General features: G+C 44.1%; 49 protein-coding genes and 3 tRNA genes (1 of these 52 running past the window's edge). 24 read left to right on the plus strand and 28 right to left on the minus strand.

What is annotated here, in order from left to right:
- Nucleotides 1–139: 139 nt before the first annotated feature.
- Entirely contained in the window at nucleotides 140–1165 is a 1026-nt protein-coding gene (locus ACS8FD_RS01205) for an NERD domain-containing protein (protein WP_439274052.1), read from the plus strand.
- Between the two features lie 9 nt (nucleotides 1166–1174).
- Here the strand turns inward: ACS8FD_RS01205 and ACS8FD_RS01210 are convergent, their stop codons facing one another.
- From ACS8FD_RS01210 to exaC, 3 genes are all read right to left on the minus strand, one after another.
- A complete protein-coding gene (locus ACS8FD_RS01210) occupies nucleotides 1175–1504 on the minus strand; it encodes a DUF779 domain-containing protein (protein ID WP_439274053.1) in 330 nt (109 codons plus the stop codon).
- Nucleotides 1505–1686: 182 nt separating this feature from the next.
- A complete protein-coding gene (gene adhP / locus ACS8FD_RS01215; RefSeq protein ID WP_439274054.1) occupies nucleotides 1687–2715 on the minus strand; it encodes an alcohol dehydrogenase AdhP in 1029 nt (342 codons plus the stop codon).
- Nucleotides 2716–2812: 97 nt separating this feature from the next.
- Complete coding sequence (exaC, locus tag ACS8FD_RS01220; protein ID WP_439274055.1) at nucleotides 2813–4339, minus strand: acetaldehyde dehydrogenase ExaC; 1527 nt, start codon at nucleotides 4337–4339, stop codon at nucleotides 2813–2815.
- A 265-nt stretch (nucleotides 4340–4604) separates the two neighbouring features.
- Here exaC and ACS8FD_RS01225 point away from each other — a divergent pair, with 265 nt between their 5' ends.
- From ACS8FD_RS01225 to ACS8FD_RS01235, 3 genes are all read left to right on the plus strand, one after another.
- Nucleotides 4605–6542, plus strand: coding sequence for an AAA family ATPase (locus tag ACS8FD_RS01225; protein ID WP_439274056.1), 1938 nt, complete (start codon nucleotides 4605–4607; stop codon nucleotides 6540–6542).
- 130 nt (nucleotides 6543–6672) lie between these two features.
- Nucleotides 6673–7848 carry a type I glyceraldehyde-3-phosphate dehydrogenase gene (locus ACS8FD_RS01230; RefSeq protein ID WP_439274057.1) on the plus strand — a complete coding sequence of 392 codons (1176 nt, stop codon included), beginning with the start codon at nucleotides 6673–6675 and terminating at the stop codon, nucleotides 7846–7848.
- Nucleotides 7849–7910: 62 nt separating this feature from the next.
- Nucleotides 7911–8001, plus strand: a tRNA-Ser gene (locus tag ACS8FD_RS01235).
- Between the two features lie 123 nt (nucleotides 8002–8124).
- Here the strand turns inward: ACS8FD_RS01235 and ACS8FD_RS01240 are convergent.
- The 5 genes from ACS8FD_RS01240 to ACS8FD_RS01260 form a co-directional block, all read right to left on the minus strand.
- A complete protein-coding gene (locus ACS8FD_RS01240) occupies nucleotides 8125–8856 on the minus strand; it encodes a hypothetical protein (RefSeq protein WP_439274058.1) in 732 nt (243 codons plus the stop codon).
- Between the two features lie 300 nt (nucleotides 8857–9156).
- Complete coding sequence (locus tag ACS8FD_RS01245; RefSeq protein ID WP_439242644.1) at nucleotides 9157–9489, minus strand: CopG family transcriptional regulator; 333 nt, start codon at nucleotides 9487–9489, stop codon at nucleotides 9157–9159.
- Between the two features lie 263 nt (nucleotides 9490–9752).
- A tRNA-Asn gene (locus ACS8FD_RS01250) sits at nucleotides 9753–9828 on the minus strand.
- 321 nt (nucleotides 9829–10149) lie between these two features.
- A tRNA-Asn gene (locus ACS8FD_RS01255) sits at nucleotides 10150–10225 on the minus strand.
- Between the two features lie 303 nt (nucleotides 10226–10528).
- Entirely contained in the window at nucleotides 10529–11731 is a 1203-nt protein-coding gene (locus ACS8FD_RS01260) for a pyridoxal phosphate-dependent aminotransferase (RefSeq protein WP_439274059.1), read from the minus strand.
- Nucleotides 11732–12181: 450 nt separating this feature from the next.
- On the opposite strand from ACS8FD_RS01260, the gene ACS8FD_RS01265 reads away from it, so the two are divergent.
- The 7 genes from ACS8FD_RS01265 to ACS8FD_RS01295 all read left to right on the plus strand — a co-directional run bounded on the left by ACS8FD_RS01265 (nucleotide 12182) and on the right by ACS8FD_RS01295 (nucleotide 19907).
- Nucleotides 12182–12919: an SDR family NAD(P)-dependent oxidoreductase gene (locus ACS8FD_RS01265; RefSeq protein WP_439274060.1), complete on the plus strand. Its 738-nt coding sequence runs from the start codon at nucleotides 12182–12184 to the stop codon at nucleotides 12917–12919.
- Nucleotides 12920–12986: 67 nt separating this feature from the next.
- Complete coding sequence (locus tag ACS8FD_RS01270; RefSeq protein ID WP_439274061.1) at nucleotides 12987–14720, plus strand: NAD(P)/FAD-dependent oxidoreductase; 1734 nt, start codon at nucleotides 12987–12989, stop codon at nucleotides 14718–14720.
- Nucleotides 14721–14731: 11 nt separating this feature from the next.
- Complete coding sequence (locus tag ACS8FD_RS01275) at nucleotides 14732–15742, plus strand: DUF1365 domain-containing protein (protein ID WP_439274062.1); 1011 nt, start codon at nucleotides 14732–14734, stop codon at nucleotides 15740–15742.
- Nucleotides 15743–15986: 244 nt separating this feature from the next.
- A complete protein-coding gene (locus ACS8FD_RS01280; RefSeq protein ID WP_439274063.1) occupies nucleotides 15987–17474 on the plus strand; it encodes a class I SAM-dependent methyltransferase in 1488 nt (495 codons plus the stop codon).
- A gap of 101 nt (nucleotides 17475–17575) precedes the next feature.
- Nucleotides 17576–18001 carry a DUF2177 family protein gene (locus ACS8FD_RS01285; protein WP_439274064.1) on the plus strand — a complete coding sequence of 142 codons (426 nt, stop codon included), beginning with the start codon at nucleotides 17576–17578 and terminating at the stop codon, nucleotides 17999–18001.
- 141 nt (nucleotides 18002–18142) lie between these two features.
- Nucleotides 18143–18712: an acyl-CoA thioesterase gene (locus tag ACS8FD_RS01290; RefSeq protein ID WP_439274065.1), complete on the plus strand. Its 570-nt coding sequence runs from the start codon at nucleotides 18143–18145 to the stop codon at nucleotides 18710–18712.
- 127 nt (nucleotides 18713–18839) lie between these two features.
- Nucleotides 18840–19907 carry a cation diffusion facilitator family transporter gene (locus tag ACS8FD_RS01295; protein WP_439274066.1) on the plus strand — a complete coding sequence of 356 codons (1068 nt, stop codon included), beginning with the start codon at nucleotides 18840–18842 and terminating at the stop codon, nucleotides 19905–19907.
- Nucleotides 19908–19995: 88 nt separating this feature from the next.
- On the opposite strand, the gene dps is transcribed toward ACS8FD_RS01295, so the two are convergent.
- On the minus strand, nucleotides 19996–20478 hold the full coding sequence (dps, locus tag ACS8FD_RS01300) for a DNA starvation/stationary phase protection protein Dps (RefSeq protein WP_439274067.1): 483 nt from the start codon (nucleotides 20476–20478) through the stop codon (nucleotides 19996–19998).
- 486 nt (nucleotides 20479–20964) lie between these two features.
- Here dps and uvrB point away from each other — a divergent pair, with 486 nt between their 5' ends.
- A complete protein-coding gene (gene uvrB, locus ACS8FD_RS01305) occupies nucleotides 20965–23076 on the plus strand; it encodes an excinuclease ABC subunit UvrB (protein WP_439274068.1) in 2112 nt (703 codons plus the stop codon).
- 219 nt (nucleotides 23077–23295) lie between these two features.
- On the plus strand, nucleotides 23296–23676 hold the full coding sequence (locus ACS8FD_RS01310) for a hypothetical protein (RefSeq protein WP_439274069.1): 381 nt from the start codon (nucleotides 23296–23298) through the stop codon (nucleotides 23674–23676).
- A gap of 100 nt (nucleotides 23677–23776) precedes the next feature.
- On the opposite strand, the gene ACS8FD_RS01315 is transcribed toward ACS8FD_RS01310, so the two are convergent.
- From ACS8FD_RS01315 to ACS8FD_RS01330, 4 genes are all read right to left on the minus strand, one after another.
- The gene (locus tag ACS8FD_RS01315; protein ID WP_439274203.1) at nucleotides 23777–24724 is read right to left on the minus strand and encodes an IS256 family transposase, variant Zn-binding type; all 948 of its coding nucleotides are present in this window, start codon (nucleotides 24722–24724) and stop codon (nucleotides 23777–23779) included.
- Between the two features lie 149 nt (nucleotides 24725–24873).
- A complete protein-coding gene (locus ACS8FD_RS01320) occupies nucleotides 24874–26541 on the minus strand; it encodes an alkaline phosphatase D family protein (protein ID WP_439274070.1) in 1668 nt (555 codons plus the stop codon).
- A 195-nt stretch (nucleotides 26542–26736) separates the two neighbouring features.
- A complete protein-coding gene (locus ACS8FD_RS01325) occupies nucleotides 26737–27126 on the minus strand; it encodes a hypothetical protein (RefSeq protein WP_439274071.1) in 390 nt (129 codons plus the stop codon).
- A gap of 173 nt (nucleotides 27127–27299) precedes the next feature.
- On the minus strand, nucleotides 27300–27815 hold the full coding sequence (locus ACS8FD_RS01330) for a hypothetical protein (RefSeq protein WP_439274072.1): 516 nt from the start codon (nucleotides 27813–27815) through the stop codon (nucleotides 27300–27302).
- Between the two features lie 253 nt (nucleotides 27816–28068).
- Here ACS8FD_RS01330 and recJ point away from each other — a divergent pair, with 253 nt between their 5' ends.
- Nucleotides 28069–29889 (plus strand): single-stranded-DNA-specific exonuclease RecJ, encoded by a 1821-nt coding sequence (recJ, locus tag ACS8FD_RS01335; RefSeq protein WP_439274073.1) that lies wholly within the window; start codon nucleotides 28069–28071, stop codon nucleotides 29887–29889.
- 4 nt (nucleotides 29890–29893) lie between these two features.
- Here the strand turns inward: recJ and ACS8FD_RS01340 are convergent, their stop codons facing one another.
- From ACS8FD_RS01340 to ACS8FD_RS01365, 6 genes are all read right to left on the minus strand, one after another.
- A complete protein-coding gene (locus ACS8FD_RS01340; RefSeq protein ID WP_439274074.1) occupies nucleotides 29894–30556 on the minus strand; it encodes a trimeric intracellular cation channel family protein in 663 nt (220 codons plus the stop codon).
- A 25-nt stretch (nucleotides 30557–30581) separates the two neighbouring features.
- Nucleotides 30582–31217: a trimeric intracellular cation channel family protein gene (locus ACS8FD_RS01345; protein ID WP_439274075.1), complete on the minus strand. Its 636-nt coding sequence runs from the start codon at nucleotides 31215–31217 to the stop codon at nucleotides 30582–30584.
- A gap of 114 nt (nucleotides 31218–31331) precedes the next feature.
- Nucleotides 31332–32465, minus strand: a complete 1134-nt coding sequence (locus ACS8FD_RS01350) for a multidrug resistance efflux transporter family protein (RefSeq protein ID WP_439274076.1) — start codon at nucleotides 32463–32465, stop codon at nucleotides 31332–31334.
- Between the two features lie 153 nt (nucleotides 32466–32618).
- Entirely contained in the window at nucleotides 32619–33440 is an 822-nt protein-coding gene (gene dapD, locus ACS8FD_RS01355) for a 2,3,4,5-tetrahydropyridine-2,6-dicarboxylate N-succinyltransferase (RefSeq protein ID WP_439274077.1), read from the minus strand.
- Nucleotides 33441–33622: 182 nt separating this feature from the next.
- Nucleotides 33623–34564 carry an alpha/beta fold hydrolase gene (locus ACS8FD_RS01360; protein WP_439274078.1) on the minus strand — a complete coding sequence of 314 codons (942 nt, stop codon included), beginning with the start codon at nucleotides 34562–34564 and terminating at the stop codon, nucleotides 33623–33625.
- Nucleotides 34565–34615: 51 nt separating this feature from the next.
- Nucleotides 34616–36352, minus strand: coding sequence for an amidohydrolase (locus ACS8FD_RS01365; RefSeq protein ID WP_439274079.1), 1737 nt, complete (start codon nucleotides 36350–36352; stop codon nucleotides 34616–34618).
- A 187-nt stretch (nucleotides 36353–36539) separates the two neighbouring features.
- Between ACS8FD_RS01365 and ACS8FD_RS01370 the strand changes: the two genes are divergently transcribed.
- From ACS8FD_RS01370 to ACS8FD_RS01395, 6 genes are all read left to right on the plus strand, one after another.
- Entirely contained in the window at nucleotides 36540–37697 is a 1158-nt protein-coding gene (locus ACS8FD_RS01370; protein ID WP_439274080.1) for an FAD-dependent oxidoreductase, read from the plus strand.
- 233 nt (nucleotides 37698–37930) lie between these two features.
- Nucleotides 37931–38938, plus strand: a complete 1008-nt coding sequence (gene arsS, locus ACS8FD_RS01375; protein WP_439274081.1) for an arsenosugar biosynthesis radical SAM (seleno)protein ArsS — start codon at nucleotides 37931–37933, stop codon at nucleotides 38936–38938.
- A gap of 85 nt (nucleotides 38939–39023) precedes the next feature.
- Nucleotides 39024–41186, plus strand: coding sequence for an FAD-dependent oxidoreductase (locus tag ACS8FD_RS01380; protein WP_439274082.1), 2163 nt, complete (start codon nucleotides 39024–39026; stop codon nucleotides 41184–41186).
- A 2-nt stretch (nucleotides 41187–41188) separates the two neighbouring features.
- On the plus strand, nucleotides 41189–42022 hold the full coding sequence (locus ACS8FD_RS01385; RefSeq protein ID WP_439274083.1) for a DUF547 domain-containing protein: 834 nt from the start codon (nucleotides 41189–41191) through the stop codon (nucleotides 42020–42022).
- A 14-nt stretch (nucleotides 42023–42036) separates the two neighbouring features.
- The gene (locus ACS8FD_RS01390) at nucleotides 42037–42750 is read left to right on the plus strand and encodes a TIGR04283 family arsenosugar biosynthesis glycosyltransferase (RefSeq protein ID WP_439274084.1); all 714 of its coding nucleotides are present in this window, start codon (nucleotides 42037–42039) and stop codon (nucleotides 42748–42750) included.
- A gap of 152 nt (nucleotides 42751–42902) precedes the next feature.
- On the plus strand, nucleotides 42903–43547 hold the full coding sequence (locus ACS8FD_RS01395) for a TIGR04282 family arsenosugar biosynthesis glycosyltransferase (protein ID WP_439274085.1): 645 nt from the start codon (nucleotides 42903–42905) through the stop codon (nucleotides 43545–43547).
- Between the two features lie 49 nt (nucleotides 43548–43596).
- On the opposite strand, the gene mtnP is transcribed toward ACS8FD_RS01395, so the two are convergent.
- From mtnP to ACS8FD_RS01415, 4 genes are all read right to left on the minus strand, one after another.
- A complete protein-coding gene (mtnP, locus tag ACS8FD_RS01400; protein ID WP_439274086.1) occupies nucleotides 43597–44490 on the minus strand; it encodes an S-methyl-5'-thioadenosine phosphorylase in 894 nt (297 codons plus the stop codon).
- A 119-nt stretch (nucleotides 44491–44609) separates the two neighbouring features.
- A complete protein-coding gene (locus ACS8FD_RS01405; protein WP_439274087.1) occupies nucleotides 44610–45083 on the minus strand; it encodes a GFA family protein in 474 nt (157 codons plus the stop codon).
- A 172-nt stretch (nucleotides 45084–45255) separates the two neighbouring features.
- Complete coding sequence (gene lipA, locus ACS8FD_RS01410; RefSeq protein ID WP_439274088.1) at nucleotides 45256–46299, minus strand: lipoyl synthase; 1044 nt, start codon at nucleotides 46297–46299, stop codon at nucleotides 45256–45258.
- A gap of 117 nt (nucleotides 46300–46416) precedes the next feature.
- A complete protein-coding gene (locus tag ACS8FD_RS01415; RefSeq protein ID WP_439274089.1) occupies nucleotides 46417–46839 on the minus strand; it encodes a carboxymuconolactone decarboxylase family protein in 423 nt (140 codons plus the stop codon).
- Nucleotides 46840–47175: 336 nt separating this feature from the next.
- Between ACS8FD_RS01415 and acnB the strand changes: the two genes are divergently transcribed.
- Together acnB and ACS8FD_RS01425 are read left to right on the plus strand one after the other, a co-directional pair.
- Nucleotides 47176–49779 (plus strand): bifunctional aconitate hydratase 2/2-methylisocitrate dehydratase, encoded by a 2604-nt coding sequence (gene acnB / locus ACS8FD_RS01420; RefSeq protein WP_439274090.1) that lies wholly within the window; start codon nucleotides 47176–47178, stop codon nucleotides 49777–49779.
- A 191-nt stretch (nucleotides 49780–49970) separates the two neighbouring features.
- Complete coding sequence (locus tag ACS8FD_RS01425) at nucleotides 49971–50411, plus strand: DUF805 domain-containing protein (RefSeq protein WP_439274091.1); 441 nt, start codon at nucleotides 49971–49973, stop codon at nucleotides 50409–50411.
- Between the two features lie 100 nt (nucleotides 50412–50511).
- Here ACS8FD_RS01425 and ACS8FD_RS01430 read toward each other — a convergent pair whose 3' ends face one another.
- Complete coding sequence (locus ACS8FD_RS01430) at nucleotides 50512–51309, minus strand: enoyl-CoA hydratase-related protein (protein WP_439274092.1); 798 nt, start codon at nucleotides 51307–51309, stop codon at nucleotides 50512–50514.
- Between the two features lie 272 nt (nucleotides 51310–51581).
- Here ACS8FD_RS01430 and ACS8FD_RS01435 point away from each other — a divergent pair, with 272 nt between their 5' ends.
- Nucleotides 51582–52403, plus strand: a complete 822-nt coding sequence (locus ACS8FD_RS01435) for an alpha/beta fold hydrolase (protein ID WP_439274093.1) — start codon at nucleotides 51582–51584, stop codon at nucleotides 52401–52403.
- Between the two features lie 108 nt (nucleotides 52404–52511).
- Here the strand turns inward: ACS8FD_RS01435 and ACS8FD_RS01440 are convergent, their stop codons facing one another.
- The 4 genes from ACS8FD_RS01440 to ACS8FD_RS01455 form a co-directional block, all read right to left on the minus strand.
- A complete protein-coding gene (locus tag ACS8FD_RS01440) occupies nucleotides 52512–53585 on the minus strand; it encodes an HpcH/HpaI aldolase/citrate lyase family protein (RefSeq protein ID WP_439274094.1) in 1074 nt (357 codons plus the stop codon).
- Nucleotides 53586–53680: 95 nt separating this feature from the next.
- Nucleotides 53681–54850: a cysteine protease StiP domain-containing protein gene (locus ACS8FD_RS01445; protein WP_439274095.1), complete on the minus strand. Its 1170-nt coding sequence runs from the start codon at nucleotides 54848–54850 to the stop codon at nucleotides 53681–53683.
- A 14-nt stretch (nucleotides 54851–54864) separates the two neighbouring features.
- On the minus strand, nucleotides 54865–55695 hold the full coding sequence (locus tag ACS8FD_RS01450; RefSeq protein WP_439274096.1) for an HAD hydrolase family protein: 831 nt from the start codon (nucleotides 55693–55695) through the stop codon (nucleotides 54865–54867).
- A complete protein-coding gene (locus ACS8FD_RS01455; protein ID WP_439274097.1) occupies nucleotides 55692–56942 on the minus strand; it encodes a phosphoribosyltransferase domain-containing protein in 1251 nt (416 codons plus the stop codon). The genes ACS8FD_RS01450 and ACS8FD_RS01455 overlap by 4 nt, the downstream gene beginning before the upstream one ends.
- A gap of 421 nt (nucleotides 56943–57363) precedes the next feature.
- Between ACS8FD_RS01455 and ACS8FD_RS01460 the strand changes: the two genes are divergently transcribed.
- Nucleotides 57364–57671: the 5' portion of a sugar transporter gene (locus ACS8FD_RS01460; protein ID WP_439274098.1), read on the plus strand. It continues 889 nt past the right edge of the window; only the first 308 of its 1197 coding nucleotides appear in the window; the start codon lies at nucleotides 57364–57366; its stop codon lies beyond the right edge, outside the window.

Genomic DNA, 57671 nt, shown 5'->3' on the forward strand with positions numbered 1-57671 from the left:
ATTATGATAATTTAACCCTGTCAGGCATTGCTGCCTGACTCAAGTAAAACACTCTCCGATAAAGTCGGGGCGGTTCACTTATGTTGTATTATTAAGGTTTTATTCAAGCGCTTTATACTGATAAGTAGAGATAAAAACGATGTCTATGATGTCCAGCTTTAAAGGTATCCTCGGTGAGACCGTTATCAACGTCGCTATGTGGCTTAAGCTTGATAAAGAGGTTTATCATCGGCTAAATAATATAACCTTGCCACTTGCAAATGGTGGTAGTACTCAGATTGATCATGTGATCGTCTCGGTACACGGCATCTTTGTCATCGAAACCAAAAACTATAAAGGCTGGATATATGGTAATGAGAAGCAGCGCCAGTGGACGCAAGCCTTTGCAAATGGTCGCAAGTACAAATTCCAAAATCCACTCAGACAAAATTATCTACATATAAAGACCTTAGCGGATTTACTTGATTTAGAGTTAAGCTACTTTCATTCGATAATTGCATTCATTGGGGAATGTGAGCTAAAAACTCGTGATACTTTGCCTGAAAACGTCTTAACTAGCGGTATGGCGTCTTATGTGAAGAAAAAGCAGGAAGTTATTTTAACCGAAGATGAGGTTAAGTTGATTGTAGAGCAGATTGAGAATAACCGCTTTAGTAAATCTTGGCGAACGAATAGAGCGCACAAAGCTTATCTCAAAGACAAGCATAGCAGTAGCTCAAAAAATTCAACTTCTAAACCACTTTCTGCCTCACAGTCCAAAGATGAAGTAGAAGTTTCTCATAGACAAAAAATGTCTACTAAACCTAATAAAACAGATACGTTACAGAGCAGGGAAGTTGCAGGCTGGTCAGGTCAGACCGTAAAAGCCGATGAGCCTTTTGTAGCGCCTAATGCTATAGAAGAAGAGGTTTTTTATATCACACCGTTTGAATGGCCAGTATCTGAAGCTCACATCGAAACTCAAGCTGAAATGAATACAGTTGCAGCAGTTAAGACAGCTGAAGATCCAGTCGTTACTGATCCCGTTGTTATTTGTCCAAAATGTCAGAGTGAGATGGTTCAGCGGGTTGCCAAAAAAAGCGCGCGTCAAGGTCAGACATTTTATGGTTGTAGCCAGTTTCCTAAGTGCCGAGGGGTAGTGAATAATAATAAGAATGAGAGATAATTTAAGATATTAATCCACCGTACACACCTCAGAGCGCACGATAAAGCGTTTGCCTTCAGGTATCTCTAATGAGAAGCTGGCGCCGCGACCATCGACCACATCGATAGTTAAGTCAGTATGTTGCCATAGCTTGTACTGCGCTTTACCCATATAAAACGGACAGCCCGCTAGCTCACCGATGAGCACATCTTGAGCGCCAGTTTTGAACTCACCTCGCGGATAGCACATTGGCGAGCTACCATCGCAGCAGCCCCCTGATTGATGGAACATCAAGTCACCATGCTTGGACTTTAAGAGTTCGATTAATTCAACGCAAGACTCTGTTGCTGAGAGTTTCATAGTGTACTCCTTGTCTTTTAGTTAAGATTTTCCAAAATTTTCCTGTCATAACATAAAAGGTCGCATTGTTCTTAGTCATACTATTAATAGTATGGCATCAAAAACAATACGACCATTTTTTAGAGTTTCAATGACAAGTGATAGCAATACTGATATAACATCGCAATGCTACCTGTTAATCACTACATTGCATAGTCAATCACAATACGACCCTCGATCTTGCCATCACGCATACGATCGAAGATATCATTGATATTCTCGAGTGGTTCAGCGGCAACGGTCGCTTTCACTTTGCCTTTAGCCGCCATATCTAACGACTCTTGCAGATCGAGACGTGTACCGACAATTGAGCCGCGAATAGTAATGCCATTTAGTACCGTATCAAAGATAGAAACTGGGAAGTCGCCTGTAGGTAGACCATTACAGACCAAAGTACCACCACGTCTCAACATGCTTAGTGCTTGCTCAAACGCTGTAGAGGATACCGCTGTGACTAGCACGCCATGAGCGCCGCCGATTTCCTGTTGTAGGTACTCGCCAGGATCTGTGTTTTTGGCATTAACAGTGACTTTGGCACCGAGTTTTTCGGCGAACGCTAGCTTTTCATCATCGATATCGACCGCAGCAACGTTAAGTCCCATAGCCACAGCATACTGTACCGCCATGTGACCGAGGCCGCCGATACCTGAAACCACTACCCAATCACCAGGCTTGGTATCCGTCATTTTTAGGCCTTTATAGACAGTGACACCTGCGCACAAGACAGGGGCAATCTCTACAGAGTCCACGCTTTCAGGAATAATACCAACGTATTCGGCATCAGCTAGTACGTACTCAGCAAAGCTACCGTTGACCGAATAGCCCGAGTTTTCTTGTTTTAAGCATAAGGTTTCCCAACCGCCTAAACAATGGGTGCAATGACCACAGGCTGAGTATAGCCAAGGCACACCGACACGGTCGCCTTCTTTGACATGATGGACATTATCCCCGACAGCCGTGATAATACCAACGCCTTCGTGTCCAGGGATAAATGGTGGACTAGGTTTGACTGGCCAATCGCCTTCAATAGCGTGTAAATCGGTATGACAAACACCAGAAGCTTGCATTTTGACAACAATCTCGCCTGCACCTGGGGTTGGGATGTCCACTTCTTCTATTTGTAATTGCTGACCGAATTCGTGTAGAACGGCCGCTTTCATTTTATCAGTCATGGCATGACTCCTTGTTATGGCACTTTAGGTTTAATGCTTGTGGAGCATTAAAGTTGCGCTCTAAGATAGTTATCATAAAGCGCGTTAAATGATGAGATTAAAAGAAGCCCATCGCTTTAGGACTATAAGAGACCAGCATGTTTTTGGTTTGCTGATAGTGATCGAGCATCATCAGATGATTCTCGCGGCCAATACCGGACTGCTTATAACCACCAAAGGCTGAATGCGCAGGGTAGACGTGATAGCAGTTGGTCCAAACGCGTCCTGCTTGAATACCGCGACCGAAACGATAAGCCTTGTGTACGCTACGAGTCCATACGCCAGCGCCAAGACCGTATAACGTATCGTTAGCGATACTCATCGCTTCTTCATCGTCTTTAAAGGTCGTAACCGCGAGTACCGGACCAAAGATTTCTTCTTGGAACACGCGCATGTCGTTAGTGCCCTCAAAGATAGTCGGCTGTACATAGTAACCATCGGCGATATCGCCGTCGTGTTTGGCGCGCTCACCGCCGACCAAGACTTTCGCGCCTTCTTTTTTACCGATATCGAGATAGGATAAGATTTTTTCTAACTGATCGGAGCTGGCTTGCGCGCCTATCATAGTGTCAGTATCGAGCGGATTACCCATTTTGATGGCTTTGACGCGCTCGATGCAGCGCTTGATAAACTCATCATAGATGCTCTCATGCACCAGCGCGCGTGAGGGACAAGTACAGACTTCGCCTTGATTGAGTGCAAACATCACTAAGCCCTCAACCGCTTTATCCAAGAAGTCATCATCCTCATCCATAACGTCAGCGAAGAAGACATTAGGGCTTTTACCGCCCAGCTCCAAGGTGACTGGAATGATGTTTTCACTAGCGTACTGCATAATCAGGCGACCAGTAGTGGTCTCGCCAGTGAAGGCGACTTTATTGATACGCGGATTAGAGGCCAGCGGTTTACCGGCTTCGACGCCGAAACCATTCACCACGTTGAGAACGCCTTTTGGCAAAATGTCAGCGATGCCAATGGTTTCCAGCATAAATAAAATAGAGGCAGGCGTTTGCTCAGCGGGCTTTAGGACCACACAGTTACCAGCGGCAAGGGCAGGGGCAAGCTTCCATACTGCCATCAGAATAGGGAAGTTCCAGGGGATAATTTGGCCGACGACGCCTAGCGGTTCATGGAAGTGGTAAGCGACGGTGTCTTCGTCAATCTGACTGATGCCGCCTTCTTGCGCGCGAATGGCGCTAGCAAAATAGCGAAAATGATCAATTGCTAGAGGAATATCAGCAGCTAAAGTTTCGCGTACTGCTTTGCCATTCTCATAACATTCGGCGATAGCGATCGCTTCCAAATTTGCTTCCATTTTATCCGCTATTTTTAGCAGCAGATTAGCACGTTCAGTGACGCTGGTTTTGCCCCAAGCGTCTTTTGCTGCGTGTGCGGCATCGAGCGCTTTTTCGATGTCAGCTTCTTTTGAGCGTGCTACTTGGCAGATGGTTTTGCCATCGATGGGGCTTGGGTTGTCGAAGTATTCACCATCGGCAGGCGCGGTCCACTCGCCATTAATGAAATTATCATATTTGTCACGGAATTGAACAGGGCTATTTTTGGTATTAGGGGTATCATATAACATGAAGCTTTCCTTTTTATAGTGAGTTAATCTTCCTGATTCTAGCTATCGCTATCTTCATATCGTACTGAGCTTTTGCGGAGAGCGATAGCAACTTTTAATAATAATAGTTTTATGTTTGCATAACTTTTGGTTTGTTAAGGTTGCTTCGTTAAAATGGTTTGCAAAGCGTGCGTAGCTGTTATAATTGCTGCCAAACATTTGGCTCCTTGTCGTCTCAAAGCCGGTTATTGAGCCTTTTTCATCTTTTGTTAATTGGTCTAGGTTTATGCGTCAATCTTCTGCTCTCAATATTCTAAAAACCGGCCAAAACGTCTTTTTGACTGGCTCAGCAGGCTCAGGTAAAACCTATACGCTTAATCAATATATCCACTACTTACGTGCACGGCGAGTACCGGTTGCGGTGACGGCTAGTACTGGGATTGCGGCCACTCATATGAATGGCACCACCATTCATAGCTGGTCGGGCATCGGTATCAAAGATGAGCTGTCCGAGCGTGATTTGAGTAATTTATCCCGTAAGCAGTTTTTGGCCGATAGACTCAAAGAAACCGCGGTACTTATCATTGATGAGATTTCCATGCTGCATGCCAAGCAGTTAAATCTAGTCAATGAAGTCCTCAAACACGTCCGCAAAAACGACAATGCCTTTGGCGGTATCCAGGTGATTGTCGCTGGCGATTTTTTTCAGTTGCCGCCTATCGGCAGTAAAGGCGAGAGTAATCGAGATAAGTTCGCCTTTATGTCGCAGGCGTGGCTCGATGCAGGCTTTCATATTTGCTATCTATCTGAGCAGCATCGGCAAGTGAGCGCGGCCGCGGATGGCGGTCTAGATTTAGATGATATTCTTAATCAAATCCGCCGCCAAGATGTTAGCTTTGAAGCGATTGCGGCGCTTGAGAACACCTTTGATCAAGACGTCGATATCAAGCGCACCCGGCTTTATACCCATAACCTCAACGTCAATAAGATCAATGATAAGGAGCTGGCCGCCCTTGATGGTGAGATGAGACGATTTGATGCCTCATCTGTTGGTGAGAGTAAGCTAGTAGATACCCTAAAGAAGACCGTACGCACGCAAGATGAGCTGGTATTAAAGGTAGGCGCTAAAGTGATGTTCATCAAGAATAATAATGAGCTTGGCGTATCAAACGGCACGATGGGTGAGCTGATTGGCTTTGCAGCGGTAAAAGTGGACGACAGCAGGGCTAAAGATAAAGCCAAAAGCGACGCCAAAGCAGATATAGCCGACGATGAAGCGGTTATTATCGACGATGCAGACGAGAGCAAAACAGCAGATAAAGATAAAAAAGACAAAACAAAAGATAAGTCGTCATCCGCACAAAAAATGCCAGTGGTTAGGTTGAACTCAGGGCGAGAGGTTATCGCTGAACCGGAAGAGTGGATCATCGAAGATGAGACGGGTGATGTTCTAGCTAGCTATGAGCAAGTGCCACTGTGTCTAGCGTGGGCGATTACCATTCATAAATCGCAAGGAATGACTTTAGATGCCGCTGAGATTGATCTGTCACGCACTTTTGAGCTGGGTCAAGGCTATGTCGCTTTATCGCGCCTTAAGTCATTAGAAGGGCTTAAGCTGTTGGGTATGAATACCATGAGCTTGCAGCTCGACCCGCTCGCTCGCGGCGCAGATAAGCGCTTTTTAGAGCTCTCAAGTGAGGCGGACGCTAACTATGCTATGCTCGATGAAAAAAGCCTACAGCAGAGTCATGATAAGTTTGTCCTCAAATCTGGAGGCACCATTAGTCAGGCAGTGATTGAGGCCTATGCTAAGCTACAAAAAAGACGCCGCGAGCAAGATAAAGCGCAGCAGAATAAAAAGCAAAAACTTAGCAACCAAGTTGCGGATAAGTCCGAAGCGACCTTGCTAGCGACAAAAGCGCTATTAGAAGAGAGCCTATCTATCATTGAGATTGCGCAAACGCGAGAGCTAGCACAATCGACGATTATGCGTCATATTAGCGAGCTAAAAGCGCAAGATCCGAGTCTAGCTTGTGATCATCTGCGACCTGATGATGAGATTATGACTGCCGTGGGTAATGCTTATGTCGCGATAAAAGTCGCTAATAACCCCAACGACTTCAATGATGATGGTAGTATCAAGCTAAAGCCTATCTATGAGCAGCTCAAGCAAACGATAGACTATAATACGATACGGTTAGCGCTGATATTTATCACGCCTTAGTCTATTTTGAATGCTACTTTAGCATCCTCTTAAATTCAGTTGTCACTTAGGTTCAGCCATTACTTAGACTGAGTCGTCAGCCTAACTCCCTAAAGCTACTCTATCTTCTATATTTATAGCGATATTATTTATGTCTGATGTAAAGCCTACGAGTCAAAACAAAACTTCCCAGACCAAGGCGAGCTCAATAGAAAGTACGAGCGTGCGTAAACGGCCGCTCAGAGTCGCTATCAATGGTTTTGGGCGTATAGGGCGCAACGTGCTGCGCGCGCTGATAGAGCGCTTTGAGGTGCTTGGTAATGCTATCCATTTGGTAGCTATCAATGATTTAGCGCCGGCTGATACGCTGCTGCACTTACTTAGGTTCGATAGCACTCATGGACGGCTGAGTCATCTTGGCGTTAGTGCTGAGGTTGTTACTGATACTGTTGCTGACACGGGCACTCAGCTTTGTATCACGAAACAGGCTCGTACCTACTGTATTCGTATGCTTTCAGAGGCTAATCCTGAGCAGTTGTTATGGCAGACTTTGGGTATCGATGTGGTGCTAGAATGCACCGGCCACTTTCGCTCTTATGAACAAGCTTACCGGCACATTGAGGCTGGAGCGAAGCAAGTCATTATTGGCGCCGCTCCTTTTGATGACGTCGAGGCGTGCATTGTGATGGGCGTTAATGCTGAGCAGCTGACTAATGATCTCCCTATTGTTTCAAGCGTTTCTTGTACCACTCAGGCGCTAGTGCCTTTGATTGCCACTCTAGATAAAGCCTTTGGCGTGCGCTCGGCGATGATGACGGAGATACATGCGGTCACCGCGGATCAGACCGTGCTGGATCAAGCGCATCGCGATCTTAGACGCGCGCGCGCTTCTGGGCACAACATTATCCCAACCACTTCTAGCAGTATCGCGGCCACTGAGCGCGTATTGCCTGCTATGGTTGGTAAGATTAATGGTCATTCTATTCGGGTGCCGACCATTGATGTCGCTGCTATTGACGTCACCTTTGTCTTTGAAAGTGCAGCGGTTAGCATTGAAGCAATAAGAGAAACCCTCCAAACAGCTAGTGAAGGGTCGTTAATGGGAGTTATGGCCTATACCGATGAGCCCTTAGTCTCTAGCGATTTTATTCATCAGCCTGAGTCGCTGATTATCGATGGTCAGCAATTGATGCAAGTCGGCGACCAATACAAAGTATTTGCTTGGTACGATAATGAGTGGGGTTATGCCAATAGACTGCTAGATATGTGCCTGCATTTGGCTCACACAAACGTCTGCGCGCGTAAGAAACGCTTATGGCGAAAATAATATCGTTTTTTTCGATTCAGCTATTGCATTTTTATTTGATATCGCTATAATATTGCACCTATGGAGACGTGGCAGAGCGGTTGAATGCACCGGTCTTGAAAACCGACAAGGGTTCATAGCCCTTCGAGAGTTCGAATCTCTCCGTCTCCGCCAAATTCGAAAAAGCCCTTATCTTAATAGATAAGGGCTTTTTTTATGAGTGATTTTTATGAATACATGTTTTTATAAGCGTATTTAACCTTTCGGCAATATCAACATCATTGCATTTGGCAGCGATTACTTTTCTAGCGCTTTATCGAATTTAATTTTTTGACCATTAGTAAGAGTCAATGTCCCCTCATCAATTTCTATCGTGACATTTTGTGCATTTCTAATAGCGCGCATAACATTGATATCTTCTATGCTACTTTCGATAATGATTTTCCCCGATTGTTCAGGGTCAATAGGTGTTGTAAACTGAGTTAAAGGTACGTTGAAACCTTTGCCTTCCTTTATCTGGGTATCTCTCATCATTAGCGTTCCTTTAAAACTTTCAATAGGAACGTCGCCGTGATTAGAGAGCATAAACTGTAGTTTGACCTGATTGAGGCTATCATCATCGCTCGTTTTGACCGGTAGTAGTGCCACAGGATAAGTTTGTGCATTGACACCGGTGCGCTGAGTGTTAGCCACGACAGGGCTTTTTTCTCCAGTAGGGTTGTTAGGATGCAGACGCTCGTATTCGCGCTGCTGTATCAAAGCTTTTTCGATGGTAGTGCGCGGCATAGCGCCTGACTCATAAGCATCACTGAGTTTCATACGCAGCATATAGCGGCTCAGCAACTGTCTATCACTCTCAGATAATTTCTCAAAAGTTTTACCTAGTTTTTTTTGCCACTGATCGGAGTCGGTAGGAATGGTCTGTTTAGTTGGGTCATTTTGCGGCATAGAGCAGCCATTGATAACGGGTATGCTTAGTGAGACCGTTAATAGTACAACTGCTAACTTCCTTATTCCTCTCTTTTTCATCACCTCTCTCCTTATAGCGTTTGGGCGGATAGTTATTATTATCAGATTAGTGAAAGTCTGCTTAGCTTTAATATACCTTGTTTATGTCCGCTGTGGGTTTAATTATTTTGCTTATCAAAAGCATTTCGCGATAAAGAATCTCAGAAATCAGAAAAAAAAGTAGCGTTTAAAGGTTGTCATTCTAAAAATATATTAACAAAAATGTTATACAAAAAAAGCTAAGCGCGATTAAGCAAACTTAGCTTTTTGAAGATCTGAGCAGGCGTTAGTCATATCGGCTAACGATAAGAGTAGCCGTCATCATTTATCTTTATCTTGTAGCTCAGATAAGGGGTGAGTGATGTTGTTATTATGAGTCACGACAATAGCCTCATCGATAATACGCTGACTCACGCCGCGCTTACGTAAGGTCTCAATGAACACCTCATCATGCGCCAAAGTATAATCCTGATGGTCGCGATCTAGTCCTTGCCGTATATATAGGCGAATGAGCCCTTGAATACGTTTAAAGCCGAGCTCTGAAGAGGTAGACTGTAATAGCTCAATCATTTCCTCAGAGAGGCGAATGCTAATCGGACGCATGACTTTTTGTGGGTGATCAGAGAATTTATTTTTTATGCGTACAGGTATCATAATAAACCATTACTTTTAGTGAGTAGGGATAAAAATATTAAGAAAAACGTTAGCTAAATTTATAGTGTGCAGCCCTAATAATAGCAGTGAGTCTATAGTAGTCATGAGCACTAGCAACAAAACTTTCTAAAACACGTTATCTGTATAAACAAGCTATTTGTCTTACCATACAATAAAATGGCTCAAAAAAATAGCTAAGCCATAAAAATAGCGCACATAAAAAAGCCCCCATCACATCATGATGAAGGCCTCTTTATAGAATATGGCTCCTCAACCTGGGCTCGAACCAGGGACACACGGATTAACAGTCCGACGCTCTACCAACTGAGCTATTGAGGAATAAAAGGGTATAACTATAAACTTAAATTAGCAGTATCTGCTAGGTAGTTCGCGTTATGTGTGGCATATTTTAGCCAAGTCGCTTAGGACTGTCAACCTTTAAGCGCAATATTTTTAAATTCTTTAAACCTTATGTGAAGGCTCTAAAAAATGCTATGAAGGCTCTAAAAGTATAGCGCTTTAATCATAAAAAAACCCTCACCAAAAAGATGAGGGTCTTGGCAAATGCCATAATTGAATCAAAGTGATTCAACAAAAAACCAGCCAGTTATTGAAAAGTTCGCGAATAACTAACTATTGACTGAATAAAAGTCAAAAATTTGGCTCCTCAACCTGGGCTCGAACCAGGGACACACGGATTAACAGTCCGACGCTCTACCAACTGAGCTATTGAGGAATAAGCTATGAGTGTTTATGCTCATAACGAGCTTAACAACCACTTATTTAGACAATGAGTTGCTGCTAAGTGGAGCGTATTCTAGCAAAGATAAAAAATAGGTCAAGCCTTTTTTATTTTTTAATGCAAATTTTAGCTAAATCAGCAGAATTAGGGCTCATTATTCCTACAAAGGCTAGGATGCGCCTTAGTATTTTACACGGTTGACTAGCACGCGGTAGCAACAAAAAAGACGTCTTTGATAGACGTCTTTTTGCTAAATCATCAAATTTGCTAAATACTGCTTGCTTTTAGGTTCGCTAATTATTCTGCGACATCTAAGTCCGCTACCGCTTTTTCGATACGCGTTAGGGCATCTTTTAAAGTCGCTTCATCAGTGGCATAAGAGATACGCATAAAGCCGCCTAGACCGAAAGCATCGCCAGGCACGACCGCTACGCCGACTTTTTCTAGTAACCACTCTGAAAACTCTGTACAAGTTGACAGACCAGCTGCTTTGATAAGTGGCTTGATATTAGGATAGACATAGAATGCACCGTCTGGGCGTAGGCAAGTAATGCCTTTAATAGCGTTTAGGCCATCGACGACTAAGTCGCAGCGCTTCTCAAAAGCATCGACCATTGGCGCTAGGACGCTTTGATCGCCACTAATGGCGGCAGTCGCTGCTACTTGGCTGATAGAGGTTGGGCAAGAGGTGGACTGCGATTGAACTTTTTTCATCGCGCCAATCAGCTTGGCAGGACCGCCTGCATAACCGATGCGCCAGCCGGTCATGGCATAAGCTTTTGAAACGCCATTTAGAATGATAGCGCGCTCTTTTAATTCAGGAGCGGCGTTTAAGATATTGTAGAACTTATCTCCCGTCCAGCGGATGTGCTCATACATATCGTCTGAAGCCACATAAACCTGCGGATGCTTCTTCAGTACTTCAGCCAACGCTTTTAGCTCATCTAAAGTATAGATCATGCCAGTAGGGTTAGAAGGACTGTTTAGCACTAGCATTTTAGTTTTGTCAGTGATGGCGGCTTCTAGTTGCTCGGCGGTAATTTTGAAGTCTTGCTCAGCAGGGCACTCAACGATAACCGGCTTACCTTCAGCGATAAGCACCATGTCAGGATAGCTGACCCAGTACGGTGCTGGAATGATGACTTCGTCGCCAGGATTGATAAAGGCTTGCGCTAAATTGAAGAAGGACTGCTTACCGCCTACCGATACTAGGATTTCATTTGGCTCATAACTGATGTCATTATCACGCTTGAACTTCTCGATGATCGCCTTTTTTAGCTCTGGGGTACCGTCAACAGCAGTATACTTAGTGAAGCCATCGTTAATTGCTTCAATCGCCGCTTGCTTGACGTGTTCTGGGGTATCAAAATCTGGCTCGCCTGCGCCCAAACCGATAATGTCTTTACCAGCCGCTTTTAGCTCTTTGGCTTTGTTGGTAATAGCAAGAGTTGGTGAAGGTTTGATGCCATTAACGCGGTCAGATAGTTGCAGCTCGCTCATAAAAAATCCTTATTAAATCTGAATAGAAGTAGAAATGCCGTTATTAAATCGTCGTTATTAGTCGTTGTTAAAAGTATCATTATAAAAATAGAGTTATCGCTGTGCCAATACGCTCTAATAAGCACGTTTAGCGACTTTATTGTAGCATGTCAATAGTAAGCTGTCTTACCACACTAGTAACAGAAAAATTACGACTTTTGATAGTGTCTGACTCTAAGTAATGATAACTAGAGCGTGGATTTATTCACTCTTATCGTCAGAAATAAAAAACGTCTTTTGATAAGTTCTAGTTACAAAGCTATCTATAACTAAATTTTTTTAGCGTTTGCGAAGTTACAACAATAACGACACCTTTTATTTGTATTATTTAGCTATTATAAACTCAAGTATTACCAAAATAACTATGAGTTAATAATCCATTTACAATCATATTAGCTAAGGATAATAACCATGACTACTTCGACCAAAAAACGTCATATTGTCATCACTGGTGCCACTTCTGGCATTGGCATGCAATTAGCAAAAGATTATTTAGCAAATGATGAACAGGTCTACGCAGTGGGCCGTGATGATGACGCCTTAGCGGAGCTAAAAGAATTAGGTGCGACGCCCATAGATTTGGACTTGATGGATAGAGAAGCTGTCATAGCAGCTTTTGAGAAGATTGATCAAGTCGATCTGGCGATTTGCTGCGCAGGAGCCTGCGAGTATTTAGATATGCCGAACTTTGACAGCGAAACTTTTATGAAGGTCATGTCAGTCAATATGGGTACGTTATCGCACGCTATCGAAGGCGTGTTACCAAAACTGATCGCTTCAAAAGGTCGACTAGTCGGGCTAGGCTCAGCCTCGGCTTATGTGCCTTTTGCTCGTGCTGAAGCTTATGGCAGCTCAAAGGCGGCGATTCATTACTTAATGAAAACTTTACAAATCAGCCTAGCGCCGCATGAGGTAGCCGTGAGTTTAGTAGTACCAGGTTTTGTCGATACACCGATGACTAAGCAAAACGATTTCCCTATGCCGTTTTTGCAGACTACTGAGCAAGCCAGTCAAGCCATTCGTGATGGAATTGCAGCAGAGCATGAAGTCATTGAGTTTCCTAAAAAACTAACCCTGCCGCTAAAAACTTTAGGCACATTACCGGATATAGCATGGCAGCAAGTAAGTAAGCAGCTCAATAAAAAGTAGTCAGTTAGCTCTTTATATAAAGAGAATAAGCTATGTAAATATAATTAAACTTTTCAGGATACTATGCATGCCGTTTTTTCGCCGTAGGTCTGTAACAGCAAAAACTGCTGCTACTCGTGCAAAAAAAGAAAATACCAGCACTCAAAAGCAAACTAAAAAGCGTATCGCTATTATTGGTTCAGGCGTTGCAGGACTAACTTGCGCGCATTATTTGGTAGAAGAGCACGACGTTACCGTCTTTGAAGCTAATGACTATATCGGTGGACACGTGAATACCATCGATGTGACGCTACAAGAGGGCAGAAAGTCAAAGTCTAGGTTTAGTAAAAAAAGCCAGATAGAAAAAAGTGCGATTGATACCGGTTTTATTGTCTTTAATGAGCGCACTTATCCGAATTTTTTCCGCTTATTGCATGACTTGCAGGTGCCGTTTCAATCGACAGATATGAGCTTTTCGGTTAAAAACGTCGCACGCAACTTTGAATATAACGGCCATACCCTTAATACCTTGTTATCGCAGCGCAAAAATATCATTAATCCGAAGTTTTGGCGCTTTGTACAAGATATATTGCAGTTCAATAAGCAGATGAAGCAGCTACGTCAGGATTTCGAAGCGGCTCGCAGTCAAGGTCAAGAGGTCACTAGTTATACTCAGCAAACCTTGAGCGATTATTTAGCCAGTAAACGCTACGGTAAATTGTTTACCGATAACTATCTACTGCCTATGGTATCGGCCATTTGGTCAACGAGTTTGGAGGATGTGCAGGACTTTCCTTTAGTGTTCTTTGCGCAGTTCTTTGATAATCACGGCTTGCTCAATGTAGTCAATCGCCCGCAGTGGTTCACCATCAAAGGTGGCTCAAAACAGTACGTCAACAAGCTGATGACGCGTTTCGTAAAAAAAGGCGGGCAAGTCCGAGTCAATTCGCCCGTGCAGTCTGTCACTCGTAATCAGAAGGATGGTAAAGTTCATTTAGTTGTCAATAGTATTGATGATGATCAAAGTAACGTTAGTGCAAGTTTAGATTTTGATGAAGTGGTTTTTGCTTGTCACGCGGATACCGCCTTGAAGATTTTGCAGGATGCGAGTGATGATGAGTCAGCAGTGTTAAGTCATTTTCGCTTTACTCCGAATACTGCAGTGCTGCATACCGATACTAGTGTCTTACCGAACAAGCCTTTGGCTTGGGCGAGTTGGAATTATTTGCTCAATGCCGATGACAAGACAGATAACACAGCCAAGCAAACTTCAGCGAAACCGGTACTCACTTATCACATGAATATTTTACAAAGGCTGACTAAGCAGCATAATTATTTAGTGACTCTTAATCATGAGATTGACCCTGCACAAATTATCAAGTCGATTGATTATAGCCATCCGGTGTTTGATAAGCCGATGATAGAGGCGCAAAAACAGTGGTCGACTATCTCTAACAGTGGCCTTCATACGCATTTTTGCGGTGCTTATTGGTTCAATGGCTTTCATGAAGATGGCGTTCGTAGTGGTTTGCGCGTTTGTCAGTCTTTGGGTAGCCATGTTGATATTAAAGACGAGGTTGACGTCAGTCATTTGCCGGATAGTGAGGCGGCGTATACACCTTTTGTTTATAAAGACATACCGATCAAAGCCGATCAAGCTGCTCGTAAGCTAAAAAATCGCCAACTGCTGGGCGCAGATACTAATCAAGAGTTAGTAGAGTATCTTTCGTCGCTAACCGCAAAGACACCTGGATCAACGACCGTCAAACAAAAAAAGCGCGGTCTGTTGGCTAGAGTTCTTAGCAGCAATGACAATGAATAAAAGAGAGCTTAATGTCTAAAAACGACCGTTCGTCTAATAGTAGATTTCACCATCAGCTGTTTCATGGTACAACATGGCACAGTCGCCTATTACCGAGCGTGCATAAATTTACTTATCCGTACCGTTATTGGGGCGTTAATATTAGCGCCTTAGCAGTAGATAACAGTTTACCTGAAGTCGTTAGCTCACGGTTTCAAAGTAACCATCTTAAGAGCGCAAAATTTCTAAATAGATTACCTTTTAGTCAAGCAATCACAAAAGGGATACCGATATTTTCAGCGAAACATAAAGCACTACAGCAGTTTCATGCTGATGATTATCTGCAAGGGTTAGAGTCAACAACGTCAAATAAAGATACCTCTAATGGTGCAACTGATGATAAAAGTACTGATAAAAGCGTAGATCAATTATTGCAACGTCTGACTTATGCTTTCACTGACAAAGCAGGCAGTAGTCCTACAGGCGATATTATTGGGCTAGTAGTTTGCCGTAATGTTGGCGTTTATTTTAGCCCCGTGAATTTTTATATTGGCTTTAATGCCGAGCAAACGCCGACCCATTTGTTAGCTGAAGTGTCCAACACACCATGGGATAAGCGTCATTATTACGGTTTCTTACTGGACGGCACGGAGACTGAGTTTTGCCATGATAAGGATTTTCATGTCTCACCCTTTAATCCTATCGATCAGCTCTATCGATGGCAGGTCAGTATAAAACCACAAGGTCCTAAAATCAGTAAAGCTGCTAATAGTAACGCTAACCAAAACGATGTTTTTGATATTCGCATAGCGATTAATATCAGTGATAAACGCGGTAAGGTGCTCAAAACCGGCATAAAGATGAAGGGTGAGCCGATGACCCAAAAGAGCATTCGTAAAAGCTTAACACAAAATCCGCTGATGAATTTTACTTCGCTTAGTCGTATTTATTGGCACGCTTTTAAGCTCTACGCGATAAAGAAAGTCCCGTATATCAACTACGATGAGAAGCTAGCAGAAAGTGAGCAAGCAACTAACAAATAAGCAATTATGAAATAAAAAATCGCTTCACTCTAAAAATGACACAGCGCTGCTGGGATGAATTTTATGCAGCATCGAACGATAGCAGCATGCAAGTAAAATTTATATCAGTAGCGCTTTTAAATTTATAACAATTTTACTTTGAACTGACTGTAGATGAGTTTTAAATATAGCAGTACAGCGTGAAAGCAGTAACCAGCGTTTATGAATAGCGACTCTCTCAAATGGACAAAAGGATACCACAGCGATGTCAGCTCGACCAACCGACCGTCAGCCAAGCAGTAGATTAGAGAAAATCAATGCCCGTTTGAGTCAGACTTTAAACGATAGTGCGCTGTTGAAACCTATCAATAATGGGGTAAGCGCTTTAGCGAGGAAAGCGATATTTCAAGCACTAAAACGAGTACAGTTTGGCGGTATTACTGTCATCGAAGACTATACCCAGCAGGCGCAAACTCATAGCTTTGGTAGTCAGGATCTCAACGTAAAAAGTAGCTCAGCTATCGGCCGCCACTCTCTAAACGTGACGCTGACCATCCATGATATCAGCGTCTATCGTCAGTTATTATTCGGCGGCTCTATTGCGCTGGCCGATAGCTACATCAATGGCGAGTGGGATACTGATGACTTAACTGGTTTAATACGCTTGGCGGCACGTAATCTAGCAGTGCTGAATAAATTAGAAAACCGTTTTGCCGGTGTCAGTAAAGCTTTTGAGAAGGCTAATCATCAGCTGCGTAGCAACGATCACTCAGGATCTAAATCCAATATCTTGGCCCATTATGATTTGGGCAATGATATGTATCAGCGCTTCTTAGATGAGACCATGATGTACTCCTCCGCGGTCTATAAGAATCCTGAAGCCACCCTTAGCGATGCTCAGCAGCATAAGCTTGAGCTTATCTGTCAGCGTTTGCAGTTGACTTGCGATGATCAAGTGATAGAGGTTGGTACAGGGTGGGGCGGTTTTGCGATTTATGCCGCCACTCATTACGGCTGTCACGTTACCACGACGACGATATCCGACGCGCAGTTTGATGAAGCGCAGGCTCGGGTACAAGCAGCAGGGCTAGAAAATAAGATAACTTTACTCAAGCAGGACTATCGCGAGCTGACCGGTCAATTTGATAAGCTTGTCAGTATTGAGATGATCGAAGCCGTCGGTTATGAATACCTACCAACCTTTTTTGCTAAGTGTAATGAGCTGCTTAAACCTACGGGTTTAATGGTGCTACAAGCGATCACTTTTAATGACCAAAACTATCAAGAGTATGTCGGTTCAGTTGATTTTATCCAAACCCATATCTTCCCAGGCGGTTGTCTGCTTTCCAATCAAGAGCTGAACAATCAGTTCACTCAGCAGACCGATATGGTTATCAAACAATTACATGATTACGGTTTTGACTACGCGCATACGTTGCGGGATTGGCGTTTAGCCTTTATGTCGCAGCGCGGGGAAATCAAGGCGCTCGGTTATGACGAAGCTTTTATCCGTCTTTGGAACTTTTATTTCTGTTACTGCGAAGGTGGTTTTTTGGAGCGCACCATTGGTGTAGTACAGCTGACGGCAGTTAAGCCTGACAATATAGATATTCTACATTTCTCGGATTCGCCTACGTCGCATCATCTTGACTCTAATAGTACTGATTCTAATCGTGATGAAAAAGGTGATAAGTTTATTGCAGATATTAAGAAGCAAACGGCTTCTTCGAGTACGGATACCGCCCCAGTTTAACAAATGAGCTATAGAGTAGCAGCCAAACTCTCTGCATCATGAGAATAAAGCGCTACTAAATTATAGTGCTACTAAAACCATTTAAATAAAAGGATATTGTTATGGGTTATACGTTTGTTTATCTTGTTGCCGTTGCTATGTTTTTAGGCGTTGACTTCGTCTGGCTGTCAACGATGAAAGGGCTATTCTATGAGGAGCGTATAGGTCATCTTTTAGCGGATGAACCTAATATGATGGCGGCTGCTGTGTTCTATATGTTCTATATCTTGGCGCTATGTATTATTGTTCTTTATCCGCAGATAAAAGCACAAGCTTCTATTGGGCATATTTTCCTATTGGGTGGATTACTCGGTTTAATGGCTTATGGTACTTATGACTTTACCAATTTAGCATTGTTTAAAGGCTATACGCTTGATACCGCTTTGGTAGATTTTACTTGGGGTGGTTTTTTAACTGGTACGGTGAGTGCTGGCACGGCTTGGTTGGCATACCGTTTTCGCTGGCTGGATAGGACTGCTTCAGCTTAAGTGTGCAAGCTTAGATAACAGCGGTTTAACTTAGGTTAAGCCGTTTTTTTTGCTGTTATCGATTTGCACTAGATATCCGCCTGCTGTATAAATGATAGATAAACTTTGCAACGACAAACTTTACAATGACCAAGGACAACTATGGCTCAATACAATACTAGCTCCACTGCAAAAAGAGCGCCGCTCAATCACGAACTTTATATGTCGATATTGATGACCCCAGATATGGCAAACTTTATCGGTAATGTCCATGGTGGCGACTTACTAAAAATGCTCGATCAAGTGGCATATTCTTGCGCCAGTCGTTATAGCGGTAGCTATGTCGTCACGCTATCGGTCGATCAAGTGATGTTCCGTGAGCCTATCTATGTCGGCGAGCTCGTCACTTTTGCTGCTAGTGTCAACTACGTCGGCACCACCTCGATGGAGGTTGGTATCAGAGTCGAGTCAGAAGATGTGCGCGCGCGAACGATTCGCCATACTAACAGCTGCTACTTCACGATGGTCGCTATCGATGATAATGGTAAACCTACGCCTGTGCCGCCGCTAGAGATAAAAAACGAAAGCCAACAGTGCCGAGCCGATGCGGCATTAGAGCGTAAAGAAATGCGTATGCAAAGCTCACATCGTCCTAGCTGTGATATCAGTAAAGAAGTCGGAGAGTTGACGCGCACGGCTGAAAACACACAGACCAACCCAGAGTCTAAATAGCGTGGTCAGAAGTCACTGCCGATTAACGGATGAGCTACTGTAAAAGAATAAAGGTTGATTTATTCTAGGTTAGATAGTATAGATACTACCTATCTTTAACCGTTTAAGCCATGTTATAGAGCCCATTATGAGTTTGAAACCATCCGTCGCCAATCCACAATTACACCTAGGCGGCCCAGAGCTGTCGCGACATAAACCAAGCGCGCAGAATCCCGAGCCAAATCCTGACAATAAAGATAAAAAGTCTAGCTCTGTGATTACAGTTTTGATTGCTATTGGCGCTAACTTTTTGATCGCTATCGCCAAGTCCGTTGCTGCTTTTATCACCGGCTCTGCTTCTATGGTAGCGGAGGCTGCGCATTCATGGGCGGATACGGGTAATGGTATCTTTTTATTAGTCGCTGAGAAAAAGGCAGTCAAACCCGCTGATAAAAGTCATCCTTTAGGTTATGGCAAAGAGGCCTATGTGTGGTCGATGATAGCGGCTTTTGGTGTCTTTATGGCAGGATCCATTGTCTCTATTTATACGGGTATCACCGAATGGAATGCACCAGAGGCTGAGACTAATTATACGATCGCTTTTATTATTTTGGCAGTGGCTTTTGTGCTTGAGGGCTTTTCGTTGGTGCAAGCTTATTTGCAAAGTAAAAAACATGGTAAAGCTATCAATGTTAGTGCTATTGGCTATGTCATTGATACTTCTAATCCAACATTGCGTGGGGTGTTTTTTGAAGATTTAGCAGCGGTTACGGGTTTAGTTATCGCAGCGGCGGCAATGGGTATGCACGTCTACACAGGCCAGGCTTTTTGGGATGCGCTAGGCTCCATTATTGTCGGCATATTATTAGGGGCAGTAGCCATATTTTTGATCAGTCGTAATCGCGACTTTTTGGTGGGGTATAAAGTTTCAGATAACATGCATGACTATGTATTAAGTGAGCTTTTGAGTCATGAGGGTGTCGATAGCGTATCTTATTTGCATCTAGAATGGGTGGGACCCAAAAAGATATTTATGGTAGCGGCAGTAGACATCAGAGGGAATCAAAGAGAACAGAGCATCGCGCAAACCTTTGAGAGTATCGAGAGCCAGTTTCGCGCCAATGAGATATTTCAGGAAGCCATTCTGACGCTATCTGCACCTAATGCCAAAACTATAAAGCTATCTAACAGCTCTTCAAATCCAGTGCGAAGCTGAACAGCGCTAATATCAAACCAAAAAAATCGCCATTTAGGCGATTTTTTTGTAGTATCTTCTAACTCAATTGAACAGAGTTATAAAAATATTATTTTTTAGGCGCATTAGCACCGATGAACCAAGCATCTTTGTCGATAGTACGGCTTACTTCCGTTAGTAAATCAGCCGTATCTTCGTCGCCTGCATCACCAGCAGTATCTATACCTTCACGTAATGAGGCTGCGATAGTTTTATAACGATTCGTCAGCTCACGAACGTGCTGCTCGACCTCAGTAATATCAGTGGGGTAAGTTTCTAAGATAGAATCTTCCACGACACGCTTGGAGATGCCATTAGCTTTACCACCAAGAATAACAATACGCTCAGCGACAGTATCAAAAGATTCCGTCAGACGCTCATAAGTTTCATCTAGTAACTGATGCACACCGATAAATCCAGTACCTTGTAGATTCCAGTGGCATTGCTTACTATCCATACTCAAATCAATCAAGTTGGCTAGATTCGCATTCAGTAGATCAACCATTTTTTTGGCAGTGTCATCATTTATACCGCTTGCATAACGTTCTCTCATAAATTACTCCGTTTTTAGTTTTATTTAATTGTTATCTAATGACTGACTAAATTTTCTCAGACTCTTAGTTTGAGATTCTTAGCCAGCGTTTTCTTATCAACTTTCGATACTAATAATAGCAGCTTATTAAGGGTAGTAAACCCATGAGCGTTAGGCTTTATTAGGTGGTCATGTAATGGCTTTGTTAAGCATGAAAAGCTTTGTAAATGTAATAGCCTAAACCAGCCTTAACGATAATCTTTGATTACCTAAACGAGTCAACTACTTTTTATTTAATAAGTCGCCTTGATGATTTGCTGATAAAAATCCACTGACAAATAACAGTTAGTTTTTGGCTATGATGGTCATCTATTGTGATCTGTAATTAACGCTTTAATGAGCGATAAAAGCGATCAAATAGCCTTTAAAAACAGCGCTTAAGCCCCCACCTTGTTATAAACCTTACTTCTTATACTTATCCTTACAAACGTCAGGAAGAAAACTAATATGCGTATGCCCGAACCGCGCTCGTCGCGTCAGTTAAACCAATTGGCCACTCAGCTACAAGGCGAAGCTGAAATCGTTGGCGTCAATGCGTCAGGAACACAAATATCAAGCCGTGCCTTTGAGATGGTCACTGACTTTGAGCCGGCAGGCGATCAGCCGCAAGCGATTGAAAAGCTCGTTAAAGGTATTAATGCAGATATGGATGAGCAGTTATTGCTTGGGGTGACGGGTTCTGGTAAGACTTATACTATGGCTAAGGTAATTAGTGAGTGCCAGCGCCCCACCATTATTATGGCGCATAACAAGACCCTTGCCGCCCAGCTATATGGTGAGTTTAAAGCCTTCTTCCCGAACAACGCGGTTGAGTATTTCGTCAGTTATTATGACTACTATCAGCCTGAGGCTTATGTAGCCGCTAGCGATACTTTTATTGAAAAAGATAGCGCCATCAACGATCATATTGACCAGATGCGCCTGTCTGCAACGCGGGCATTACTTGAGCGCCGCGATGCTATTATCGTCGCCTCCGTGTCTTGTATTTACGGTTTAGGTGATCCAGAGAGTTATTTAAAAATGCTGTTGCACGTCGTGGTCGGCGACAAAATAGATCGCACGGCGACGATTAAGCGTTTGGTTGAGATGCAGTATACGCGTAATGAGCTGGACTTTGGTCGTGGTACCTATCGCTTGCGCGGGGAGTTACTCGACATTTATCCTGCTGAATCTGAACAATTAGCTATACGCGTGCATCTGTTCGATGATGAAGTTGAGAAGATCACTTGGTTCGATCCTTTAACCGGTAAAACGGTGCGCAGTGTGCCGCGCATTACTATTTATCCTAAGTCGCACTATGTCACCCCGCGGAATCGTTTAGAAGCCGCCACTCATACCATTCGCGAAGAGCTTGAGCCGCGTCTTGAGTATTTCCGTGATAACAATAAACTGATTGAAGCTCAGCGTCTTAAAGAGCGTACCCAGTATGATCTGGAGATGATCCAGCAGCTCGGTTACTGTAATGGTATTGAGAACTACTCGCAGCACTTATCTGGACGTCCGTGGGGTGAAGCGCCGCCGACACTATTTGATTATATTCCAGAAGACGCGCTACTGTTTATCGATGAGTCGCATGTAACGGTCTCGCAAGTAGGCGCCATGTATAAAGGCGATAGATCGCGTAAAGAGAATCTCGTGAACTATGGCTTTCGTCTGCCAAGCGCGATGAACAACCGGCCGATGAAGTTTGAAGAGTGGGAGCGCATTAAGCCTAAAACCATTTATGTTAGCGCCACGCCCGCTCAATACGAGCTGGAGCACAGCGAACAAGTGGTAGAGCAAGTCGTGCGCCCAACCGGTCTGATTGACCCTGAGATTGAGATCCGTCCGGTACTCACGCAAGTCGATGATGTGCTGTCGGAGATTACCAAGCGCCGTGAGCTCGATGAGCGCGTATTGATTACCACTTTGACTAAGCGTATGGCGGAGGATTTAACCAGTTATCTCAAAGAGTACGATATCAAGGTGGCATATCTGCACTCCGATATCGATACGGTTGAGCGTATGCAAATCATTCACGAGCTGCGTACTGGCGTGCATGATGTATTGGTCGGGATTAACCTGTTGCGTGAAGGTTTGGATATGCCAGAGGTATCATTGGTTGCTATATTTGATGCGGATAAAGAAGGCTTCTTGCGCTCAGAGCGCTCCCTCATTCAGACTATTGGTCGTGCTGCGCGTCACTTAAACGGTAAAGCCATTCTTTATGCCGATCGTATTACGCCAAGTATGCAGAAGGCAATAGAGGAGACTGATCGTCGCCGTGAGAAGCAGATTGAGTTTAACATTGAGCATAATATTACTCCCAAAGGCGCACGCCGTAGTGTGACGGATAAAATTGACACTGGCGAGGAGCTTGATGCCAATGACAATCAAGCGATCCCAGTCAAAAGCAATCTGCCGGATGTCGATATTAGTATATTGCGTAGTCCTGATCTGCTGGCTAAAGAGATCAATCGCCTCGAGAAGCTGATGAAGCAGTTCTCTCGCGATCTAAAGTTTGAAGATGCCGCAAAAACGCGTGACAAAGTGCTGGAGCTAAAGGCGCATTTGATTTAAAAATAGGTAAATTTTTAAGCGGTAGAGTAGAGCGAGTCAGCCTAAGCCTTACTAACCCTAAACGCAGACTTACATTTTTTACCTTAAAAGTCATAGTCGCATCTTGTAGGATAAGTTTATAAAGCGTTGTCTAATAAGTCGTGAAAAATAGGCTGGTAAGAGGATAACCAAAATAAGAAAAGTATTTACAAGTTATTTTGTTCTGGGAGTATAACTATAATGGATGTTAAAGCGTTTTTTAAAAAAGGAATCGAAAAAGAGTTACTTGATGTTGATGATTATATTTTTACCCCTAAGCGTTTAGATATGATCGTTGATGAGGGAGAGCTAAACTGTGTGCTAAATAGTGATGGTAGTGTTAATATTTTTTATAGCAAACAAGGCATTACTGATGTGAGAGCAGCGGCGCGCAAGCACCCCTTTACCGATTTTGAAACTGAGTTACATCACGGTATTTATGATGATGTCATTGAAGATCTAATCGATAGTGTCAATGAGATTATAAACACGCATTCTAAGTATTTTCGCCGTAGTAAAGTATTGCCTATGACGGCAGCTATCGGTCCTGATACAGTCATTACAAACGCTGATCAGCTCTAATTATTTAAAGCCATTATGTCAGCATTATGCTAAAAATGGGTGTAATTGACAAAATTCATGCTAAAAAGTAGAAGGTAGTCGCTAATGGACATAATTCATGCTATTTGAGTGACTTTGATAGTAGAAAGTCTTTAATAAACCGTAACTTACGCTGCTCATTTAACCCATGATGACTGTGTAATTGTCGCTTTAACTCACTGAATAACCCTTCAAGAGAATTGGTGGTATTCGGTATATCTAAGTGGTCGTATTCTTGATAAGTAAACAACCAATCGCTATTGGTTCTAAGACTACGATAAGCACTTCTAAGACGCTTATGCGTGTACCACGTTCTACTGTTATCGTCATTGGTACTACGCTCATTAAGATAGTCTTCATGAGTTAAGTACCATTGATCTAAGCGCTTTATAAAGTCAGTTTTATCAAGCTGTGTTATCTCTAGAGTAAGTCGTCTAAGCTCAATACTAGCGATATTCTTAGGGCGACGAGTTAAGTAGCGAGTTACTATTTGTACTTGATGGAACTGGCACATCTGGCAAGGGGTGCGAGTGAATAACGTTCTAAGCCCTCGTCTACCATCACAGGTGATGCTTTGTATATCAACGCCTAACGATGCTAAGTGATCAATCCCTTGCTTATAGGCACTATTGGTTTCATGGCTGACTATCGCGTAATAAAGAACGGCTCTAGTCGTATTATCCATAAAAACCATTAGACCAAACTTACGACCGAAGTAAGTGGTGTCGATGATAATGTTAGCAGCCTTTGGTCGTTTAATCTGATATTCAATATTAACTTTATCTAAGCGTCTTTGTATGGTTTTAAGACTACAGTGATACTTGTCAGCTAGCTGCTTGTAGGTCTGTTTACCTTGCGTATATTCAGTCCATAGGGTTTGGTTATTGAGTCTTATGCCACCTAAAAACTGCCGTCTGCAAGCTAGACATTGATACTGCTGTTTGCCAAGCTTACGTCCGTTCTTCTTGGTGTGTTTTTCACGACAAAAAGGGCAGTTTTTTGATTCATGGCTTTGATTCCTTGCAAATATAGACAGTATATAGCGTTAGACACTACGTCAGCATGAATAATGTCCATTACACCTAAAAATGCCTATAGAAAAAGGTGCGCTAAGCAAATAGCGCACCTTTTTTACTATGACTTAATAGTTTCTTATAGCTTAGTTTTAATACGTCCTAATTAAGCTACTTTTACTGCAATGGCTTTATCTTTGGAAGCTAGAGCTGATGAGTCAGTAATAGCACGAGTTTGTGTATTATCTACCAAGTGATTCATCGATGTTTGCGTGACTAATCCTTTCGCAAAGCGAGTGCTATCGTTACGCTCTTTTAAGGTATCCGTATAGTACCATTCACATCCAAATGCTTGCTCAGTGATGTCAAGAAGCATATAGCCATGATCGACTTGATTATTAAATTTTTGATGTGGATTGGCTTCTGGGCCTGAGTTCATCTCAGGTACAGCCAATGAAGTTAAAGCCGGACAAACGAATTCTACCGCAAGCGAACCTTCTCCTGTATCTGGATTATAGCCGCTCGCTTCAAAAGGATTTTTGGCAACATCAAAAGCGAAGGAAGCATGATAGTCGCCGGTGAGTACGACGGTATTATCGATATTGTTGTCTTCAATAAAGTCTAATAAACGATTGCGCGCACTAGCATAGCCGTTCCAAATATCACCAGAGTTGGTTGCAGACGCTCCCATAAATGGGGCTAAAATCACCTGCTGACCTAGTACCTGCCAAATGGCGCCGCGATTTTTACCATCCATCAAGTTTAGATAGAGCCAGTTTTCTTGCTCAAGTCCAAGCAGTTGACGCTCAGGCTCATTACTAGCAGAAGCGTCAAGCTTTTCGCGGCCAAAGATACGGGTGTCTAACATATTTAAGTCAAATAGCTTGCCAAACTCAAAGCGTCGATAGATGCGCAGCTGACTATCTAGCTCATTACTATCATCATCGCGAATCGGCATCCATTCGTGATATGCGCGTACCGCTGACATTTTGCGCTCTATATAGCTGCCTTTGTTTGGAAAATGAAATCTAGCACCGCCTTTCCATGAGTTATCGGCGATTTCGTGATCATCCCAAACCGCGATAAACGGATGCTGACGATGACACTCTTGTAGGTCGATATCGGTGCGATAACAGGCGTAACGCAAGCGATAATCTTCTAAGCTGATAATTTCGTTCTCAGGAAAAATTGGTCGCTCGTCCTTTAAATCGTTGTCACGATAAAAGCCTTCTGGATACTCATAAATGTAATCGCCTAAATGAAGCACCGCCGATATATCCGCTTGTTTAGCAATATCAGCATAACCATTAAAATAGCCAAAGCCATAATTGGAGCAAGACACTACCGCCAGACGCACGCGATCAACTTCGCTTGCTGGCAGATCAGAATTAGGAATAGTGCGAGTACGACCAATAGGGGAGGCATAGCCCAAAGCCTCAAACTTATAATAGTAAGTGGTATTAGGCTGCGGTAGTTTAGGATCTACTTTTACCGTAAAGTCGGTCTCAGCAGTGGCTCTGCTTTTACCTCTAGCTACGACGTTTTGTAGCTCTGGATCAGTTGCAACCACATAGCCAACAGGGATACTCGCTGCGTTGATGCTACCGTCATTGGTAATGCGCGTCCACAGTATCACTTTGTCTTGTAAGGGGTCGCCGCTGGCAATGCCGTGAACAAACGGAGAAGCGCCTTGATAACCTAAGTCATCTAACTTATCTGAATTGTTTATAGTATTAAAGTCGTCTGAATCTGAAGAGCAAGCGCTTAGCTGAACTAACAGAGTTCCTGCCACAGTCGCTTGGCTACCAAACTTTATAAAATCACGTCTTTTCATCTGTCTTCCTTGATATATCAGCAGAAATTCCATATCTCATGATAGCTTAGACTTGTTGCTATCAAAAACTTTTCACTATCAAAAACAAGAATACTTTATAAATAAAAAATAGCTTATCCACAATTTATATGAATAAGCTTATTTAAGCAATTACTACGTTGACTTTATTTGAACAATGAAAGTGTTTATAACTGCTTAGCCAACGATGCTGCCGTAACAGCTCTGTAGCGATTTAGCGACGACTCTAGCGACTAGCTGCGTACGGTAGCTGGTATCTATTGCTGCATTACCTAATTCGACGAGCGTCACTTGCTGCGGTGCTTGTTCACTGACACAGCCGCATACCCGGGACTTGACCGCTTCTTCTTGCTCATCGCTCATCGCAGCGCTAGCAATACGCCACGCATTTCGGTTTTCGATCTGGCTGCGGCATTGGTTATCGATAGCGGCTTTGAGGACGTTCATACCAATCTCATTGGCAGTACCGATAGGGTTACCTGCATTGTTAGTCGCGCCAGTAGAAGCGCAGCCCGCTAAAGCAAAGGTCGCGAGCATGGTAGTGGAGAGTAGGAGTTTTTTCATCATTTAGTCCTTTAAGCTGAGTTTATAATAGGCAAAATAGCATGCTAAGCGCTTGATTGGTAGTAGTGAATATTGCATACATTTATGTGCAAATATGTGCAAAGATCGCTAATAAAAAAACCAGCTAAGCCAAGCTTAACTGGTTATGTCGTTGCAGGTGTCTATTCGCTGATGGCTTAGACGTTTTTGCTACTTTCTTTTTGCTGAATCTCTTTGGCAAGCTTGTAGCAGTCCTCAACGTGGTCCGAGGCGATTTTTTTAAAGATAGTGTAGCCCATAGTAGCCGCGACCAATTGTCCACCTAACGGTATGAACTTAGTGACTTGTTTGGCAGCAATACGACCACCAAACCCTTGAATCGTTTTCTTGACAATACCGCGAGTGGCCATTAGACCTGCAAAATCGACGGTACGATCTCTGACAGCGCTCCAATGCACTTCACGCGATTCTAAGTCAATGGCAGATTTGCGGTCTTCAATTAAACCAAAACGCTCGCTAATTTCAGGGATGAGCTGGGTCAACATACCCGCATCAACGGCGACATCAAAAAAGGGCACAGGAACAACCGCTACACCTGCTGAAAACTTCGCGCGTTTTTTGACTAATTTTAGACACTCCTTTCGCACTTGCTCGAGATCTAAATTAGGATCAATAGTGTTTGGGAGTTTTTCAGCTTTTGGCGTCGTTTTCATAAATTATCCTTATAATAGGGTGAATAGTTAAAGGTAGAAACAAATAGTTAATTCATAGTTTAAGGAAATATCCGCGTCGTACAATCATAGCTTTGTAGCAAATTGCAGAAAAGTGACGCAAAAATGCACGGTTTTTGTAACTACTATGATGAGAATTACTATAACTGCCATGCTGCAAACCAATCAAATAATAAGTAATCATGAGTTAAAAATTAACATTGTGACCCTTAGCTAAAGCCAGTAGAATACCGCTATGCTAAATTTAACTCCTCGCTTTACTGGTACTCGCATCGACGAGCTGCCCGCCGCGCTACAAGCGTTCGCCACCCAATCTCTCACCTTAGCTCGGCTTTATGCCGGCCGCGGTATTATGCAGCTTGATGAGCTTGAGACTCGTCTATCGGGTCTCTTACCCGCTGAAAACTTGCATGGAGTCACGGAAGCGGTGCGCTTATTAGATGCGGCTATCGATGATAACAAACGCATTTTAATCGTTGGTGATTTTGACTGTGATGGTGCGACTAGTACGGCGCTGATGATGCGTGCATTGACTAAGATGGGCGCGCAAGTCGACTTCTTAGTGCCAGATCGCTTTAAGTACGGCTATGGCCTAACTCCTGAGATTGTCGAATTAGGTATTAAGACTTATCAGCCTGATTTGATTGTCACCGTTGATAATGGTATCTCAAGTCACGAAGGTGTCGCGCGCGCGCAAGCGGACGGTATCACTGTTATTATTACCGATCATCATCTAACGACCAAAGCGACGCCGCCGGCTGAAGCGGTGGTCAATCCTAATCAGTTAGACTGCAGCTTTGAGAGCAAAGCCTTAGTTGGAGTCGGTGTCGCGTTTTATGTGTTAGGAAGGCTTGCTAAGCTCCGACGCGAAGCAGGTAAACCGGCGGTGCAAGTCAGTCAGTATTTAGACTTAGTGGCGCTTGGTACTATCGCTGATGTCGGCGTACTCGATAAGAATAACCGTATCCTTGTCCATCATGGACTAAATGCGATTCGCCAAGGTCGCTGCTGTATTGGTATTTTGGCATTACTTGAGCAGGCAGGGCGCGATCCTAAGCAGCTACATGCGCAGGACTTTGGCTTCGTGTTAGGGCCGCGTATTAATGCGGCGGGACGCATGGACAATATGCGTATCGGTATCGAGTGTTTGCTTACCGATGATTGGGGTAGCGCTCAGCGCTTAGCGCATGAGCTTGAGCGACTCAATCGCAATCGTCGGCAAGTCGAAGGTGAGATGCGGGCGCAGGCCGATCAAATTATCAAGTCTTTAGAAGAGGACAGTGCGGCTGACAATACCTTCGATGCAGATTTGGAGGACAGCGATGACATTATTATCGCGGCTAAAGTTCCGCAAAAACTAGCCGCTGCTAAGCGCAGCCTCGTGCTTTATCAAGACGACTGGCATCAAGGTGTCATCGGTATCGTCGCTGGCCGCTTAAAAGAGAGCCACTATCGCCCCAGTATTGTCTTTGCTCCTGCTGATACTGAACGCACTGGAGATAATGACACGATCAAAGGCTCAGCGCGTTCCATCGCTGGCGTGCATATTCGTGATGCTATTGAGCAAGTGGCTGAGCGCAACCCCGAGCTCATCACTCACTTTGGTGGTCATGCCATGGCGGCGGGCTTGACCATTAAACGTCGCAATTTTGAAGGGTTTGTAGCCGCTTTTGATAAGGTAATGGAGGAGCTGGATCAAGAGATCTTCGCCGAGCAAAAATTTACCGATGGCGAGCTGCAAGCCAGCGACTTTAGCTTATGGTTTGCCGATGAGTTGGCTGAGGCCAGTATTTGGGGTCATGGCTTTGCCGCGCCCATATTCGATGGTATCTTTGAAGTATTAAGCTTTAAGATATTAAAGGACAAGCATCTCAAACTCTCCTTGCGCTATCCTGGCGTGCAGTATCCTATCGATGCAATTTATTTCAACTTCGATGCTGCTGCTTGGGATTATCGCGCTGAAAAAGTGCATATTCTCTTTGAGCTCGATGTCAATGAATGGAATGGTAAACGCAGCTTACAGCTGATGGTAAAGGATTTGGCTTTAGTAAACTAAAACCCTAACGCCGCCACTCTAGTGAAGGGAACTGCCAATCGTAGCGAATAGCTAACATACGTATGCTAAAGATAGCACTCATAGCACAGATGTCAGCAATCCAAACTGTTACCCCTAAATTGTACAGGGCAAAGTACAAAATACCGCCAGCTAAAGCAGCACTGATATAGATCTCTTGTTGTAGTACCAGCGGGATCTCATTACAGATCATATCGCGAATGATGCCACCGACAATGATCGTAATAACCCCTAATAGCAGTGCTACTGGCACATTAGCGTCCATGCTATCGGCAACTTTGATACCAATTAAAGTAAACGCCGACAGCCCGATGGTATCAGAGAGTTTTAAAAACTTATCAACCCTCTTTGAGTTGGGGTGGAAAAATATCTGCGTCATTATAGAAGCCATCGTAATGACTGTTAGATAACTCATATCAATCATCCAAAATAGCGGATGCCTATCTAAAATTACATCCCGCACGGTGCCACCGCCAATAGCGGTGACAATAGAGACCAATAAACAACCAAAAACATCGAAGTTTTTGTGCTTGGCCAAAATCGTTCCAGAAACGCTACACGCAACAATACCTATCATATCGAATAGATATAATAAAGAACGCGGATCGAAGGTTGTGATCAAGGTAGCATCTAGAGCAATATTTAACATAAGCGCGGCTCAGTTGTTATTGATATCAATCAACGAGACGAATAGAAGGCAGATGCCAGTCGAACTTTACCGCTAACATACGTACGGCGAAGATAACGCCGAGCATAATAAACTCATTAAGCCCAGGGTTTAGGCCCAAATAGTCGAGTAATAGATAAGTCACTGAGCCTGCGATACTCGCGGTGATATAGATCTCTCTTTGCAGCAGTAGCGGTATCTCATTACAGATGATATCGCGTAGTAAGCCGCCGATAATAGCCGTCCAAACGCCCATCATTATGGCAATCAGGGGCGACATATCTTGATGAAGTGCCACCTTAAAACCAATCACACTAAAGGCGGCAAGCCCTATCGCATCAAATAATCTAAGCGCGTTATCGATCTTATGATATAGATGAAAAAATACTTGTAAAATAAGCGAGGTCACGGTGATAACGATGACGTAATTAAGGTCAGTCATCCAAAATAACGGGTGGCGATCCAAAGCCATATCGCGCAAAGTTCCGCCACCAATAGCGTTAACCATTGACACTAAGATACAACCGGCGATATCGAAGCCTTTATGCTGAGCGAGCAGAGTGCCCGCGATAGCGCAAGCAATCACCCCAACCATATCTAGCAGGTATAATAAAATATCAGGGAAAATCAAATCATTAACCATTGTTATGTTTTTCCATGCTGACTGCTCTTTGTGGCAGATTGCTCTTTATGATACATAGCGCTTTGAGATAAGTGGCGGCTTATATTCTATACAAATCGAGAACTCGTTTTATGATTAGCCGTCTTTAGCAAATAGTATCAAGCCTAGGATGATAAGCCCAATACCTAAGAGACCCATAGCTGAGGGCAGCATATTACCTAGAAATAACATACCGCCCATCAAGGCGAAAATCACTTCGCTCGCTTGAGTGGAGTCGACGCCCGCGACCTCGCTAGACGTTACTGCTCGCTCGCGTGCATAAAGAAAAATACTGGTCGCACCGACGCCAGCCAATAGCGCCACTAATAATGTGTTAAATAGCTGAGAGCCGCTTGGCGCTTCAGGTCGCACTATAATGCCCAATAGCAGCCAAAATGGCAAACTACCTAGTGTCATTAGCCAAACTTTATTAAAAGCATCTTGTAGTAAGTCAGTCTCGATAGCAGGAATGCGGCTGATTAAATGTTGTAATAAAGAGGAGGGTGGATGGCTAGCCACAGAATCGCTAGGGTAGGCATGATCGATATTGGAGTCAATAGCGCTAGAGAGAATGGGCGCTTCATTGACTATCGGCTGCATCTTTGGCTCATTAGCGTAAGCGCGAGCTGCGCGCATCTTAGCGGTATGCTGGCGCGAGTTATAAGAGACCTGCCAAACCATTTGATTACCAATCGGATAACAGAACGCGGCTAGCAGGGCAGGGAGCGCCCCGAAGAGAATCATCTCAGACATTGAGGCGCTTGCTACCGTCTCCATCGCCGAAGCGCGCAGGCCTTCGCTTAGATTAACCAACACTACTCCGATGAACACCAGTAGCGCGTAAGCGATGAACTTCTTATCAAAGCGCTGCCCAAAGGCGAGTAGCACCAGTAAACTTGTGACCACCGTGAACATAAAAGTCGCGGCAACCACCCAGCCGGCTACATGATCGCCCGCGTAGCAAATACCGGTATAAAAGACGCCAAAACCAATGCTACCTGTGACACACCAAAACTGCCAATGCTGAGCAAAGATGACGCTTAGCGCTTTTAGACGGCCAAAGCCATGCTGCATCGCGATAATGACGCTAAGCATCAACCACATAAAAGTATAGCGCAGGCTGGCGGACCAAAACCAATGACCACCCGCGCTACTCATTGCTTCATTTAGGATAAAGGTTGAGCTAAACAAAGCCCCTGCCAATAAGCCGAATAAAATAAGTTTGACCATTCTGACATCCTCGCGCTTTTAGCCTTAACCATCACTATTGAACTCTAGAATAAACGATAAAAAAGACGCTAAGGATGGTCCTTAACATCTTTTTAATATTTAGCTTTTACTATTTAAGATCTAATCATTGTAGATGTAACTAGGTATAAAACCTTAATCTAAACGCAATAGCTCATTGACTGCTGTTTTTGCACGCGTTTGCGCATCAACTTTTTTGACGATGATAGCAGCGTATAGACTATGCGTACCATCTTCTGATGGCAAGCTACCTGGGACGACTACTGAACCTGCGGGTACACGGCCGCGATGAATCTCACCGGTTTCGCGATCATAGATACGCGTAGATTGGCCAATGTAGACACCCATAGAGATGACCGCGCCTTCTTCAACAATGACGCCTTCGACGATCTCAGAGCGTGCACCGATGAAGCAGTTGTCCTCAATAATGGTAGGATTGGCTTGTAGCGGCTCAAGCACACCGCCGATACCGACACCACCTGAGAGATGGACGTTTTTACCGATTTGCGCGCACGAGCCAACCGTTGCCCATGTATCGACCATCGCGCCTTGATCGACATAGGCGCCGATGTTGACATAGGATGGCATCAGTACCGCACCGGCTGCAATGTAAGAGCCTTTACGAGCGACGGCTGGTGGTACGACGCGTACGCCAGCTTCTTTGAACTGGGCTTCAGTCCAATCGGCAAATTTGGTCGGTACTTTGTCATAAAACTGCACATGCTCGCCAGCGGCTTGCACATAGTTGTCATTGAGACGAAACGAGAGTAAGACGGCTTTTTTGGCCCACTGATTGACCACCCATTCGCCATCCTTTTTTTCCGCGACGCGCAGGCTACCATTGTCTAACCGCTCAAGTACTTGCTCGATAGCGTCACGGACGTCTTGAGGCATATTAGCTGGGCTGTACTCGTTACGGTTTTCAAAGGCTTGTTCGATAGTTTGTTGTAATGACATAAAAATTCCTAAAATTAATAATGTAAGTTAAATGGATTTAAATTTTATAGTAAAGGTTCAACCTATTAATCCGCTGCCTATGGGTTAAAAATGGGGTTAAAAATGAGCTGCCGTATTGTCGCTAATTTTATGTCTTTTAGCAAATGAGTTGTTTAAGGGCTAGCAGCAGACTAGAAGCCCTTTTAGCTAGCAGTCGTATGGCTATTTATCCAGTCTAAAATATCTTCATAAACGGTTTGCTTTTCTACTTCATGGAGCGGTTCATGGCGCATATGCGGATAGAGTTTAACGTCTACTTCACTAAAGCTTTGCTCATTTAAGCGGTTGACCACTTTGCGTACGCCTTTACTCATATTACCCACAGGGTCATTTTGACCGCTGACAAATAGCATCGGAAAGTCTTTATTAATCGTCGCGGCCCAATCTTTATTTAGACCGGATTCCATTAGCTTAAATAGCGTTAAATAACCGTTATTCGTAAAGTCAAAACCCGTTAATGGGTCGGCTTCATACGCTTCAATACTGACTTGGTTTTCGGTCAGCCAAGCAAACTGCGAAGAAGAAATACGGTTATCAAGTTTGCTATTGAAGATTTTATTCATCATGTTAGCAAACACCGCATTGGGCTTCTTAGGAGCGATTTTGGCAAGCCATTTATTAATAGGTAAAATAACTTTAGCTAATGGATCGGCGTCAGCACTACCCATTAAAATAGCGCCGGCAAAGTTGTGTGCGTGATGCTTCATCACCGTACGCACGATAAACGAGCCCATCGAATGGCCCATAATAAAGTGCGGCACCTCTGGATGCTTCGCCTTTAAGCTATCTGCCATGATAATCACATCTTTTAATAAAGACTGCACCGGATGCGCTTCACCAAAGAAGCCAAACTCGCTTTCTGACTTAACCGTTTTGCCATGACCGAGCTGATCATAAGTGGCGACAGCGATACCATTATCTGCTAAGAACTGCGCAAAATCGCTATAGCGACCGCTGTGCTCCGCCATACCGTGAACGATTAATAGAGTCGCTGTGATCTGAGTCGCGCTATCTGTCGGTTCAAAAAAAGTATGATGCAGATAGTGACTGGTATTCGATGAAGTAATTTGCTCAGTAGTGCTCATTTAAAGATCCTTGATGAGTTTAATAAATAAGAATATAGCTTTTTTATAAGATTACTGCGCGCTTGAGTCTGATTTGGCGCGGTCATAAATAGTTTTGCCTTCCTTGATCGTTCTTACCACTTCTATATCACGGATACTATCAGCTTTTACCGTTAAAGGATTATTATCCAAAATGACTAAATCAGCAAGCTTACCGACTGCTAAAGAGCCTTTAGAGTCCTCTTCAAAGTACTCATAAGCGGCATTAGCAGTAATGGCTTTTAGCGCTTGATAGGGGCTAGCGCGCTCATCGACACCGATTGTTTTGCCGGTGCGCGAAGTACGATTGACCGCTGTCCACACGGAGAATAGCGGATCGACAGGGGTCACCGTGTCATCAGAATGGTTGGTATATTTTAGTCCCATGTCATCAGCAGTCGCAATAGGACTTAAAAAATTCGCTCGCTTCGCCCCTAAGTTTTTGACATGGACATCGCCCCAAAAGTAGGCGTGATTGGTAAAAAATGACGGCAGCATCTTATACTTCTTAAACGCTTCTAGTTGATCCGGACGCGCAAACTGTGCATGAATAGGCACGGTACGGCGGTCTTTATCAGCGGCTTGACCTGTTTTTTTGACGGCATATTCATGCGCCTTGATAATCATATCGGTGGCGCTATCGCCATTATTATGGATAAAAAGCTGATTATCTTGTGCATAAGCCTTGGCAAACATCTCATTCATTTCATTTTGGCTGATACTTGGCAGACCGCGGCAATCACTCTCACAATCGGCGACAGGCGTTAGATAAGGCTGAGTGAAATAAGCAGTTTTGCCTTGCGGGGAGCCATCAGCGATAATTTTGGTGCCTTGGACCTTAAAGCCGTTTTGGTAGGCTTTCCAAACAAAGTCTTTATCGGCTAAGTTTTCATCCAGATCACTGACGCCTGCCAATGATACTAAGTCGATTTTGAGCTTGCCAGCATCCGCTTGTGATTGAAAGAATTTAATCGCATCACGTGTGGTGGAGCCATCTTGCGCGGTAGTGATGCCATTACTCGCGTAGTAATCTTGGGTTTGATCAAAGAATTCAGCTTGCTTCGGACTTAGGGTCTTGAGGAGCGTGTACATAAACGGATACATCGCAGTTTCTTGCACGAGTCCATTGGGCTCGTTTGAGCCTTTGACACGAGCAATGTTGCCGCCTTCTGGCGCTTGGCTATCGGCAGTGATATCCATCAAAGCTAGGCCTTTGGAGTTTGCCACGCCCATGTGGCCACTGGTATGCTGCAAATAGACGGGGTTATTTGGGAGTACGCTATCGATCTCTTCTTTGGTTGGATGACGATCCTCGGCAAGCTGACTCTCATCATAGCCCCAACCATATATCCATTCACCATCAGCGATATTATGATCTTCTTTATACGCTTTTAGTACTTTAAGCATTTTATCGATACTATCAACATTACCGACAGGTGGCGGATTAAGGTCCGCTTGGCCAAAGGTGTTAGAAACCATACCAAAATGGCTGTGCGGATCGATAAACCCAGGTAACAAGGTTTGGTCTTTTAGATCGACTTGCGCGGCATTTTTGTGTTTTGCTTGCGCCGCATTTAAGCTGCCGACATAAGCGATTTTACCGTCTTTAGTCACTAACGCTTCGACCATCTCAGGAGTGTCACCTGCCATAGTGATAATATCACCATTATAATAAACGGTCGCTGCCGACTCTGATGATAATTGAGTTTCGTTGTTTTCTGTTAGCGTCTTATCGATTGCGCTGCAACCGATTAGGCTTGTTACAGCCATAGTTAATAAAGCGGGTTTAGCCAAGCGAGCTATCATTATTGACTGCAACATCGTCTTATCCTTAAATTATTCTTGATATTTTAATTAGCAAATATTTTATCCATCCTACAATAGACTGACTTAAAGTGGTATTAACTTATGTTCTAATCTTGGCATTCTTTTTTAATCATTAACAAAAGCGCGAGTTATGAAAAAGCTATCGACTACAATAAAGCGACCTACCAAAAAACTACTGCTCGTTGGAGCAGGGCACGCGCACATTGGCTTGCTACGCAGGCTTGCAAATAAGCGCTTAGATGATCTAGAGGATGTAGAAATAAGCATTATCACTGAGCAGCCGCAGACGATTTATTCTGGTATGTTACCCGGGTGGATGGCAGGACATTATAACCTTAGTGACATCAGTATCGACATTACTGAGCTTTGCAAGCGTGCCCGCGTGACCCTAGTACAGCGGCCTATCATAGCCGTTGATGCCAATACTCAAACTGTTACTACTGCTCAAGAAGAGCACTTTCATTATGATTTGTTATCGTTAAATACTGGTGCAGATACCGATATGACTTGGCTTAAAACTGACGCTTTAGCAGATGTAGCCTTAGAAAACACAGTGATTCCTGTACGACCGATATTCAATTTCGTAGCGCAGTGGCAACAGATCCTTGAGCAAGCTAAGCAAACGAGCTGTTATAAAGTTGCCGTAGTGGGTGCGGGCGCGGCAGCAACGGAGCTGGTGATGGCAGCACAGTTTGCTTTGCAGCAAATTAATCCCAATCATCAAGCTTATCTAGTCTGCGGTGAGCATCTGCTATCAAGCTTTGATACAGGATTTCGTGTGCGCGTCATTAAGCAATTGCAGCGCCATAATATTGAGATTATTTATCAGCGCGCCCAAGGCTTAACTAATGAGGAATTAGTGACATCCGCACAGACATTAGCTGTTGACGCAGTCATCGCCGCTACTGGCGTGATGGGCTCGGCTTGGACTAATCAGACTAATTTGGCCACAGTGGATGGAGGTTTTATCGCGGTCAATGATAAGCAGCAAAGCACTTCGCATGACAATGTGTTTGCCGTAGGTGATGTGGCAACCCGCGCGGATCGAGAAATGGCACATTCAGGCGTGCATGCGGTATTTGGTGGCAAAGTGGCAGCCGATAATTTACTGGCTTACCTAGCAAGTGAGACTTTGGCCCGCTATCAACCAAAAAACCGTACCTTATACTTGCTCGCTTGCGGCGATAAATATGCTATCGGTAGTTGGGGCAGCTTTAGCGTAGAAGGTCGCTGGGTCTGGTGGCTCAAACATTATATCGACAAACGTTTTGTCAACTCACATAAGTAGAGTTTGCAGGAATGATATCAACAATATCGATTTACAAAACAATAGTTTATCTATTATCGATTGTTTAGTTACACTGACTATCACACCGCGTCACAATAGAAAAATTAAATAGTGTAATAATAAATGAGTTATCACTCAAAAAAGCTATTTATCTTTAAAGTTTTCATATATTCTGCTTGCATACGAAGCAAACACCCAAGATTAAGACGATCATTGTCCAAAGGTCATACGTTATGAAATCCACCATTGAACTGCTTGAATTTACCGATTTTCCAGCGATTAAGCGCCGAGAATTAACTACGCTACAAGTAAACCTAGGTTATCTATGTAATATGTCTTGCGTCCATTGTCACGTGGCTGCTAGTCCTTATCGTACTGAAATGATGTCACGCGAGTTAGTTAAGCTGATATTAGAAGTATTACAAGCGCAAGATATGGATACGCTCGATCTCACAGGCGGCGCGCCTGAGATGCATAAGGATTTTAAATATCTAGTCAAAGAAGCCTGCGCCTTAGGGGTCAAAGTAATCGACCGCTGTAATCTAACGATTTTGATGGAAGAGGGTTATGAGGATATGGCGCAGTTTTTGGCGGATAATGGCGTCGAAGTAGTGGCCTCCTTGCCTTGTTATTCGCTGGAGAATGTCGATAAGCAGCGCGGCAAAGGTGCGTTTGATGACAGTATTTTAGGACTACATAAACTTAACGCACTTGGCTATGGCAAAGCGGATACTGATTTGACGTTGAATCTAGTGTATAACCCACAAGGGGCTACGTTGCCGCCCAATCAGCAGATGCTAGAGGCGGACTACAAGCGCGAGCTCAAAGAACATTTCGATATCGAGTTTAATCAGTTATTTGCGCTAACCAATATGCCGATTCAACGTTTTGGCGCGGTATTGTTAGCCAAAAATGAGTTTCATCCTTATATGGAGCTGCTCAAAGATAATTATGATGCTGATAATTTAAAAGAAGTCATGTGTCGCTCTACCATCAGTGTCAACTGGTTAGGTGAGCTGTTTGATTGTGACTTTAATCAGCAACTTGAGATGCCCGTACCCAATAAATCACGTCGTCATCTACGTGATCTGCTCAAGCAAAATCCTGCTGGCGATACTATCGCTATTGGCGATCATTGTTATGGCTGTACCGCAGGGCAAGGAAGTAGCTGCGGCGGCGCGCTAGAAGAGGAAAGCCAAGAATATAAACAAGACGAAAAGATTGTAGATTCGGCGGTTTAAAGCTGTTAAATAGATACCTTAAAAATTCCGTAATTTATTTTTACTACACTCGCTTTATTCCGTCTACACAGGACAGTATTAGCTTATGAAAAAGATTTTAATTGTCCTCGTGGTTGTCTTGGTCATCGCTGGATTCTTCTTCTTTGGTTTCGATGATTTATTGACCTTAGAAGGTATCCAGTCGCGCTTAGGACAGTTCTATGAGTGGCGCAACCAGTCGCCACTCCTAGTAGGTGGGTTATTCTTTTTAGCCTATCTTCTAGTCGCCGCCTTCTCCTTACCAGGCGCGGCTATTATGACTCTGCTAGCGGGGGCATTATTTGGTCTGTGGTGGGGTTTACTGCTAGCTTCCTTTGCGTCTAGCATTGGTGCGCTATTTGCTTTTTTAGCCTCGAGATTTTTATTTCGTGATAGCTTTCAAAGTAAGTTTGCAGGTAAGCTCAAAAGTATTAATGAAGGTGTTGAAAAGGACGGCGGGTTTTATTTATTCACCTTACGTTTATTGCCGCTATTTCCGTTTTTTATTGTCAACATCTTGATGGGTTTGACGACTATCAAAGCGTGGACTTATTACTGGGTCAGTCAAATAGGCATGTTGGCAGGGACTTTTGTTTACGTCAATGCCGGCGTGCAATTAGCACAGATTGAAAGCCTAAAAGACATTATCTCGCCGGCGTTACTAGGCTCATTTGCGTTATTAGCAATATTTCCATTACTCGCCAAAAAAGCACTCGATTGGTACAAAGCTCGGCAAGTTTATAAAGGCTGGAATAAGCCTAAAACCTTCGATCGTAACATGGTGGTGATCGGCGCGGGGGCTGGGGGATTGGTATCTTCTTATATTGCCGCTACCGTAAAAGCCAAAGTCACTTTGGTTGAGGCCAATAAGATGGGCGGCGACTGTCTAAATTATGGCTGCGTACCGAGTAAATCACTAATCAAAAGCGCAAAAGTCGCGCACAACATGCGTCATGCTGAAGCGTTTGGTCTGCAAAACGTCGAAGTCGATTATGACTTTAAAGCCGTGATGAGCCGCATCCAGCAAGTGATCAAAAAGATCGAACCCAATGACAGTGTCGAGCGTTACACAGGTCTTGGCGTCGATGTGATCAAAGGCTACGCCACTATCATTGATCCGTGGACGATGGAGGTTAAGGGTAATGATGGTCAAGTACAGCGCCTCACCACGCGCAATATTGTCATTGCGGCCGGTAGCAGGCCCTTTATACCGCCGATTGACGGTTTAGAGACCGTTGATTATCTGACCAGTGATAACCTTTGGGAAAAACTCAGTCATCAATCCTCGCCGCCTAAGCACTTGGTGATTATCGGTGGTGGGCCAATTGGTTGCGAATTATCACAAGCGTTTGCGCGGCTAGGCTCAAATGTCACGCAAATTGAGCGCGGCAGTCGTTTACTGAAGAAAGAAGATTTAGAAGTCGCTGATTATACTCAACAGTGTTTAGAAGCCGATGGCGTGACAGTTCTGCTTAACCACGATACGGTTCGTTGTGAGCGCGACAAGATTAATAATGAGCTGCAGCGTTTAATTATTAAAGACAAGCAAGGGCTAGAGACGGCTTTAGAGTTTGACGCTTTGATTCTTGCAGTCGGCCGCGAGGCTCGTACCACAGGTTATGGTCTTGAGAATTTAGGCATAGATACTGAGGGTACTATCGTTACCAATGACTACCTGCAAACCAAATTTCCTAATATATTAGCGGCGGGCGATGTCGCAGGCCCTTACCAGTTCACTCATGTGGCTTCGCATCAAGCTTGGTATGCGGCAGTTAATGCGCTATTTGGTGGTCTAAAAAAGTTCAAAGTCGATTATCGCGTGATTCCTTGGGTGACTTTTATCGATCCTGAAATCGCGCGGGTTGGGCTTAGTGAGACTGAGGCCAATGAGCAAGATATCGACTTTGAAGTGACGCGTTATGATATCAGCGACCTTGATCGCGCGATAACGGAGAGTCAAGCGACAGGCTGGGTAAAAGTTTTGACTGTACCCAATAAAGATAAAATACTCGGCGTAACTATCGTCGGTCATCATGCCGGCGAGCTGATAGCCGAATACGTGCTAGCAATGAAACACAACTTAGGTCTCAATAAAGTACTGGGCACTATTCATACTTATCCGACGATGAGTGAAGCCAATAAATATGCAGCAGGGGAGTGGAAGCGTAATCATGCCCCAGAGACTTTACTCAAATGGGTAGAGAAATACCACAGATTTAAACGGAGTTAAATATGAGCTTATTCAAGAGCACTATTAATTTTTCAAGCAAGCGTTTACTGACTAAGACAGCAGTCGCGACTTCTATACTATTGGCCAGTATGGCAAGCTACGCCGACTTTAATCATGGCACTTGGGACCGTTTGTTAAATAAAAACGTCACGATGACCAATGGCGGCAAAGCTTCCGTTGTCAATTATAATGGTATGAAAGCCGATGAAGCTAAACTTGATAGTTACATGGCAGCGACTAGCAAAGTCAGTCAGTCTGAGTTCAATCGTTGGAGCAAGGATGAGCAATTAGCCTTTTTGATCAACGTCTATAACGCAGGCACCGTAGAGTTGATACTAACCAAATATCCAAATATAAAATCGATTAAAGATATTGGCGGGATTTTTAGCTCGCCTTGGAAGCAAGATTTTGTGACTTTATTAGGTGAAAAGCGCTCGCTTGATGATATCGAGCACAACCTGATTCGCGGCTCCAAGCGTTACAACGAACCGCGTATTCACTTTGCGGTGAACTGCGCAAGCATTGGTTGTCCGGCGTTATTGGATGACGCTTATACAGGTAATAAACTGGATAAACAGTTAGAACAAGTGACCAGTAAGTTCCTCGCTGATAGCAGTCGCAATCGCCTTAAAGGTAGTACGCTTGAGGTATCGCCTATTTTTAAATGGTACAAAGAGGACTTTGAGAATAACTGGCGCGGCACTAAGGATCTGGAAGGGTTTTTGGCGCGTTATAGCTCATCACTAGGTCTCAATAAATCACAAACCGCTGATCTAAAAAATGGTAAAACTAAGATTGACTACACAAGCTATAATTGGAACTTAAACAAAAAATAAAAGTACGCTCAATTATGACGGCTACAGTTGCTATTATTATCCCTATACTTAATGAGGCGGATAACCTGCCTCATTTGTTTGCCAGCATCAGTGCTCTCAATCCATCACCGCAGCAAGTCGTCTTAGTAGATGGCGGTTCAAAAGATAATTCTATTATCGTCGCTAAAGATATTCTTAAAGCATTAAAGGCTGATAATAAATCATCTATCGACTGGCAGATTATTGAATCCAAAGCCGGACGCGCTGTACAAATGAATGCAGGCGCCGCGTTAGCCACTAGTGATATTTTGCTGTTTTTACATGCTGACACTAAGCTACCAACCCAAGCTATATCTGAGGTGATAACTGCTATAAAAAACTCAAAGTGGGGACGTTTTGATGTTAAGTTAAATAGTCGTCAGCCGACGCTTTGGCTAGTCAGCCAAATGATAAACTTACGCTCACGGTTCACTAGCATTGCTACCGGCGATCAAGCTATCTTTATTACCCGTAAGCTTTTTGAGCAAGTTGGTGGTTATCCTAAGCAAGCCTTGATGGAAGATATCGAGCTTTGCAAACGTTTGAAAGGAATGACCAAACCTGCTTGTCTAAAAACTAAGGTGATAACTTCAGCGCGGCGTTGGCAACAGCATGGTACGTGGCGGACCATTATTCTGATGTGGCAGCTGCGCTTTGATTATTGGCGCGGGGTATCAGCGGATAATATTAAACAGCGTTATTATAAATAATACAGTTAATCCTAAATGAGAATAATACAGCTATGCCAACGTGCTACTGGTATAAATTTTCCTTGCGTGCTGCGTACCCAGAGGCTGCGCAAAATTCATCCCAGTAGCACTGGGTTTGTTTTATAGTGGATCAAATATAGAAAACTCTTAATATGAATCAAAAACAAAATACCTGTATTATCCTTTTCGCCAAATTCCCAGCTGAGGGTAAAGCAAAAACCCGGCTACAACCCGCGCTTGGTGTTGAAGGTTCTGCGCAAATGGCGCGTAAACTACTTTTGCATAGTATCGAGCAAGCGCTAGCGACGGACTTTAGCGTTGAATTATGTGTCAGTCCGGCGCCAAGCCATCTGTGTTGGCAAACGCTAGATTTACCTAAATCATTGCTGTGGTCAGCGCAAGCGGATGGCGATTTGGGAAAGCGAATGCTAAGCGCCAGTCAGAATGCGCTAGATAATTTCGAAAAGGTGCTTTTAATAGGGAGCGATTGTCCTGATCTCACCACTGAGCGGATACAAGGTGCGGCAAAACAATTAATCGAACAAGATAGCGTTATAGTTCCCGCCTTTGATGGCGGTTATGTGTTGCTTGGCTTTAAAAAAGCTGAGGCAAGTCTTTTCTCAAACATGACATGGAGTGTCAGTGATGTTGCCGCAGTGACTGAGCAGCGCATCAAGGACTTAAATTGGTCGCTAGCTATGTTAGAGCCTTTGCCAGATATCGATGAGCCTGAAGATTTGCAATACTTGCCCGTAGGTTGGCTCGATGATTATAAAGTTGTAGCCTACAACGGCTAAAAAGCCATCAACTATGGGATGGCTTTGCTTATTTAAAAAACTAACCTAGTTAAGGCAACAACGCACTCAGCTTCGTCTTAGTCTCCTCGCTCATCGCCTCAACAGGTGTCACTAACGCTTGCGCTAAAGCCGTATGCGCAATAGAGTCAGGCTGTTCGCTGGCGAGTATAGCAACGGCTTCTTTGACAACTTGCTGCGCGTTATTCGCATTTTTCATGAGATTTTGAATTGCGTAATCGGCACTGACAGCTTCCTCGTTTGGATGCCATGAGTCAAAATCTGTCACCAATGCTAGCGTGGCATACGCCATGCTCGCTTCACGCGCAAGCTTAGCCTCTGGCATATTGGTCATGCCAATAATGTCCGCATTCATTTGGCGATACCACTGCGACTCAGCGCGAGTGGAGAACTGCGGTCCTTCAATACAGACGTAAGTCGCCTGCTTATGACATTGGCCTTCGCTAATATTCGCTTGACTATAGGCGCGATGCAACACTTCGCTAAGCTCAAGGCACAATGGATCTGCCATCGTCACATGGGCCACCGCGCCCTCGCCAAAGAACGTGCTGACTCGCTGCTTAGTCATATCGATCATCTGATCTGGAACGACCATATCTAAAGGTTTAAGGTGCTCTTGTAGTGAGCCAACTGCCGAGACTGAAATCACATAACGCACGCCTAAGGTTTTTAGCGCATAGATATTAGCGCGGTATGGAACTTCTGACGGGCTAAATTTGTGCCCTTGGCCGTGGCGCGTCAAAAAAGCGACTGTCACGCCATTTAGCTCACCCATAACGATATCATCAGAAGGTTTGCCAAAAGGTGTGGAGATTTTTATCTGGCGCTTATTGCTCAGCGCTTGCATCTGATAAAGGCCGCTACCGCCAATGATGGCAATGTCAGCGGATAAATGAGCGGTGTCTTCTACTAAGGTTGAAATCATATTAGTCCCAAATGAAGGAGTTAAAGAAACGAATAGTTTTGACTATTAGTAGCATTTGTCTCTTAAAATAAAAATAAAATAGCGCTTAAAATACTAAACCTAGCGTTTAGAGATAACCATTAGCTTCTCGTAACTCTTTTATATATCCCTTGAGCCAGCTCCTTAACCACCATAGTTTGACTCTGCACAAAGCCATTATATTTAGGTAAGTTATCATCGACGTCTCTGATGCGGCGGTTATAAAACAGATGCATAGCAGGCTCAGGCAGCGCGGACTTATCAGGATAGTTATCGGTAGGAATTAATACCAGATTACCGCCTACAGCGGTCTCTATACTAGGCTTATGACAGCGTTTGCATAATCCACGGCTGATATTCGGCGGCAGTTTCCAGCTACGAAAGCGTGTTTTATCTATCTCTAATTCGCTGAGATCTGATTTTAGTAAAACCGTAACATCATTATAAGCCTTACCGGTATAATCCTGACAGATAGTACAGTGGCAAATGAAGCGCGCCATAGGAGTATGATTAATGGTATAAGTGTTGCTATAACAGGAGCAAGAGCCTTCTTGTGGGGTAAATTGGTCGCTCATAAGGGAGTCCTTTTTTATAAAAATTTATTTGTGTGCATTTTTGACATTCATTAGGGCAAAATATAGCATTTTCTTGACCTGCCAGTGTAGTGGCTTTAAGTAGAGCTGCTGAGAATTCACATAAAAAAAGAGACCTTAGTAGGTCTCCATTTTATTTATTATCAGCAAAGTCTTAACAACCCAGCTTGCCTTCAGCTTCTAGCGCTTTTTTACTACGAATAGGCGCAGGGCAATCCTCGCCGTAGTACTGACGATCGGCAAAGTAGCTTGAGCGTACCATAGGGCCGGCCCAAATACTAAAGAAGCCAATCTTTTTGCCGTAATCCATATAACGCTGAAACTCATCAGGATGCACATAACGATCGACTGGGGCATGATTTTTACTCGGCTGCAAATATTGACCGACGGTAATCATATCGACATCATGCGCTTTTAGATCGTCAAGTAGCGCATAAACCTCTTCTTCGGTCTCACCAAGTCCGACCATAAAGCCGCATTTAGTGGCGATATCAGGACGACGCTCTTTATAGAGCTTAAGCAAATCGAGCGAGTGCTGATAGTCAGAACCAGGACGGAAGGCTTTATACAGACGCGGTACGGTTTCGATATTATGGTTAAATACGTCAGGCGCGGTTTCAGTGAGTAAGTCCAAGGCGATATCCATACGGCCACGAAAGTCAGGGACTAAGATTTCGATCAAGCAATTTGGACTTAGCGCTCGTGATTCATTGAGTACTTCTACAAAATGATTGGCACCGCCATCTTTTAGATCATCGCGATCCACAGAGGTGATAACCGCATATTTCAGCTCAAGCCCTTGAATAGTCTCAGCGGTATGACGCGGCTCATCTTTATCGAGCTCATTAGGGCGACCATGACCGACATCACAAAACGGGCAACGACGCGTACAGATATCGCCCATAATCATAAATGTTGCGGTGCCATCAGAGAAGCACTGTGCTAAGTTTGGGCAAGCAGCTTCTTCACAAACGGTATAGAGCTTTTGCTCGCGCAGTTTGGCTTTGATGCGTGCCACCTCGGCCGGTGAGGACATTTTTACACGAATCCAATCTGGTTTTTTCTTAGCTTCGACTGTCGGAATGACCTTAATCGGAATACGCGCGACTTTATCGTAGCCCCGTAATTTTTCACCTTGAATGGCTTTTTTGGGTTTTACTCTTGGCGCAGGAACATGGGTTTGTACGGCAGTAGTCATAATCAATGATCTCTTAACCCTTGATAAGATAAGGGTTTATGGAATTATCGGCATGCTTCATAGGTGTCTTTATTATAGCAGATATTGCGCTCAGGGTTTATTATTCAACCCTTTACTCTATGGCTTGTTGTTGTTTAAATTATCGATATTTATGCCCATCTCATTAAACACTTCGATGGCAGCGCGAAAAGCCTCTTGGGTGGCAGGCGCGCCGCAGTAGGGCAGGCTGTGCATGAGTACTTCGCGAATCTCAAGGGGACTTGCTCCGTTATTTATAGCCCCGCGAATATGGCCTTTTAGCTCGGTCGGACTCTTTTGTGCAATCAAAAACCCTAAGGTAATTAAAGAGCGATACTTACGTGGTAAAACGCTGTCATCTTGCCAGGTCGTGCCCCAAGCATGCTCAATGATCCAGTCTTGCAAAGGCTGAGTAAATGAGGTTGCTGCAGCGAGTGAGCGCTTAACATGTGCCTCTCCCATGACCTCAGTACGTACTTTTAAACCCTTTTTATAGTTTGAATGGTCATCATTATTGCTCATCTTATTATCCTTAATTTTTAACATTCAATCAGACTCGTTCATTGAGTCAGTTTTGATGATATTCAACGTCAAACAATTCATTCTCAAAATTATTGAGCTTGTATGTTTAGTATTTACTCTAATAGCGACTACTATTTTTATAATAAATATTGAATATGGCTTGGTTCTACGCCTTTTGCAGCCTAAGCCATTAACTTTTTGAGCGTTTTAAGCTATCATTGCAGCACAAATATTTCAATGACTACATTCCCTTAATTATTTCCTATAGCGCATCTACGCAGGCTGTCATTCTGACTACCCACGCAATGTGCTAGCCCAACTACGAGGACAATTATTGTGTTAGAAGCTTATCGTAAACATGTCGCCGAGCGTGCTGAGCTTGGAACCGTTCCACTACCACTAAGCGAAAAACAAGTCGCAGAGTTGGTTGAATTATTAAAAAATCCACCAGCGGGCGAAGATGAGTTCTTGATGAACTTGCTAGAAAACCGCATTCCAGCCGGTGTGGATCAAGCCGCTTATGTAAAAGCTGCTTTTTTAGCCGCTATTGTAAAAGGTGAAGCGAGCTCACCACTTATCGATAAGAAAAAAGCAGTAGAAATCTTAGGTACTATGCAAGGTGGCTACAACGTACAGCCATTAGTTGCAGCACTAGACGACTCTGATGTCGCACAAGACGCAGCAGAAGCATTGAAAAAGACTTTGCTAGTATTTGACGCGTTCAACGATGTGACTGAAAAAGCCGAAGCCGGCAATGATATCGCAAAAGAAGTGATTCAGTCTTGGGCAGATGCTGAATGGTTCTTGAACCGCGCCGAGGTACCAAAGAAATCAACGTATACGACCTTTAAAGTCACTGGCGAGACTAACACCGATGACTTGTCACCTGCGCAAGACGCGTGGAGCCGTCCTGATATTCCATTGCATTCATTAGCCATGCACAAAAACTCTCGCGATGGTATCACCGCTGATGAAGAGGGCGTTGTTGGCCCAATGAAGCAGATCGAAGAGCTAAAGAAAAAAGGCCATCAATTGGCTTATGTTGGTGACGTCGTCGGTACCGGCTCTAGCCGTAAGTCAGCGACCAACTCAGTACTATGGCTGATGGGCGAAGACATCCCGAACGTACCAAACAAGCGCGGCGGCGGTCTAGTATTAGGTAACAACATTGCTCCTATCTTCTTTAACACTATGGAAGACTCAGGCGCATTACCAATCGAAAAAGTCGCGGTTGATAATCTAAACATGGGCGATGTGTTTGACATCTATCCACATGACGGCAAAATCACTAAGCATGACTCAGATGAAGTGATCTCTGAGTTCAAACTAAACTCACCAACGCTACTTGACGAAGTGCGTGCTGGTGGCCGTATCCCATTGATCGTTGGTCGTGGTTTGACTAACCGTGCGCGTGAGTACATGGGTCTGGGTCATTCTGACGTATTCGCTAAGCCTGAAGAGCCAGCTGATACCGGTAAAGGCTTTACTCTTGCACAGAAGATGGTTGGTAAAGCGTGTGGTCTAGAGGGCGTACGTCCTGGTATGTACTGTGAGCCAAAAATGACCACAGTCGGTAGTCAGGATACTACTGGTCCGATGACTCGTGATGAGCTAAAAGACTTGGCTTGCCTAGGTTTCCAAGCGGATCTAGTGATGCAGTCATTCTGCCATACCGCCGCTTATCCAAAGCCAGTCGACGTTGAGACTCAGCACACGCTACCTGACTTTATCATGAACCGCGGCGGCGTGAGCTTACGTCCGGGCGATGGTATCATTCACAGCTGGCTGAACCGTATGCTACTTCCAGATACCGTTGGTACTGGTGGTGACTCGCATACGCGTTTCCCAATGGGTATCTCATTCCCAGCGGGTTCTGGTCTAGTGGCATTTGCTGCAGCGACTGGTGTGATGCCACTCGATATGCCTGAATCTGTTCGCGTTCGCTTCGTCGGTGAGCGTCAGCCTGGTATCACGCTACGTGACCTTGTGCATGCGATTCCTTATCAAGCGATCAAAGAAGGTTACTTAACCGTTGATAAGAAAGGCAAAATCAACGAATTCAATGGTCGTATCCTTGAGATCGAAGGTCTAGAAGACCTAACCGCTGAGCAAGCGTTCGAGTTATCTGATGCGTCGGCTGAGCGTAGTGCTGCTGGTTGTACTATTACGCTTTCTGAAGAATCAGTAACTGAGTATCTAAACTCAAACATCACCCTGCTTAAGTGGATGATCTCAGAAGGCTATGGCGATGCGCGTACTATCAGCCGCCGTATCGAGCAGATGCAAGACTGGCTCGCGAATCCAAGCCTAATGCGTGCTGACGAAGACGCTGAATATACTATCGATATGACCATCGATATGAGCGAGATCAAAGAGCCTATCCTATGCTGCCCGAACGATCCAGACGATGCTAAGACATTGGCTGACGTCGCAGGCGACACTATCGATGAGGTATTTATCGGCTCGTGCATGACTAACATCGGTCATTTCCGCGCGGCAGGTAAACTGCTACAAGACGTACCAGCAGGTAGCCTAAAGACTCGTTTATGGATTGCACCGCCAACCAAAATGGATGCGCGTCAGTTGATGGAAGAGGGCTACTACAACATTTACGCGCAAGCCGGCGCTCGTACTGAAATGCCAGGTTGTTCACTATGTATGGGTAACCAAGCACGTATCGCGCCGAAATCTACTGCGGTATCGACGTCGACTCGTAACTTCCCGAACCGTCTCGGTCAAGGCGCGAACGTTTATCTAGCATCAGCTGAGCTTGCTGCTGTCGCTGCGGTACTAGGTAAATTGCCAACCAACGACGAATATCAGCAATACGCTGGCATGCTCAACAGCATGGGCGATGAAGTTTATCAATACATGAACTTCGATCGTATGGAAGAGTACACCGAAGAAGCGGACAAAATTAACGTGGCTCAGTTGACTTAAGCTTTGATGTTTTAAGTTTTACTGCTCTTATATAAATCGGAACCCCGTATCGAGATGATGCGGGGTTTTTTTATAACTATAAAATACTTTAATAACTGTTTGCAAACTTTTATTGAGTGTTTATACTCTAATGAACTGGTCAAATTTTTGGTTGGCGATTTAACTCTTACAAATAAATGATGACAAACCCTATGGAAAATAAAAATATGCTCGATAAAGCGACGCCGCCACCCTTACCACAGAATACTATCAATAATAATGCCGCCGAAGCGAACTACGGAATTATTGATTGGTTTAAAAAAGCCTTGAGAAATTATGTCAATTTCTCGGGTCGTGCTCGCCGTAAAGAATTTTGGTATTTTTTCTTAGTACAATTAGGTCTAACCATCGTTGCAATGATAGTAGATACCATAATATTTAGTTCAGAGACGGGACTGTTTTATATTATAGTAGCGTTTGGCTTGTTTCTGCCAGGTTTGGCGGTGACGGTGCGCAGATTACATGATATTGGTCGTTCAGGATGGTGGTTTTTGATATCGTTTGTGCCGCTTATAGGCGGTATCATATTATTAGTGTTTATGGCAAGCGATACCAAGCATGAAACCAATCAATGGGGACCGCCAGCAAAGTAAGCTTAATAGCAGTCTTATACTTGAACAAGCTTAAACAACTGCAAACGACTAAAAGTTTAAAAACCCTTTATCTATATATTAAGATAAAGGGTTTTGGGACTTACTTCCCCTGATAAACTGGCTTGCGCTTTTCCATAAACGCTGTAATCCCTTCTTTGAAATCATCAGTCTGAGCCATCATGTTTTGTTGCTCGACCTCCATGCCAAGCGCTTCGTTAAGTCCTGAGAAAGCATGAATGTTGATCATATGCTTCATAGAGGCCAGCGCTTTACCCGGTAGTTGACTTAAGCGCGAGGCTAATGCGGTGACCTCGTTGTCAAGTTCCTCGGCGCTAACCACTTTATTGACTAAATCTAACCTTGCGACATCATCAGCTTTGAGCTTATCGCCGAGCATGACCAGCTCAGTAGTTTTGGCCGCGCCAACTAATTGATTCAACAGATAGATACCGCCGGCATCAGGTATGAGGCCTATGTTGACAAAGGCTTGCACGAATTTGGCATTGTCACTTGCGATACGAAAGTCACAAGTCAACGCTAAGTTCATGCCTGCGCCAGCCACCGCGCCTTCTAATTTGGCGATGATAGGCTTATGGATATTACGCAATTTAAGGCTGACCTCAGCGACTTCACGCAGCATAAAATCAAGCTTAGCCACTAGCGCCTCGGACTCCATACCGTTCTCTAGCATCTCGCCGATATGACCACCGCTTGAGAAGTTGCCGCCGCCGCCTTGCAAGACGATAACGCGTACCTCATCATCGTTATCCGCCTGATCGAGTGCGTCCATAATGGCGCCTTTTAACGGCGTACTAAAGGCATTTAGGGTTTTAGGATCGTTCATGGTGATAGTGGCGATGTAGTTACTTACTTGATAATCGACAAGCGCTTGTGACATAAGGGTTATCCTTTTAATAGTTAGAGATTAAATAAAGCGAGCTAACAAATAGTCCAATGCCAGTTACTATAGCAGGTTAAAGGGCGCGCTAAAATCTGATTTGGTGTACCTTTGCGCCATATTTATTGTCAGATGCAAGCAGCTATTTACAAATATCACTACTAAACTTATGAGTTGTAAATTATGCTGATTATACGAAGTTAGACAGAATGATATGCTCGTTTAAACATTCGTACAAATGTAATAATAAACCACATAAACAAGGAAGAGTTATGCCAACGATTACAGTAAATAATGCCGACATTTATTATGAAGACAGCGCGCCCAATGATCAGCAAAAGCCCGTGATTGTCTTTGCTCATGGTTTGCTTTGGAGCGGTAGAATGTACGACAAGCAAGTCGAACATTTTAAAAAGGACTATCGCTGTATCGCTTTTGACTTTCGTGGGCAAGGGCAGTCACAGATCACCAAAGACGGCTACGACATGGATAATTTAACCAAAGATACTATGGCGCTACTGGACGCGCTAGATATCGATAAGTGTCACTTTGTCGGCCTATCTATGGGTGGGTTTGTCGCTCAGCGCATCGCTATTCATCATCCTGAGCGCTTACTGTCGCTATCTTTGTTAGAAACTTCTGCGGATGCCGAGGATCCCAAAAATGTCCCACAGTATCGCAAGCTAATGAAAGCGATTCGCTGGCTTGGCATGAAGCGCGTGAGTCAAAAGGTGATGCCGATTATGTTTGGCAGCACCTTTTTAGAAGCCAAAGAGCGTAAGGCCGATCGTAAAGAATGGTTATCCATGCTGCAAAGTAACCGTAAAGGCGGCACAATTAAGGCAACGACGGGCGTTATCGACCGTGCCGGGGTTTATGAGCGATTGGGAGATATTCAGACACCAACCTTAATCATCGTCGGTGATGAAGATGCAGCGACACCTTATGATAAGTCTGAGCGTATGCACTTTGCCATCGATGGCTCCAAGCTTGCGGTGATTAAAGGCGCAGGTCATACTTCGACCGTTGAAGAGCCTGAGCAAGTCAATAGAGTACTAGGCGAATTTTTGGATAGGATTGAAGGCTGGTATTAATCAGTAGAATGGTAGCTTTAAAGACAAAAGCCGTTATCGAGAAGATAGCGGCTTTTGAGTTTTATTTATAGCGAGTTTTAATGATTCTAAGCTATCAATGATAGCCAATTACAGTCGTGAGCTATAGTCAGTATTATCATTATTGATAGTGCCAAATACTTTTGCACGGTTGATAATCTCTGTCGCCCAAGCGCGATGCGTGGCTGGTTCTAGCATGGTATTGTTATATTTGAATACGGCTTTGGCCTCGCTATGGAGTATCGCTTGCGCCTCATCTAAAGTACTTGCCGGTACGCAATACGCTTGCTGTACTAAGGCAATTTGACTCGGGTGAATGACGGTTTTGCCGACTAAGCCCAAGCTGACATCACGCGTTAATTCTTGCATAAATAGCGTGGGCTGATCTAAGTACTCAAAGACAGGCGCAGTGAGATAAAAGCCATGCGGCACAAAGCAGCCAAGCAGCTGATAAGCCAAAGTGCCAATAGGGGTGTCATAGACAATACTATTTTTAGGACGGCGCAGACGTAGCGCGGCAAATAGATCATTCCCGCCAATACGTAAGGCAAAAACAGGCTGACTAAACGCTTCTTTAAAGCCAATAGCCAGCTCTTGATTATGATGCGGATTGAAGAGCGCGGCTGTCTCTAAAGTCGGCATTAGTAGCTGGTCGGTGCTGAGATTCTGACAAGCCATGCGCCAATTGGACAAGCTACACATATCGACCTTCGGCATCACAAAGCCATCGAGCAATTCAATATGCTTATAATGCGCGAGTTTTTGTAGCATCATCGGATTACGCGGACGCACAAACACTAACGGCCGCGTGGGCTGCTCTTGCTTATTGCTCTCAGGCGTCGAGGGATCGTTGATACTATCAATATGCGCCGCCCAAGTGTTGAGCAGCTCTTGCAACCTTTCTAATGCTAGCTCCACATCATCATGGTTAACTGCGTCCTCAACACAAATAATAATACTATTAATCGTCGATAATTTGTCACGCTTGATGACTTGCCAGATATCTTGCCGAGTTGCTGGCATGTACAAGCTTGCACCCAGCTGGTAAGGGTGATGAGTATGCGGCCTTAGCAGGGCATGGCGCTCAGTGATGAGGTGCTCATAAGACTGCGTATAATTATACAGATCTGACTCGTTATTAGAATTATTTGGGATATCTGGCATAGTTGGCATCATAATCAGTTAAAAAAAAGATAGTAAACAAGAGAAGTCGCGGAAATACAAAGCACTGAAGTACTGGTCGCTGAAGTACAAACAAGCTAAGCCCGGCTAGTGCGTTTTTTGATCAGAGTGATCGCTTGATAAGGTAATATTTTAGCACCTAACACACTGATTTCAATATCTCTATCACGGCATAAATGTCGTAATAATGTCGTATCAGGATGATCGGCAGTCGCGAGCAAGATGCGCTCAGGGTCGCGGCGTAATATCGCGCGGGTCGCCTCGGCGATAGTGGGTTTGATACGGTTGCGATTGTCGATACTGTACTCTGTTGCTATTCCATCAATGATGCTTTGCGTGTTATATCTAGGCTGCGTAAAGGTGACTAAACGCTTAGGCGTTGTCGTTAATTGTTGCCGCGCTGACTCAATCTGTTCAATAAACTCTAAGCTGTGATCGATAGCGTCTAAGTTATCATAAAAGATAGCGCGATGTAGCCCTGATTGCGGCTCGGTATAAAGCGAGCGCGATATCAGTCCGGATACGGTGCTATTTAATAGCCCTGAAGGAATAAGCCAGTCATCAAAGCTTGCCGCCAGCCAAGCGACGCCAGCAGGGTCGGCAAGGGTGAGTAGCGGTATAACCTCCTTACCTTGATGAAAAATGTTAACAAAGCTAGGATGGTTATTATCGCTAAAAGGCTCAAGACTACCCGCCAGTTCTTGATAGATAGCGCCTTTGCCAGTCCAACCATCAACGAAAACGATAGGACTATCGGGATGATTGTCCAATATTGATTGCAAAGCGACGGGGTCAAGACCACGATCGCGAATGATGCTAATGCCGTAGTGTTTAGTTGGCAAGGCATAAGCGCTATTACTATTTGTCAAAGCGCGCTGCAATAACACGCCAACGGGCAGTCCGGCGCGTACTAAGCTGACTAAAATTAATGGTTTTTTCTCATTGACAGTATTGTGAAAAATGTCATGCAAGGTATACGCTAAATTAGCAATATCACTAGCGGTGCGCGCTTTGCCGTCTGCTAGAGCTTGCAAATATAGCTGCTCATGCCGAGCGCTTGGCGCTTGCTCTAAGGTGAGCATATCGGAATAGTGACGCTGACCACTTTGAATCAGTACTTCTTTTTCACTGACTGGCACATCCGCCACGGCGTCTTTGTCAACGATATCTAGGAGCACCGTGACATCGTCAGCCAGATAGCTGCCTGAGCCAAATGTTTCTAAGTCTTTTATTATTGCTTTTGTCATTGAATGCTCTAGGGTTATTTTGATTGTTGAGAGTCGCATTGTTCATGCAGCTGGCCGTGATTGGGCATCCCGTACCAGTCTAGCAATTGTAAAAAAGGCAAATCCGCTAAGCTATCACCAAAACCAAAGCTCGGTCTGCTGCTTTCTAAATGCTGATCTAGCAAAAACTGTACCGCATGACGCTTGTGTACACCATGCGGCAAAATGGCTAAGTTATTAGCGTTCACATGCACATAAAAGTCTTGATCAAAATTACGTATCAATTTAGGCAGCTGTTCGGCAAGCTTTATCAAGGCTTGATGATCTTTTTGCGCATGTTTAATCGCTAGATATATGATTAGCTCTTCAGTATCAGCGCCGTCATTGAAGCTATCACTGTGCGCGGTGAGTTTTAGATGGCTGTTGTCGTTACTGCTGTGCTGAGTAAGTAACTGGCTCAGCTGGCTCAGCTTATCCTGCAATGGCGCAAGCTCGCTATGCATATGCTGTTGCCACTGATTCTCAAGCTTGCCATCCTGAGTTAAAATAATCGCCCCATGAGTCAAAACTTGCCAACTGGCAAAAGGTAATTTTACTCGTTTAATCTCCGCGCGGTCACGAGCGGTCACCACGATCAATTCAGTACTCGCTAATAACCAATTAAAAAAGCTCGCTTGCCGAGTGCTCATAAAGCTCAGCGGCTCACCTTGTTTATTCACTGTTGCACACACTAAATTGTCAGCTTTGGAAGTTGGCAGCTCCCAAGCGTCTATTTTGCGCTGCGTCTGGAATAGGGTATCGTCTAAATCCATGAGCGTATAGGGTTTTATAAGGTTTGGACGCGCTTGGAAGAAAGGGATAGTCATAGATTTGCCCCTATTACTAATACATTATCCAAATCTTGCCACATCGGGTCAACGCTATCGTTAGAGGTCTCCACACATAACACAATCAAGTCCCAATCATCAGGCTCGACATTATAAACAAAGTTGGTCATGCCAAGGCCATAGTTATCACTAAAGCTGAGCATAGTGTTAATCGCACCGCCAAGTGCTATTGGCGAGCGCGTCAAAGCACTAAATTTAACGCTATGTTTTTCATTGTTTATAGTGGTGTTTTGCTCAAGCCATTCGGCTAATAAAAACGGCAACCACACAAACTCATTACTGCCTAACACTAACATTCGCTTGGGTAATTTGCCTTTATAAAAAGTAGCCTGCTCGCTAAAACCTGCAAAGGCTTGCTGAAAACGCTTCAAATAATCAGCAAAGCCGCCTGTACTATCAGGCGTCGGAAAGCGTCCCCAATTGCCAGTAGCACCAACAGGTTGCGTGCCCGCTTCAGTGGTATCGACTGCGGGCATAGTGATAGGTTCAGGATTTGGCGCATCCGTCCACTGCCAAGCGCCGGATAATAGATGATGACGCTGAAACTCAATGTTCGGCAGGCGAGAAGATATACTGTCATCGGCATTATCAGTATTGTCTTTAGCTAATGACCAATCGACCAAAGTAGTGAGATGGACTTGCTGCAATTGGCTAAGACCTGCGTCTCGTAAAGCCGTTACCACATTGACGCAAGTATTCCCGGTTGACGCTTCATCATCGACCATGATTAAAGTTTTGCTAGCGAGGAGCTGTGTCTGTCTATTTTTATCGCTACTTTGATAAATTAAATGCTGGCTAGCATGGCTATGATCTTCGCTAAAGGTAGTGAATAAAGCTTCTTGGTTGCTTTCGTTATGCTGAGCGTGACGGGTAGAATTTAATAGCAAAGTATCTGGGTAGCGAGTTTGCAGCGCTTGATGCACACCTGCCGACAGTCCTACAGCAGTCTCAGCCATACCAATCACTAAAATAGGCTCAGGCAAATTATCAGGCACTAAGTTTGCCAAATCGGTAAAAGCACTACGCATAATACTAGGCGCGACAGGAATATGGCGGCCTAAGACTTTGGAGACGAATAAAAACGCGCGTTTTGGATTGATACGCTGAGCAAAGCCGAGCAGGTCTTCAAGCTGGTAGGTATTATCATTTTTGCTATGAGTCTGATAAGTGAGATCTAATTTGCCGCGAGGCAGGGTGATGGTCGTACTTTGTGGCTTAGCTGACATTCATATTCCTTAACCTAGCTTTTCAAAGCGGTTTTTATAGTCGAGATTTTATCTCGTTTATCTGAGTATTGGGTTGCTTACTGGATTGGTCTTTGACCTTATCACTGGTGCTTACAGATTACCGTGACTTTGCTTACTAAACTGCGCTTGCACAATAATGAGATTGTTATTAAATTCCAATAAAAAACAGTTATCTGTCACTTTTATTTTTATTTTAAGCTAAAAGTATACTGGCTTAGCGTTTTTTATCATCATATATGAATTACTAATAGAATGTCATGGTGTTGATATTTTTTATAATCGTAACGAAGATGACTTGTAATCCGGCTACGCTATAAGCATAACGGCCTATCTTTCTTACGCCATTCCTTTAATTTTTGAGCCAATAGTGCCACTTTGGCTCTTATAAGTAGTCAATTCTATGGAACCACCTCCCCAGACCGTTTCAGCTTCGCGCCAAAGTAAATATTTCCAAGTGATATTGATGGGGGTGAGCGCCTTTGTCGTTAATACGACAGAGTTCGTGCCTGTAGCGCTATTGAGCGATATTGCACGGGATTTTTCTATTACTACCGCAGAGACGGGCTGGATGTTGACACTCTATGCTTGGGTGGTCGCTGCTATGTCATTGCCACTGATGTTACTTACCAGTCGCCTTGAGCGTAAACGTTTGCTGTTAGCATTATTTGCCGTATTCATCGCCAGTCATGCGTTATCAGTCTTTGCTTG

The organism is Psychrobacter sp. 1U2 (assembly GCF_051847575.1).

Bases quoted from the DNA above. Each gene is read 5' to 3' on its own strand.
- ACS8FD_RS01205 (WP_439274052.1), top strand. From the start codon at position 140: ATGTCTATGATGTCCAGCTTTAAAGGTATCCTCGGTGAGACCGTTATC.
- ACS8FD_RS01210 (WP_439274053.1), bottom strand. From the start codon at position 1,504: ATGAAACTCTCAGCAACAGAGTCTTGCGTTGAATTAATCGAACTCTTA.
- adhP (WP_439274054.1), bottom strand. From the start codon at position 2,715: ATGACTGATAAAATGAAAGCGGCCGTTCTACACGAATTCGGTCAGCAA.
- exaC (WP_439274055.1), bottom strand. From the start codon at position 4,339: ATGTTATATGATACCCCTAATACCAAAAATAGCCCTGTTCAATTCCGT.
- ACS8FD_RS01225 (WP_439274056.1), top strand. From the start codon at position 4,605: ATGCGTCAATCTTCTGCTCTCAATATTCTAAAAACCGGCCAAAACGTC.
- ACS8FD_RS01230 (WP_439274057.1), top strand. From the start codon at position 6,673: ATGTCTGATGTAAAGCCTACGAGTCAAAACAAAACTTCCCAGACCAAG.
- ACS8FD_RS01240 (WP_439274058.1), bottom strand. From the start codon at position 8,856: ATGAAAAAGAGAGGAATAAGGAAGTTAGCAGTTGTACTATTAACGGTC.
- ACS8FD_RS01245 (WP_439242644.1), bottom strand. From the start codon at position 9,489: ATGATACCTGTACGCATAAAAAATAAATTCTCTGATCACCCACAAAAA.
- ACS8FD_RS01260 (WP_439274059.1), bottom strand. From the start codon at position 11,731: ATGAGCGAGCTGCAACTATCTGACCGCGTTAATGGCATCAAACCTTCA.
- ACS8FD_RS01265 (WP_439274060.1), top strand. From the start codon at position 12,182: ATGACTACTTCGACCAAAAAACGTCATATTGTCATCACTGGTGCCACT.
- ACS8FD_RS01270 (WP_439274061.1), top strand. From the start codon at position 12,987: ATGCCGTTTTTTCGCCGTAGGTCTGTAACAGCAAAAACTGCTGCTACT.
- ACS8FD_RS01275 (WP_439274062.1), top strand. From the start codon at position 14,732: ATGTCTAAAAACGACCGTTCGTCTAATAGTAGATTTCACCATCAGCTG.
- ACS8FD_RS01280 (WP_439274063.1), top strand. From the start codon at position 15,987: ATGTCAGCTCGACCAACCGACCGTCAGCCAAGCAGTAGATTAGAGAAA.
- ACS8FD_RS01285 (WP_439274064.1), top strand. From the start codon at position 17,576: ATGGGTTATACGTTTGTTTATCTTGTTGCCGTTGCTATGTTTTTAGGC.
- ACS8FD_RS01290 (WP_439274065.1), top strand. From the start codon at position 18,143: ATGGCTCAATACAATACTAGCTCCACTGCAAAAAGAGCGCCGCTCAAT.
- ACS8FD_RS01295 (WP_439274066.1), top strand. From the start codon at position 18,840: ATGAGTTTGAAACCATCCGTCGCCAATCCACAATTACACCTAGGCGGC.
- dps (WP_439274067.1), bottom strand. From the start codon at position 20,478: ATGAGAGAACGTTATGCAAGCGGTATAAATGATGACACTGCCAAAAAA.
- uvrB (WP_439274068.1), top strand. From the start codon at position 20,965: ATGCGTATGCCCGAACCGCGCTCGTCGCGTCAGTTAAACCAATTGGCC.
- ACS8FD_RS01310 (WP_439274069.1), top strand. From the start codon at position 23,296: ATGGATGTTAAAGCGTTTTTTAAAAAAGGAATCGAAAAAGAGTTACTT.
- ACS8FD_RS01320 (WP_439274070.1), bottom strand. From the start codon at position 26,541: ATGAAAAGACGTGATTTTATAAAGTTTGGTAGCCAAGCGACTGTGGCA.
- ACS8FD_RS01325 (WP_439274071.1), bottom strand. From the start codon at position 27,126: ATGATGAAAAAACTCCTACTCTCCACTACCATGCTCGCGACCTTTGCT.
- ACS8FD_RS01330 (WP_439274072.1), bottom strand. From the start codon at position 27,815: ATGAAAACGACGCCAAAAGCTGAAAAACTCCCAAACACTATTGATCCT.
- recJ (WP_439274073.1), top strand. From the start codon at position 28,069: ATGCTAAATTTAACTCCTCGCTTTACTGGTACTCGCATCGACGAGCTG.
- ACS8FD_RS01340 (WP_439274074.1), bottom strand. From the start codon at position 30,556: ATGTTAAATATTGCTCTAGATGCTACCTTGATCACAACCTTCGATCCG.
- ACS8FD_RS01345 (WP_439274075.1), bottom strand. From the start codon at position 31,217: ATGGTTAATGATTTGATTTTCCCTGATATTTTATTATACCTGCTAGAT.
- ACS8FD_RS01350 (WP_439274076.1), bottom strand. From the start codon at position 32,465: ATGGTCAAACTTATTTTATTCGGCTTATTGGCAGGGGCTTTGTTTAGC.
- dapD (WP_439274077.1), bottom strand. From the start codon at position 33,440: ATGTCATTACAACAAACTATCGAACAAGCCTTTGAAAACCGTAACGAG.
- ACS8FD_RS01360 (WP_439274078.1), bottom strand. From the start codon at position 34,564: ATGAGCACTACTGAGCAAATTACTTCATCGAATACCAGTCACTATCTG.
- ACS8FD_RS01365 (WP_439274079.1), bottom strand. From the start codon at position 36,352: ATGGCTGTAACAAGCCTAATCGGTTGCAGCGCAATCGATAAGACGCTA.
- ACS8FD_RS01370 (WP_439274080.1), top strand. From the start codon at position 36,540: ATGAAAAAGCTATCGACTACAATAAAGCGACCTACCAAAAAACTACTG.
- arsS (WP_439274081.1), top strand. From the start codon at position 37,931: ATGAAATCCACCATTGAACTGCTTGAATTTACCGATTTTCCAGCGATT.
- ACS8FD_RS01380 (WP_439274082.1), top strand. From the start codon at position 39,024: ATGAAAAAGATTTTAATTGTCCTCGTGGTTGTCTTGGTCATCGCTGGA.
- ACS8FD_RS01385 (WP_439274083.1), top strand. From the start codon at position 41,189: ATGAGCTTATTCAAGAGCACTATTAATTTTTCAAGCAAGCGTTTACTG.
- ACS8FD_RS01390 (WP_439274084.1), top strand. From the start codon at position 42,037: ATGACGGCTACAGTTGCTATTATTATCCCTATACTTAATGAGGCGGAT.
- ACS8FD_RS01395 (WP_439274085.1), top strand. From the start codon at position 42,903: ATGAATCAAAAACAAAATACCTGTATTATCCTTTTCGCCAAATTCCCA.
- mtnP (WP_439274086.1), bottom strand. From the start codon at position 44,490: ATGATTTCAACCTTAGTAGAAGACACCGCTCATTTATCCGCTGACATT.
- ACS8FD_RS01405 (WP_439274087.1), bottom strand. From the start codon at position 45,083: ATGAGCGACCAATTTACCCCACAAGAAGGCTCTTGCTCCTGTTATAGC.
- lipA (WP_439274088.1), bottom strand. From the start codon at position 46,299: ATGACTACTGCCGTACAAACCCATGTTCCTGCGCCAAGAGTAAAACCC.
- ACS8FD_RS01415 (WP_439274089.1), bottom strand. From the start codon at position 46,839: ATGAGCAATAATGATGACCATTCAAACTATAAAAAGGGTTTAAAAGTA.
- ACS8FD_RS01425 (WP_439274091.1), top strand. From the start codon at position 49,971: ATGGAAAATAAAAATATGCTCGATAAAGCGACGCCGCCACCCTTACCA.
- ACS8FD_RS01430 (WP_439274092.1), bottom strand. From the start codon at position 51,309: ATGTCACAAGCGCTTGTCGATTATCAAGTAAGTAACTACATCGCCACT.
- ACS8FD_RS01435 (WP_439274093.1), top strand. From the start codon at position 51,582: ATGCCAACGATTACAGTAAATAATGCCGACATTTATTATGAAGACAGC.
- ACS8FD_RS01440 (WP_439274094.1), bottom strand. From the start codon at position 53,585: ATGCCAGATATCCCAAATAATTCTAATAACGAGTCAGATCTGTATAAT.
- ACS8FD_RS01445 (WP_439274095.1), bottom strand. From the start codon at position 54,850: ATGACAAAAGCAATAATAAAAGACTTAGAAACATTTGGCTCAGGCAGC.
- ACS8FD_RS01450 (WP_439274096.1), bottom strand. From the start codon at position 55,695: ATGACTATCCCTTTCTTCCAAGCGCGTCCAAACCTTATAAAACCCTAT.
- ACS8FD_RS01455 (WP_439274097.1), bottom strand. From the start codon at position 56,942: ATGTCAGCTAAGCCACAAAGTACGACCATCACCCTGCCTCGCGGCAAA.